The sequence below is a fragment of the Sphingopyxis macrogoltabida genome (assembly GCF_001314325.1).
Lineage (GTDB): Bacteria > Pseudomonadota > Alphaproteobacteria > Sphingomonadales > Sphingomonadaceae > Sphingopyxis > Sphingopyxis macrogoltabida.
The window spans coordinates 505,787-561,942 of the sequence record NZ_CP009429.1; the positions used below are offsets into that span (position 1 = coordinate 505,787).

The 56,156-nt window shown below is 65.4% G+C and carries 52 protein-coding genes (2 of these 52 running past the window's edge); 28 read left to right on the forward strand and 24 right to left on the reverse strand.

The features are described from left to right. Positions 1-91: the 5' end (the start) of a TlpA family protein disulfide reductase gene (locus tag LH19_RS02555; protein WP_234716064.1), read on the reverse strand. Its footprint begins 416 nt before the window's first position; the window shows 91 of its 507 coding nt (coding positions 1-91); it begins with the start codon at positions 89-91; its stop codon lies off the left edge, out of view. Positions 92-215: 124 nt separating this feature from the next. Here LH19_RS02555 and argH point away from each other — a divergent pair, with 124 nt between their 5' ends. From argH to LH19_RS02580, 5 genes are read left to right on the forward strand one after another with little or no spacing between them, the layout of a single operon-like run. Next, positions 216-1,586 carry an argininosuccinate lyase gene (gene argH / locus LH19_RS02560; RefSeq protein ID WP_054724652.1) on the forward strand — a complete coding sequence of 457 codons (1,371 nt, stop codon included), beginning with the start codon at positions 216-218 and terminating at the stop codon, positions 1,584-1,586. A gap of 1 nt (position 1,587) precedes the next feature. Then, entirely contained in the window at positions 1,588-1,848 is a 261-nt protein-coding gene (locus tag LH19_RS02565; RefSeq protein ID WP_054588891.1) for a hypothetical protein, read from the forward strand. A gap of 11 nt (positions 1,849-1,859) precedes the next feature. Further along, complete coding sequence (gene lysA, locus LH19_RS02570) at positions 1,860-3,119, forward strand: diaminopimelate decarboxylase (protein WP_054724654.1); 1,260 nt, start codon at positions 1,860-1,862, stop codon at positions 3,117-3,119. Positions 3,120-3,121: 2 nt separating this feature from the next. Continuing rightward, entirely contained in the window at positions 3,122-3,892 is a 771-nt protein-coding gene (locus tag LH19_RS02575; protein ID WP_054724656.1) for a precorrin-2 dehydrogenase/sirohydrochlorin ferrochelatase family protein, read from the forward strand. Further along, complete coding sequence (locus LH19_RS02580) at positions 3,889-5,064, forward strand: aminotransferase (RefSeq protein WP_054724659.1); 1,176 nt, start codon at positions 3,889-3,891, stop codon at positions 5,062-5,064. The genes LH19_RS02575 and LH19_RS02580 overlap by 4 nt, the downstream gene beginning before the upstream one ends. Here LH19_RS02580 and LH19_RS02585 read toward each other — a convergent pair. Further along, complete coding sequence (locus LH19_RS02585; protein ID WP_054724661.1) at positions 5,061-5,705, reverse strand: nickel uptake transporter family protein; 645 nt, start codon at positions 5,703-5,705, stop codon at positions 5,061-5,063. The two genes, LH19_RS02580 and LH19_RS02585, sit on opposite strands and share 4 nt — an antisense overlap. A gap of 180 nt (positions 5,706-5,885) precedes the next feature. On the opposite strand from LH19_RS02585, the gene LH19_RS02590 reads away from it, so the two are divergent. The 4 genes from LH19_RS02590 to LH19_RS02605 all read left to right on the forward strand — a co-directional run bounded on the left by LH19_RS02590 (position 5,886) and on the right by LH19_RS02605 (position 12,494). Beyond that, positions 5,886-8,006, forward strand: a complete 2,121-nt coding sequence (locus tag LH19_RS02590) for a TonB-dependent siderophore receptor (protein WP_054724662.1) — start codon at positions 5,886-5,888, stop codon at positions 8,004-8,006. Between the two features lie 129 nt (positions 8,007-8,135). Then, positions 8,136-10,277, forward strand: coding sequence for a TonB-dependent siderophore receptor (locus LH19_RS02595; RefSeq protein WP_054724664.1), 2,142 nt, complete (start codon positions 8,136-8,138; stop codon positions 10,275-10,277). 170 nt (positions 10,278-10,447) lie between these two features. Continuing rightward, complete coding sequence (locus LH19_RS02600) at positions 10,448-11,455, forward strand: DUF3011 domain-containing protein (protein ID WP_054724666.1); 1,008 nt, start codon at positions 10,448-10,450, stop codon at positions 11,453-11,455. A 118-nt stretch (positions 11,456-11,573) separates the two neighbouring features. After that, complete coding sequence (locus LH19_RS02605; protein WP_082395386.1) at positions 11,574-12,494, forward strand: DMT family transporter; 921 nt, start codon at positions 11,574-11,576, stop codon at positions 12,492-12,494. On the opposite strand, the gene LH19_RS02610 is transcribed toward LH19_RS02605, so the two are convergent. Beyond that, a complete protein-coding gene (locus LH19_RS02610) occupies positions 12,491-13,105 on the reverse strand; it encodes a 2-hydroxychromene-2-carboxylate isomerase (protein ID WP_054724668.1) in 615 nt (204 codons plus the stop codon). The two genes, LH19_RS02605 and LH19_RS02610, sit on opposite strands and share 4 nt — an antisense overlap. Beyond that, the gene (locus LH19_RS02615; RefSeq protein ID WP_054724670.1) at positions 13,099-13,830 is read right to left on the reverse strand and encodes an SDR family oxidoreductase; all 732 of its coding nucleotides are present in this window, start codon (positions 13,828-13,830) and stop codon (positions 13,099-13,101) included. The genes LH19_RS02610 and LH19_RS02615 overlap by 7 nt, the downstream gene beginning before the upstream one ends. Before the next feature lie 79 nt (positions 13,831-13,909). Here LH19_RS02615 and LH19_RS02620 point away from each other — a divergent pair, with 79 nt between their 5' ends. Continuing rightward, the gene (locus tag LH19_RS02620) at positions 13,910-14,401 is read left to right on the forward strand and encodes a winged helix-turn-helix transcriptional regulator (RefSeq protein ID WP_054724672.1); all 492 of its coding nucleotides are present in this window, start codon (positions 13,910-13,912) and stop codon (positions 14,399-14,401) included. Here the strand turns inward: LH19_RS02620 and clpS are convergent, their stop codons facing one another. From clpS to LH19_RS02635, 3 genes are all read right to left on the reverse strand, one after another. Then, positions 14,402-14,728, reverse strand: coding sequence for an ATP-dependent Clp protease adapter ClpS (clpS, locus tag LH19_RS02625; RefSeq protein WP_231732735.1), 327 nt, complete (start codon positions 14,726-14,728; stop codon positions 14,402-14,404). 227 nt (positions 14,729-14,955) lie between these two features. Then, entirely contained in the window at positions 14,956-15,696 is a 741-nt protein-coding gene (locus LH19_RS02630) for a phasin family protein (RefSeq protein ID WP_054724676.1), read from the reverse strand. A 123-nt stretch (positions 15,697-15,819) separates the two neighbouring features. Next, on the reverse strand, positions 15,820-17,589 hold the full coding sequence (locus tag LH19_RS02635; RefSeq protein WP_054724677.1) for a PHA/PHB synthase family protein: 1,770 nt from the start codon (positions 17,587-17,589) through the stop codon (positions 15,820-15,822). A gap of 113 nt (positions 17,590-17,702) precedes the next feature. Here LH19_RS02635 and LH19_RS02640 point away from each other — a divergent pair, with 113 nt between their 5' ends. Then, the gene (locus LH19_RS02640; RefSeq protein WP_054724680.1) at positions 17,703-18,923 is read left to right on the forward strand and encodes an LL-diaminopimelate aminotransferase; all 1,221 of its coding nucleotides are present in this window, start codon (positions 17,703-17,705) and stop codon (positions 18,921-18,923) included. Continuing rightward, a complete protein-coding gene (locus LH19_RS02645; RefSeq protein ID WP_054724682.1) occupies positions 18,923-19,405 on the forward strand; it encodes a DUF2721 domain-containing protein in 483 nt (160 codons plus the stop codon). Before LH19_RS02640 ends, LH19_RS02645 begins: the two co-directional genes overlap by 1 nt. 1 nt (position 19,406) lies before the next feature. Here the strand turns inward: LH19_RS02645 and LH19_RS02650 are convergent, their stop codons facing one another. Beyond that, complete coding sequence (locus LH19_RS02650) at positions 19,407-20,993, reverse strand: amidase (protein WP_054732917.1); 1,587 nt, start codon at positions 20,991-20,993, stop codon at positions 19,407-19,409. Between the two features lie 111 nt (positions 20,994-21,104). Here LH19_RS02650 and LH19_RS02655 point away from each other — a divergent pair, with 111 nt between their 5' ends. Further along, on the forward strand, positions 21,105-22,421 hold the full coding sequence (locus tag LH19_RS02655; RefSeq protein WP_054724684.1) for a spinster family MFS transporter: 1,317 nt from the start codon (positions 21,105-21,107) through the stop codon (positions 22,419-22,421). 262 nt (positions 22,422-22,683) lie between these two features. Here LH19_RS02655 and LH19_RS02660 read toward each other — a convergent pair whose 3' ends face one another. Genes LH19_RS02660 through LH19_RS02675 form a run of 4 tightly spaced genes read right to left on the reverse strand, consistent with a single transcriptional unit; the run spans position 22,684 to position 25,758 of the window. Then, entirely contained in the window at positions 22,684-23,274 is a 591-nt protein-coding gene (locus LH19_RS02660; protein ID WP_054724687.1) for an NADPH-dependent FMN reductase, read from the reverse strand. A 38-nt stretch (positions 23,275-23,312) separates the two neighbouring features. Beyond that, positions 23,313-23,825 carry a L,D-transpeptidase family protein gene (locus tag LH19_RS02665; RefSeq protein ID WP_054724690.1) on the reverse strand — a complete coding sequence of 171 codons (513 nt, stop codon included), beginning with the start codon at positions 23,823-23,825 and terminating at the stop codon, positions 23,313-23,315. Then, a complete protein-coding gene (locus LH19_RS02670; protein ID WP_054724692.1) occupies positions 23,822-24,421 on the reverse strand; it encodes a ferric reductase-like transmembrane domain-containing protein in 600 nt (199 codons plus the stop codon). Before LH19_RS02670 ends, LH19_RS02665 begins: the two co-directional genes overlap by 4 nt. Before the next feature lie 47 nt (positions 24,422-24,468). Further along, the gene (locus LH19_RS02675; RefSeq protein ID WP_054732920.1) at positions 24,469-25,758 is read right to left on the reverse strand and encodes an adenylosuccinate synthase; all 1,290 of its coding nucleotides are present in this window, start codon (positions 25,756-25,758) and stop codon (positions 24,469-24,471) included. Positions 25,759-25,932: 174 nt separating this feature from the next. Here LH19_RS02675 and LH19_RS02680 point away from each other — a divergent pair, with 174 nt between their 5' ends. Continuing rightward, positions 25,933-26,310 (forward strand): DOPA 4,5-dioxygenase family protein, encoded by a 378-nt coding sequence (locus LH19_RS02680; RefSeq protein WP_054724694.1) that lies wholly within the window; start codon positions 25,933-25,935, stop codon positions 26,308-26,310. A 121-nt stretch (positions 26,311-26,431) separates the two neighbouring features. Here the strand turns inward: LH19_RS02680 and LH19_RS02685 are convergent, their stop codons facing one another. From LH19_RS02685 to LH19_RS02695, 3 genes are all read right to left on the reverse strand, one after another. Next, a complete protein-coding gene (locus tag LH19_RS02685; RefSeq protein ID WP_054724696.1) occupies positions 26,432-27,547 on the reverse strand; it encodes an ATP phosphoribosyltransferase regulatory subunit in 1,116 nt (371 codons plus the stop codon). 142 nt (positions 27,548-27,689) lie between these two features. Continuing rightward, positions 27,690-29,276, reverse strand: coding sequence for a phosphoglycerate dehydrogenase (gene serA, locus LH19_RS02690; RefSeq protein WP_054724698.1), 1,587 nt, complete (start codon positions 29,274-29,276; stop codon positions 27,690-27,692). Between the two features lie 82 nt (positions 29,277-29,358). Beyond that, positions 29,359-30,489 carry a phosphoserine transaminase gene (locus LH19_RS02695; RefSeq protein WP_407696696.1) on the reverse strand — a complete coding sequence of 377 codons (1,131 nt, stop codon included), beginning with the start codon at positions 30,487-30,489 and terminating at the stop codon, positions 29,359-29,361. A gap of 168 nt (positions 30,490-30,657) precedes the next feature. On the opposite strand from LH19_RS02695, the gene LH19_RS02700 reads away from it, so the two are divergent. Both LH19_RS02700 and LH19_RS02705 read left to right on the forward strand, forming a co-directional pair. After that, positions 30,658-31,371 (forward strand): extensin-like domain-containing protein, encoded by a 714-nt coding sequence (locus tag LH19_RS02700; protein WP_054724702.1) that lies wholly within the window; start codon positions 30,658-30,660, stop codon positions 31,369-31,371. A 49-nt stretch (positions 31,372-31,420) separates the two neighbouring features. Next, a complete protein-coding gene (locus LH19_RS02705; protein WP_054724704.1) occupies positions 31,421-32,296 on the forward strand; it encodes an LOG family protein in 876 nt (291 codons plus the stop codon). Between the two features lie 49 nt (positions 32,297-32,345). On the opposite strand, the gene LH19_RS02710 is transcribed toward LH19_RS02705, so the two are convergent. Both LH19_RS02710 and LH19_RS02715 read right to left on the reverse strand, forming a co-directional pair. Further along, positions 32,346-32,780 carry a c-type cytochrome gene (locus LH19_RS02710; RefSeq protein WP_054724706.1) on the reverse strand — a complete coding sequence of 145 codons (435 nt, stop codon included), beginning with the start codon at positions 32,778-32,780 and terminating at the stop codon, positions 32,346-32,348. Beyond that, positions 32,780-33,442 carry a c-type cytochrome gene (locus tag LH19_RS02715; RefSeq protein ID WP_054724708.1) on the reverse strand — a complete coding sequence of 221 codons (663 nt, stop codon included), beginning with the start codon at positions 33,440-33,442 and terminating at the stop codon, positions 32,780-32,782. The genes LH19_RS02710 and LH19_RS02715 overlap by 1 nt, the downstream gene beginning before the upstream one ends. Before the next feature lie 179 nt (positions 33,443-33,621). Here LH19_RS02715 and LH19_RS02720 point away from each other — a divergent pair, with 179 nt between their 5' ends. After that, on the forward strand, positions 33,622-34,512 hold the full coding sequence (locus LH19_RS02720; protein WP_054724710.1) for a prephenate dehydratase: 891 nt from the start codon (positions 33,622-33,624) through the stop codon (positions 34,510-34,512). Between the two features lie 18 nt (positions 34,513-34,530). On the opposite strand, the gene LH19_RS02725 is transcribed toward LH19_RS02720, so the two are convergent. From LH19_RS02725 to polA, 3 genes are all read right to left on the reverse strand, one after another. Further along, positions 34,531-35,214, reverse strand: coding sequence for a CDP-alcohol phosphatidyltransferase family protein (locus LH19_RS02725; protein WP_054724712.1), 684 nt, complete (start codon positions 35,212-35,214; stop codon positions 34,531-34,533). Positions 35,215-35,361: 147 nt separating this feature from the next. Further along, complete coding sequence (locus tag LH19_RS02730; protein ID WP_054724714.1) at positions 35,362-35,874, reverse strand: hypothetical protein; 513 nt, start codon at positions 35,872-35,874, stop codon at positions 35,362-35,364. Beyond that, entirely contained in the window at positions 35,871-38,681 is a 2,811-nt protein-coding gene (gene polA / locus LH19_RS02735; protein WP_054724716.1) for a DNA polymerase I, read from the reverse strand. The genes LH19_RS02730 and polA overlap by 4 nt, the downstream gene beginning before the upstream one ends. A gap of 159 nt (positions 38,682-38,840) precedes the next feature. Here polA and LH19_RS02740 point away from each other — a divergent pair, with 159 nt between their 5' ends. Then, a complete protein-coding gene (locus tag LH19_RS02740; RefSeq protein WP_145923327.1) occupies positions 38,841-39,467 on the forward strand; it encodes a hypothetical protein in 627 nt (208 codons plus the stop codon). 69 nt (positions 39,468-39,536) lie between these two features. Here LH19_RS02740 and purT read toward each other — a convergent pair whose 3' ends face one another. Continuing rightward, on the reverse strand, positions 39,537-40,718 hold the full coding sequence (gene purT, locus LH19_RS02745; protein ID WP_054732923.1) for a formate-dependent phosphoribosylglycinamide formyltransferase: 1,182 nt from the start codon (positions 40,716-40,718) through the stop codon (positions 39,537-39,539). A gap of 110 nt (positions 40,719-40,828) precedes the next feature. Between purT and LH19_RS02750 the strand changes: the two genes are divergently transcribed. Beyond that, on the forward strand, positions 40,829-41,305 hold the full coding sequence (locus LH19_RS02750; protein WP_054724719.1) for a methylated-DNA--[protein]-cysteine S-methyltransferase: 477 nt from the start codon (positions 40,829-40,831) through the stop codon (positions 41,303-41,305). 15 nt (positions 41,306-41,320) lie between these two features. On the opposite strand, the gene LH19_RS02755 is transcribed toward LH19_RS02750, so the two are convergent. Beyond that, positions 41,321-41,758, reverse strand: coding sequence for an Lrp/AsnC family transcriptional regulator (locus LH19_RS02755; protein WP_054724721.1), 438 nt, complete (start codon positions 41,756-41,758; stop codon positions 41,321-41,323). Positions 41,759-41,900: 142 nt separating this feature from the next. Between LH19_RS02755 and LH19_RS02760 the strand changes: the two genes are divergently transcribed. Together LH19_RS02760 and rocF are read left to right on the forward strand one after the other, a co-directional pair. Next, a complete protein-coding gene (locus LH19_RS02760; protein WP_054724723.1) occupies positions 41,901-42,947 on the forward strand; it encodes an ornithine cyclodeaminase in 1,047 nt (348 codons plus the stop codon). Positions 42,948-42,984: 37 nt separating this feature from the next. Next, entirely contained in the window at positions 42,985-43,923 is a 939-nt protein-coding gene (gene rocF / locus LH19_RS02765) for an arginase (protein WP_054724725.1), read from the forward strand. 12 nt (positions 43,924-43,935) lie between these two features. On the opposite strand, the gene LH19_RS02770 is transcribed toward rocF, so the two are convergent. Beyond that, on the reverse strand, positions 43,936-44,808 hold the full coding sequence (locus LH19_RS02770; protein ID WP_158514381.1) for a helix-turn-helix domain-containing protein: 873 nt from the start codon (positions 44,806-44,808) through the stop codon (positions 43,936-43,938). Positions 44,809-45,000: 192 nt separating this feature from the next. Here LH19_RS02770 and cysD point away from each other — a divergent pair, with 192 nt between their 5' ends. From cysD to LH19_RS02800, 6 genes are all read left to right on the forward strand, one after another. After that, positions 45,001-45,915, forward strand: coding sequence for a sulfate adenylyltransferase subunit CysD (cysD, locus tag LH19_RS02775; protein ID WP_054724729.1), 915 nt, complete (start codon positions 45,001-45,003; stop codon positions 45,913-45,915). Between the two features lie 118 nt (positions 45,916-46,033). Next, the gene (cysN, locus tag LH19_RS02780; protein WP_054724731.1) at positions 46,034-47,947 is read left to right on the forward strand and encodes a sulfate adenylyltransferase subunit CysN; all 1,914 of its coding nucleotides are present in this window, start codon (positions 46,034-46,036) and stop codon (positions 47,945-47,947) included. Beyond that, on the forward strand, positions 47,944-48,711 hold the full coding sequence (locus LH19_RS02785; protein ID WP_054724733.1) for a 3'(2'),5'-bisphosphate nucleotidase CysQ: 768 nt from the start codon (positions 47,944-47,946) through the stop codon (positions 48,709-48,711). Before cysN ends, LH19_RS02785 begins: the two co-directional genes overlap by 4 nt. Further along, positions 48,708-49,886, forward strand: a complete 1,179-nt coding sequence (locus LH19_RS02790) for a sulfotransferase family protein (protein WP_054724735.1) — start codon at positions 48,708-48,710, stop codon at positions 49,884-49,886. The genes LH19_RS02785 and LH19_RS02790 overlap by 4 nt, the downstream gene beginning before the upstream one ends. Then, positions 49,879-51,063: a hypothetical protein gene (locus tag LH19_RS02795; RefSeq protein ID WP_054724737.1), complete on the forward strand. Its 1,185-nt coding sequence runs from the start codon at positions 49,879-49,881 to the stop codon at positions 51,061-51,063. The genes LH19_RS02790 and LH19_RS02795 overlap by 8 nt, the downstream gene beginning before the upstream one ends. A 70-nt stretch (positions 51,064-51,133) precedes the next feature. Continuing rightward, positions 51,134-53,524, forward strand: a complete 2,391-nt coding sequence (locus LH19_RS02800) for a TonB-dependent receptor (protein ID WP_054724739.1) — start codon at positions 51,134-51,136, stop codon at positions 53,522-53,524. A gap of 70 nt (positions 53,525-53,594) precedes the next feature. Here the strand turns inward: LH19_RS02800 and LH19_RS02805 are convergent, their stop codons facing one another. Next, positions 53,595-55,202, reverse strand: a complete 1,608-nt coding sequence (locus LH19_RS02805; RefSeq protein WP_054724741.1) for a GMC family oxidoreductase — start codon at positions 55,200-55,202, stop codon at positions 53,595-53,597. A 119-nt stretch (positions 55,203-55,321) separates the two neighbouring features. Here LH19_RS02805 and LH19_RS02810 point away from each other — a divergent pair, with 119 nt between their 5' ends. Then, positions 55,322-56,156, forward strand: the 5' portion of a protein-coding gene (locus LH19_RS02810; RefSeq protein ID WP_054724744.1) for an aromatic ring-hydroxylating oxygenase subunit alpha. It continues 344 nt past the right edge of the window; 835 of the gene's 1,179 nt are visible here — the first part of the coding sequence; its start codon is at positions 55,322-55,324; its stop codon lies off the right edge, out of view.

The window sequence follows — 56,156 nt, forward strand, 5'->3', positions numbered from 1 at the left end:
CGGCGTTACCACGTTCAACGACATGTTCGAATTGCCCTACGGCAGGGGCGCCTTTCGCTTCACCGCGCGAAATATTTCCTTCGCCCGGCACCGCTTGCTCCGCCGCCTGCTTTTCCCTATCGCAGCCCGCGATCGATCCGGCGAGGCAGAGCGCGAGGATCAGGGCGATTTTTCTCGGGACGCGTTGAATGGCGGAATCTCCGGACAGCAACAGCATGTGGGGTGGCCGCTTCGGTGGCGGACCCGCGGCGATCATGCAAGAGATAAACGCGTCGATCCCCGTCGATAAGCGCCTGTGGGAAGAGGATATCGCCGCGAGCCGCGCGCACGCCGCGATGCTGGGCGCGACGGGCATCATCGCGGCCGAGGATGCTGTGGTCATCGACCGCGGCCTCGCCGAGATCGCCGAAGAATTCGCGCGCGACGGCGTGCCGGTCGATCTTGCGCTCGAAGACATTCACATGACCGTCGAATCGCGGCTCAAGGAGCTGGTCGGCGAGGCGGCCGGGCGGCTGCACACCGCGCGGTCGCGCAACGATCAGGTCGCGACCGATTTCCGCCTGTGGACGCGCACCGCCTGCGAGCGGATCGACGCCGGGCTGGCGGCGCTGCAGACGGCGCTGCTGACGCGGGCCGAGGAGCATGCAGACAGCATCATGCCCGGCTTCACGCACCTGCAGGTCGCGCAGCCGGTGACGCTCGGCCACCATCTGCTCGCTTATGTCGAGATGTTCGGCCGCGACCGCGGCCGCTTCGCCGACGGGCGGGCGCGGCTCAACGAATCGCCGCTCGGCGCTGCGGCGCTCGCGGGCACCGGCTTCCCGGTCGACCGCCACGCGACGGCGACGGCGCTCGGCTTTGCCCGGCCGATGGCGAACAGCATCGATGCGGTGTCGGACCGCGACTTCGCGCTCGAATTCTGCGCCTCGGCGTCGATCGCCGCGCTGCATCTCTCGCGTCTCGCCGAAGAGGTCGTGATCTGGGCGAGCCAGCCCTTTGGTTTCGTCAGCCTGCCCGACGCCTGGTCGACGGGCAGCTCGATCATGCCGCAAAAGCGCAACCCCGACGCCGCCGAGCTGGTGCGCGGGCGCGCGGGACTGCTGCTCGGGGCGTTCCAGCGGCTCAGCGTCATCGTGAAGGGCCTGCCGCTTACCTATTCGAAGGATCTGCAGGACGACAAGGAGACGCTGTTCGGCGCCTTCGACGCGCTGGCGCTGTCGCTCGCCGCAATGACCGGGATGGTCGAGACGCTGACCTTCCGCACCGACCGCATGCGTGCGCTCGCCGCGTCGGGCTATTCGACCGCGACCGACCTTGCTGACTGGCTGGTGCGCGAGGCGGGGCTGCCGTTCCGCGAGGCGCATCATGTCGTCGGCGCCTGCGTCAAGCGCGCCGAGGGACTTGGCGTCGAACTGTCGGCGCTGCCTGCTGCCGACGCGGCCGCAATCCACACTGCAGTCACGCCCGAGGTGCTCGCGGCGTTGACCGTCGAAGCGTCGGTCGCCAGCCGTACCAGCTATGGCGGTACCGCTCCCGAACGGGTAAGGCAGGCCATTGCCGCGGCGCGTGCCGCCACGAAGGAATAGGATGATGGCCCAGCGTTCCCTCGCCGCCGCCCTGACCGGCGCCGCCCTTTTGGCCACGCTTGCCGCGTGCGGCAGCAAGGAAGATCTGAAGCCCGTCGCCGGCCAGCCGGCACCGGAAATCCCGCTCGGCGCAACGCGCGCCCCGACCACGGAGGAGCTCACGACGCCTGACGCGCAGGCCAGACCCGCGCGCAGCGACGAACTTCTCAAACGCTCGGAACGCCGCGAACCCGACGATTTCGATTTACCGCCTCCGGGCTGAGGACTTTTCCAATGGATCATTTTGACTATCGTGACGGCGTCCTCCACGCCGAAAACATTCCCTTGCCGCGCATCGCCGAGGAAATCGGCACCCCCGTCTATGTCTATTCGCGCGCGACGCTCGAACGCCATGCGCAGGTGTTCCGCGACGCGCTGAGCGATATTCCGAAGAAGCACATCGCCTTCGCGATCAAGTGCAACCCCAACCTCGGCGTGCTGCGCGTCCTCGCGCGGCAGGGCTATGGCGCCGACGTCGTCTCGGGCGGCGAGCTCGAACGCGCGCTGGCGGCGGGCATGGCGCCCGAAGACATCGTCTTTTCGGGCGTCGGCAAGACGCGCGCCGAACTGGCGCTCGGACTCGATCGCGGCATCGGCCAGTTCAACATCGAACATGAACCCGAAGGCGTCGCGCTTGCCGAGATTGCGCTTGGCAAGGAGATGACTGCGCGCGCCGTGCTACGCGTCAACCCCGACGTCGATGCGGGCACGCATGCGAAAATTTCGACCGGCAAGGCCGAAAACAAGTTCGGCGTCGGCATCGACAGCGCGCCCGAAATATTCGGGCGTCTGGCAGCGCTGCCGGGGCTGCAAATGCGCGGTATCGCACTGCATATCGGCAGCCAGCTCACCAGCCTCGACCCGCTCGAGGCGGCGTTCGAACGCGTCGGTCGTCTCGTCGCCGACCTCCGCGCCGCGGGGCACAGCATCACCCATGTCGACCTTGGCGGCGGGCTTGGCGTGCCGTATCGGCCCGAGGACAATCCGCCGTCGCCCGCCGAATATGGCGCGATGGTCGCGCGGGTAACAAAGGATTGGGACGTCACGCTGATGTTCGAACCCGGCCGGGTGATCGCGGGTAACACTGGCGTGCTGCTTACCGAGGTGCTGTGGGTCAAGCCGGGCGCGACCAATCCGTTTGTGATCGTCGACGCAGCGATGAACGACCTTGCGCGTCCGGCGCTTTACGACGCCTATCATGATTTCGTTGCCGTGCAGCCGGGCGGCGAGAAGATGACCGCGTCGATCGTCGGCCCGGTGTGCGAAACGGGCGATACCTTCGCGCGCGACCGCGTGACCGACAAGGTCGAGGCGGGCGACCTTGCCGTCTTCCGCACCGCGGGCGCCTATGGCGCGACGATGGCGTCGACCTATAACAGCCGCAGCCTCGTTCCCGAGGTGCTCGTCGATGGCGACCGCTATGTCGTCGTCGCCGACCGCATCGCCGCGGGGACGATCATGGCCGCCGAGCGCGTGCCCGACTGGATCGACTGACGATGGAGCAATTCCCCCTCTTCCTCAATCTGCGCGGCCGCCCGGTCGTGCTGGTCGGGGAAGGGGAGGCGGCGGACGCCAAGGCGCGGCTGATCGTTCGCGCCGGCGGGCGGATCGTCACCGATTGGGAGGAGGGCGCAGCCGTTGCGTTCGTCGCCCTTGCCGACGAGGGCGAGGCGCGCGCGGCTGCGCAGGCGCTGCGGGCGCGCGGGCTGCTCGTCAATGTCGTCGACCGGCCCGACCTTTGCGATTTCACCACCCCGGCGATCGTCGACCGGACGCCGGTCACCATTGCGATCGGCACCGGCGGGGCGTCGGCGGGGCTGGCAAAGGCGGTGCGGCAACGCATCGAGGCCCTGCTTCCCGCGCGGCTCGGGGCGCTCGCCTCGGCGCTGCATGCGGCGCGGGATGCGATGAAAAGCCGTTGGCCTGCCGCCGCCGACCGGCGCCGCGCAATCGACGCGGCGCTGGCGAGCGGCGGCGCGCTCGATCCGCTCGACGGCGATGCGGCGGACAAGGTCGATGCCTGGCTGGCGGGTGCGGTAGCAGCGCAGCCGTCGCGGCTCGAAACCATCGCCCTCGCCAGCGCCGACCCCGACGATCTGACGCTCCGCGTTGCGCGGCTGCTCGGCGAGGCCGACCATATCTTCCATCCGGCGGCGATTCCCACCGCGATCCTCGACCGTGCCCGCGCCGATGCCGCTCGCCATATCGCCGATGCGCCGCCCGCCGCCCCGCCGCCGGGCCTGTCGCTCTGGATTTCGCAACCATGACCGCCGTCCATCCGCTCTACGCCGCGATGGCCCCGACGATCTTCGAGCATATGTCGGCGCTCGCCCGCGAACATGGCGCAATCAATCTGGGGCAGGGTTTTCCCGACGAGCCTCCGCATCCCGACATGGTCGCTGCCGCAGCGCGCGCGCTCACCGAAAAATCGAACCAATATCCGCCCGCCTTCGGCCTGCCCGAGCTATGCAACGCAATCTGCGGTTTCTACGCGCGGCGACAGGGTCTCGCGCTCGCGCCGGAGCAGGTGATCGTCACCTCGGGCGCGACCGAGGCGCTGGCCGCGGCGCTGCTCGCGCTGGTCGCGTCGGGGGACGAGGTGATCCTGTTCCAGCCGGCCTATGACAGCTATGCGCCGGTGATCCGCCGCATTGGCGGTGTTCCGGTTTCGGTCGCGCTCCGCCCGCCCCATTGGCGCTACGATGCCGCCGACCTTGCCGCCGCCATCACCCCGCGCACGCGCGTGCTGATGCTCAACGACCCGCTCAACCCCGCGGGCACAGTGGCGAGCGAGGCCGAACTCGCGATGATCGCGGAGACATGCGTGCGCTACGACCTCACCGCGATCTGCGACGAGGTGTGGGAGGATGTCCGCTTCGACGGCATCGCCCACCGCTCGCTGCTGTCCTTTCCGGGCATGGCGGAGCGCGCGGTCAAGATCGGCTCGGCGGGCAAGATCTTCGGCCTCACCGGCTGGAAAACGGGCTGGATGTGCGCCGCACCGGCACTGGCGACCGCGCTCGGCCGCGCGCACCAGTTCCTGACCTTCACGACGCCGCCCGCGCTGCAATGGGCGGTCGCCGAGGGGCTGGAGCGGCCCGACGACTGGTTTGCGGCGCAGCGCGACGGCTGGGCGGTATCGCGCCGGCGACTGGGCGACGCGCTGGACCGTGCAGGCTTTAATGTGCTGCCGAATGCCGCGACCTGGTTCCTGTGCATCGACCTCGCGGCGTCGGGCGTCGCGCTTTCCGACCGTGAATTCAGCGAACGCGCGGTGCGCGAGGCGGGGGTGGCGTCGATCCCGGTGTCGGCGCTGTTCGAAGGCGACGGCCCGCGTCACATCCTGCGCCTCTGCTTCGCCAAGGACGGTGCGGTCCTCGACGAAGCGGTGGAGCGGCTCGCGCGGTTTCGCGACCGGTTGGCGAGCGAACGCCCTTAGGGCTGGACGAAGGTCAGCGTCGAAACGTGGATCGTCTTGGCGAGCGTCTTGCCGCCGAGCGCGCGTTCGCCCTCCACGTCGTGCGAAACCGCGAGCAGATAGCGGCCGGCGCCCGACACGGGCACATCGACACGGCCCGCACCGTCCGCGGTGAAACTCTTTTGCCAGCGATCGGCGTTGATCACATTGACCTTCGCGGCGGGCAGGGGCTTGCCCTGCCAGTGGACGATGAAGCTGTCCGATCCCGCCGCGACAGGCACGATCTCGAGGTCGAGCGCATGGCTGGGGTCGTTGCGGCCGGCGCGCGCATAATAGATGACGCCTTCCCATTTGCCGTCGTTTTCCCAAGGCGCGAAGACATTGTCGTCGGTCAGGCGCACGTCGCCTTCTCCGGCGACGGCCGCTTCGATATGGTTGGCGCGGCGTACGAGCGCGGCCGGCGTCTTGCTGCCGGCGAGGAAGACGCCCGGCGTCTTGAGGTTCGAAAATTCGGGGTCGCCGGCCTCGGGAACCGGATCGGCGGGCTCGCCGAGATAGACGCGCGCCGGGCCGGCGCCGTCGCGTTCGATCCACACTTCATGCGCGGCGGCGGGCGACGCGAGCAAGCTTAAGGCGATCAGCGCGGCGAAGCTTTTTTTCATCGGGAGTTCCTCTGTTTTGAATGGGCCTCAACGGCGTTTTGGCTGCTGGAAGCGCCCGCCGGCGCACATCTGTGAGATCAAGGAACTCTTATTGCAAATGATAATTACTCGCTTGCTATTGCGAATGAGTCGCTATAGCCGCCATGCCGAATCGAGATTGGGTCTCAAAAGAGGGTGAATATGATGACTGTCCGAATGATCATGCTCTGCGGGGCATCCATGCTTGCGTGTTCGGTCAATCCGGCCTGGGCTGGCGAGGGCGCGGACGATGCCGCGTCGGCGGCTGCCGACACCGCCGCTGAAGCCGATGCTTATGCGGGCGGCGAGGAGACGATCGTCGTCACGGGCTATACCGGTACCAAGACCGACACCGCGCTGACCGAATTGCCGCAGCCGATCAAGGTCGTCACCGCCGAACAATATCAGGCGCAGGGCGCGATCAGCATCAGCGACACGGTGAAATATGCCGCCGGCGTCCTCGCCAATCCCTATGGCCGCGATACCCGCGTCGACGGCTTCAACGTCCGCGGCCTCGATGCGCTGCAGTTCCGCGACGGCATGCGCGACATCTTCTCCTATTATGCCTCGATTACTTCGGACCCCTATAATTTCTCGCGCGTCGAAATCGTGCGCGGCCCGGCTTCTGTGCTGTTCGGGCAGGGGTCGATCGGCGGTCTCGTCAATCTCGTCAGCAAGACGCCGGATTTCACCACGCGCGGCGAAATCAGCCTCGTCTATGGCAGCTTTGACCGCAAGGAAGTGCTCGCCGACGTCAATCTCGCCGCCTCCGACACGCTCGCCGTCCGCCTCGTCGGCCGTGCGCGCGACGCCGACACCTATGTCGATCATGTCCCCGACGACCGGGTGATGTTCGCGCCCTCGATCCGCTGGCAGCCGACGCCCGACACCGACGTCGTGCTGACCGGTCTCTATCAGGAGGACGACAGCGGTTCGACATCGCAGTTCCTGCCGATCGTCGGGACCTTCCTGCCCAACACCGCCAATCCTTCAGGTCGCCTCGACCAATATACCTTTGTCGGCAAGCCCGGAGAGGACCGCTATGCCGGTCGTTCGCTCCAGGGCGGGGGATCGATTACCCACCGCTTCTCGGACAATATCCGCCTCAGCCTGAAGGCACGCTATATCGACAGCGACCTCGAATATAACACCCGCTACACCGACAGCTATACCAACCCGACCGACCCTTTTCTGCCCTATGCTACCCAAGGAACCTATGGCCGCACGATCGGCCTGTATGTCGGTGCCAACGACGCGCGGATGAACGTGTTTTCAACCGACAACAACGTCCAGTTCAACTTCAACACCGGCGCGAATATCGAACATAAGCTGCTGGTCGGCCTCGACTATAGCTGGAACAAGGTCGCCAAGCGCAGCGCCGACGGGTTCGAACTGATCGACCTCTACGACATCGATTACGACGCGATGGGCACATATGATCCCACCGGCCGGTTCTTCGTCGAAAGCCAGAAGCAGCTTGGTATCTACGTGCAGGACCAAATCCGTTTCTACGACCGGGTTTCCGTCGTGCTGGGCGCCCGCCGCGACCGCGTCACCGGCTCCTCCGGCCAGAAGGACAATGCCACCACCTTCCGCGCCGGGATTATCGGAGAGATCGGCGCCGGCTTCTCGCCCTTCTTCAGCTATACCGAGAGCTTCCTGCCGGTCGCGGGCTCGATTCAGGACATCAACGGCGATCCCATCTCGCCCTACCGGCCGCAGACCGGCACGCAATATGAGGCGGGCGTGAAGTGGCAGCCGAACATCAACACGCTGGTCACGGCGACCGTCTTCAAGATCAAGGAGCGCAACCGCGTCCTCTATGGCGCCGGCAACTCGACCAGCCAGTCGGGCGTTCTCAACACCAAGGGTTTCGAGATCGAGGCCAGCCACACGCTGCCCGGCAATTTCGAACTGCTCGCCAATTACGGCTATTCGAAGCTCAAGTCCGAAACGAATACCAGCCTGGACTATATGCCGCGGCACACCGCGTCGCTCTGGTCGACCAAGACCTTCGGACTTGTCGACGAAGCGCAGCTCCAGCTGGGCGCCGGTGTCGTCTATAATGGCAAGAGCGTTTCGACGAGCCCCGTCTGGTCGATCGTCACGCCGTCGCGCACGACGGTCGACGCGCTGGCCGAGATCAATTGGAACAACTGGCGCTTTGCGGTCAACGCCACGAACCTGCTCAACAACAAATATTTCGCCTCCTGCCTTGCGCGCGGCGACTGTTTCGTGGGCGCGCCGCGCAACGTGATGGGCACCGTCGGCTATCGCTTCTGATCGGTGCCGGCGGCGGGGCCTGTCTGGCGCCGCCGGCCTTCGTCGTCGCGAGGCCCGATCTCGGCCGGGTCTATGCCGTGGGGGCGCATGGTCGCCGGATGATCTTCCGTGACAACAGGGGAAAAAGCCATGACCAAGACCGTCATTGGCCGGCTGATTGCCGGCACCGCCCTTTCGCTGATCTTCACGCTGCCCGCAGCGGCGGCGGAAGCGGACGACCAGTCACAGCCGGGCCGCGACATCGTCGTGACCGGCGAACGGCTGGAACGCGTTCCCGACGCCGGCAAGTCCGACATTCCGCTGATCGAGACGCCGCAGGCGATTTCGGTGATCACGACCGAGGACCTGCAAAAGCGCGGCGTCACCCGGCTGGCGGAGGCGCTGCGCGGGGTCGCAGGGGTGTCGCGGAGCAGCACCTATGGCTATTACGACGCCTATCAGATCCGCGGCTTCGACGCCGCCTATGGCAGCGTCTATCTTGACGGCCTTGCGAGCCTGAACGTCGCGGGCAGCAACAACGAACTCGCCGGGCTGGAGCAGGTCGAGGTCGTCAAGGGCCCGGCGTCGATGCTTTACGGCTCGGCACCGCTCGGCGGGATCGTCAACCTTGTCAGCAAACGTCCGAAGCCCGAGGCCTTTGCCGATGCGACGATCGCGACCGGGTCCTACGGACTCGTCGAAGCAAGTCTCGATGCCAATGCGCCGCTGACCGGCGATGGCGCGCTCCTTGGCCGGATCAATCTCCTCTTTCGCGACAGCGGCGATTTCGTCGATTTCTCGTCGAAGAACCGCATCTATATCGCGCCGTCGCTGACCTGGAATATCGGCCCCGCGACGCGCCTGACCTTCCTCGGCCGCTACGAACGCAATCACGACCGCCCCTGGTCGCCGGTTTCGGCGTGGGGGACGGTGCTGCCATGGGCGCATGGCGAGCAGCCGATCGATTTCACGATCAACAATGACACGGTCGATCCCGCGATCCACAACCAGCGCTATGTCCACGCCGGCTATGTCTTCGCCCATGAATTTTCGGATGCGCTGTCGTTCGATCAGACGCTGCGTTACACCGACCGCAAGATATTCTGGAACAACTGGAATTTCTGGTCGGGTTTCGTCGACAACGAAATCGTCGACGGCGTCCAGCAGGGCCATATCGCGGGCCGCTACATCTATGGTCCCTTCTACGAACGCGACAAGGATATCGCGGTCGACAGCCGCTTTACGCTGAAGGTCGCGACAGGGATCGTGAAGCACAATATCGTCGTCGGGCTCGATTACCGGCAAAGCAAAAGCCGCTTCCACGAAGATGGCGGCAATTACGATCCCGCAGCCAACCCGCTCGACCTGCTCGATCCCGATTTCGAGGCGCCGCTGATCCACGATCCGGCGGCCGCCTATGCCGGCGGCGGCAAGTCGCGCCAGACGGGTATCTACATTCAGGACCATCTGAACTTCGCCGACGTCGCGACGCTGACGCTCGGCGGTCGCTACGACTGGGCGAGCGCCGACGGGCAGAAGGATGAAAAGCTCAGTCCGCGCATCGGCGCCACCGTCAATGTGGCGCCGGGGGCGGCGCTCTACGCCAGCTGGTCGCGGTCGTTCACGCCGCAGGCGGGGTTCTTCACCGTCGACGGCGATTCTCTGCCCCCCGAAACGGGCCGTAATATCGAGGCCGGGATCAAGTTCCAGCACGGCACGCTCAGCGGCATGGTTTCGGTCTTCGAACTGACGCGCCAGAATGTTGCGACCGAAGATCCCGCCAACCCCTTCTTCTACGTCACGACGGGCGAGCAGCGCAGCCGCGGCATCGAGGTCGAAGGGACATGGCATCCCGCGCCGGGCGCGACGATCGCGATCGCCTATGCCTATCTCGATGCGAAGATCACCAAGGACAATAATCTTCCCGTCGGCGCGCGGCTCCAGAATGTGCCGAAGCACGGGTTCAACCTGTTCGGCGAATATGTCGTTCCGTCGGGTCCGCTCGCCAATCTCGGCGTCAACGCCGCCTTCCAGTATAACAGCCGCAAGGTCGGGGCGAATTTCCCCGAGGATCTCGATTTCGACGGCAGCTTCGACGCGCTGTCGCTGTTCACGCTACCGAGCTATGCGCTGTTCGATGCCGGTCTGTCCTATGGCTATCGCGACTGGACGATCCGCCTCAACGTCAACAACCTGTTCGACAAGCGCTATTTCCCCGACAGCTGCTGCGTCGACCGCGTCACCCCCGGCGAACCGCGGAGCTGGCGCCTCAGCCTGTCGAGGCATTTCTAAGGTACCGCGCACCCTCTGATCTTGGCGATCTCGCGCTATCCGGTGGCATTTTTGCGATGGCTTTGCCCCGCGAAACGTGGAAACATCGGTGTCGATATTCGGGAGCAAGAAGGCAGCACGGAAAAAGACAGGGCAAAACGGATCGATCTTTCAACAGCAGGGGCAAAGACATGCGGAATCCGGTTCTCACGGTCGTCACGACCGCTTCGCTGATCGCCACACAGCTCGCCACGCCGGCGCTGGCCCAAGTTACTACCCTTCCTTATCCGCCCCCGGGCGGCCCGCAGATCCAGCCGCCGCGGCCCGGTGACAATTATGCCGGCACGCTCCGCTGCGAATCGCGGAACAACAAGATCCAGCGTTGCAACGTGCGCACCGGTAACCGCGTCGACCTGATCCGCGTCATTGGCGGGCGTTGCTCGAAGGGGCGCGACTGGGGCTTCACCGCGTCGCAAATCTGGGTTTCGGGCGGCTGCCGTGCCGAATTCGGCTATGGCTATAATTATGGCGGCGGCGGAGGCTATCCGGTGCCGTTGCCGCAACCGGTCGGCGACTATGCCGGCACCATCCGCTGCGAATCGCGCAGCAACCGCTACGAGCAATGCAATGTCGCGACGAACGACCGCGTCGAACTGACGCGGCGGCTTGGCGGGCGCTGCAATGCGGGCCGGCAGTGGGGCTATACCGCCTCCTACGTCTGGGTGAACAACGGCTGCCGTGCCGAATTCGGCTATGGCTACCGCAATGCGCGGCCGCCCGAGAAAGACAAGGACAAGGGACCGAGCACCGGACTGATCATCGGCGGCGCCGTGGTCGCGGGCGGCCTGCTCGCGCTGCTGCTCAGCAAGAAAAAGAAGACACCGACGGGCGAGGAGACGACGACGACCGAGCCCGTGACCTATCCCGCCGGCCCGCCGGCGACGCTCAGCGCCAACCTCTCGAGCCTGCCGAGCGCGGCGCGCCCATCGGTGCAGAATTGCATGAACGATGCGGCGCGGCAGATCGGCGCGACGGGCGGCTCGCGGTTGACGTACGACCGGCTCGTCAACCTCGAGCAGGGCAATGGCGGCTGGCGCATTCGCGCGGCGATGACCGCGACCTATCCCGACGGCGCGCGTTCGATCGAGATGTATTGCCGCGCGACGCCGAGCCAGATCATCCAGCTCGATTTCAGCTAGGCGAGGTAACGGAAGGGACCGGCACGGACGCGGGTCCCTTCCCACGCCGGTTGCATATTTCCGCCGGGCCGTGAAAGAGCGGGCTGACGCCCTGCGGCGCGAACGGGAAACGATGCGAATGACGAACGATGGCGGGCCGCTGACGGCGCTCTGGTCGCGGGCCTATGTGCTGCTGACCTTCACCGCGCTGTTCTGGGCGGGCAATTCGATCGTCGGGCGCGCGGCGCGCGAACTCGTCCCGCCCGCGGCGCTGTCCTTCTGGCGCTGGACCTTCGCGCTGATGCTGTTGCTGCCACTGGCGTGGCCGTATCTGAAGCGCGACTGGCCGGTGCTGCGGGTGAACTGGCCGATCGTCGCGGTCCTCGGCGCGCTGGCGATCGGGTCGTTCAACATCCTCCTCTACACCGGGCTGCAGAGCACGACGGCGCTCAATTCGATGCTGATCCAGTCGGCGCAGCCGGCGCTGATCCTGATCGTCGGGGCGCTGGTGATGCGCGACCGGACGAGTGTGCGTCAGGTCGCGGGTGTGCTGGTGTCGCTGGCCGGGGTGCTGGCGATCGTCGGGCGCGGCGACCCGGCGTTGCTGATCGCGCTGCAGCTCAATCTCGGCGATGCGATCATCGGCGGCGCGGTGCTGCTCTGGGCGCTCTATTCGGTGCTGCTCCGCCGCCGGCCGGCGGTCCATCCGCTGAGCTTTCTCGCCGCCTCGATCATCGTCGGGATCGTCGTGATCGCGCCGGTTTATGCGATCGAGCTGTGGTCGGGGAAGCGGATCGTCGCGGCCCCGGGAAGCGCGTTGGCGATCGCCTATGTTTCGGTCTTCCCGTCGTTCCTCGCCTATCTTTTCTTCAATCGCGGGGTCGAACTGATCGGGTCGGCGGCGACCGGCCAATATATGAACGTCATGCCGCTGATGGGGGCGGGGCTGGCGATGCTGTTCCTCGGCGAGACGCTGCATCTGTTCCACGTCGCCGGGCTGGCGCTCATCGTCGCGGGAATCTGGGTGGCGGGGCGGGCACCGTCGGCCGGGCAGGGCTAGCCGAGCGCTTCTTCGACCTGCGCCAGCCGGTCCTTGCCGAAGAACATCTCGTCACCGACGAAGAAGGTCGGGATGCCGAAGACGCCGCGCGCCACCGCGGCTTCGGTGTTGGCGACGAGCTTCGCCTTGATCTCCGGTTCCTGCGTTCGCGCCAGCAGCGCCGGGCCGTCGAAGCCGTTCGCCGAGAGAAAGGTTGCGACGACCTCGGGTTCGTCCATTTTCAGCCCTTCTTCCCACATCGCGCGGTTCACCGCGTCGACATAGTCGTCGAGCATGCCTTCGTCCGCCGCGACGATCGCGCCGCGCATGATCAGCAGCGTGTTCACCGGGAAATGCGGGTTGAGGCGAAATTTGGTCAGGCCGTGTTTTTCGATGAAGCGCCGCATTTCGAGATGCTCATAGGCGAGCTTGGCCGGCGCTTCGGCATATTGGATCATCGGCGCCTTGTTGCCCGTGGCCTTGAAGATCCCGCCGAGCAGGCACGGGGTGATCACCAGATCTGCGCCGGTGCGGTCGAGCAGTTCGGGCAGCACCCGCAGCGTCAGATAGGCGTTCGGGCTGCCGAAATCGAAGATGAGTTCGAGTGTCTTTTTCGGGCTTTCGGTCACCATTTTTCTCCCCAGGGGCGGAGGTCGAGTTCGTGCGTCCACGCGCTTTTCGGCTGCTTGTGGAGCATCACATAGTTGGCGGCGATGGCGTCGGGATTGAGGATCAGATCCAGCGCCTTGGCCTTGTCGAAGTCGGGATGGCGGCCCTTGATGAATTCGGTGTCGATCGCGCCGTCGATGATTATGTGCGCCACGTGCACGCCCTGCGGGCCCAGTTCGCGCGCCATCGACTGGGCGAGCATGCGCAAGGCGCCCTTGGCGCCCGAGAAGGCGGCAAAGCCGGCGCCGCCGCGCAAGGACGCCGTCGCGCCGGTGAAAAGGATCGTGCCGCGGCCGCGCGGTGCCATGCGCTTCGCGGCTTCGCGGCCCATCAGGAAACCGCCGAGGCACGCCATTTCCCAGACCTTGGTGTAGACGCGGACGGTGGTCTCGCCGATCGGGAAGTTCACATTGGCGCCGATGTTGAACACCGCGACCTCGACCGGGCCGACCTCGGCCTCGACCTGGTCGAACAGCGCGATCATCGCCTCTTCGTCGCGGGCATCGGCGGGGAAGGCGCGTGCCTTGTGCCCGTCGTCGCGGATCGACTGAGCCAGCGTTTCGAGCGCGTCGGCGTTCCGTTCGCGACGATTGACGCACGCGGTGAGGCCTTCCGCGGCGAAGGCGCGCGCGATGGCGCCGCCGGTTGCGTCGCCGGCTCCGATGATCACGGCTGCGGGGTTGGACATAAGCGACTCTCCTCTTGCCGCCGATAGTAACTATGATAAACATAGTGACAAGAGAAAATTTCCATCGTTGAGTGAGGCCATGCCCAAACGCGCGGATCTGTCGGACACATTCTGCCCCGTCGGTCGGTCGGCCGAACTGCTCGGCGACCGCGCGGTGCTGCTGATCCTGCGCGATCTGTTTTTCGGCAAGCGGCGGTTCGAGGCGATCGCGGCGAACACCGGTCTCGGCCCGCAACTCGTCTCGGCGCGGCTCAAGCGGCTGGTGGCGGAAGGGGTGGCAGAGCGTCACGCCTATCAGGATCGCCCGCCGCGTTACGAATATCGGCTGACCGCCAAGGGCAAGGATATGTTCGATATCCTCTATGCGATGCGCAATTGGGCCGAACGCTGGGCCTATGAGGAGGGAGAGACCGGATCAGGCCCGGCCATGCGCTATTTCCATCGCGCTTGCGGCGCCGATGTCGGCACATCGACCGTCTGCCCCGGCTGCGGCGAGCCTTTGCGTTATGGCGATCTGAAAGGCGAGCCATCGGCGGCGCTCAGCGCCGAACAGGCGGCGAAAGCGGGCTGATCAGGCCTTTTCGAGCGTGCACTGGAGCGGGTGCTGGTTCTGCCGCGCGGCGTCCATCACCTGATTGACCTTGGTCTCCGCAACTTCGTAGCTGAACACGCCGCACACCCCGACGCCCTGCTGGTGGACGTGGAGCATCACCTGCGTCGCCTGTTCGATGTCCATGTTGAAGAAGCGCTGAAGCACCATCACGACGAATTCCATCGGCGTGTAATCGTCGTTGAGCAGCAGCACCTTGTACATCGAAGGCTTTTTCGCCTTCGCGCGGGTACGCGTCGCGATGCCGACACCCGGGGTGCCGGGCGAGCCATCGTCCTTGTCGGCCATCGCACGGGCCGGATGGGAGATCGGAGCGGGAAACATCATGGGCCAGAATATCGCACGCCGAAGCGGATTCGCAAGAGGGCGGGGTGGTTAATCGCCGTTTCGCGGCGAAACCGGCCCGAAAAAGCAGGAACCGCCCGCATCCGTAAAGGCTGCGAGCGGTCCTGGTTTGCCTGCGCGGGCGGGGAGGAGGGGAGAGTGCCCGCGCCGGCGGTGGAAAATGAAGGCCCTTAGGCTGCCTTCATCTTCGAGCTGATGACCGAAACGCGGTTCGAGATCGGCGCAAAGCTGTCGTTCGTCAGCTTGACGACGAGTTCGCTGGTCTTCGAGGTCTGCGCAACGGCGGCGTCGAACGCCTTCTTGCTGTTTTCGGCATAGAGCTTGAAGAATTCGGTCGGCGACTTGACGGCGGTGTAGCCCTTCAGCGCGGCCGACGTGTCTTCGAAGCTCTTGCGGGCGAAGGTCACGCCTTCCTGGCCGAGCGTTTCGATGCCCTTGGCAGCGATCTTGCCCGATTCAACCAGCGCTTCGATGTTCGCCTTGTTGAATTCGACGGCTTCTTCGGCGAGCTTGCTCGACTTGGCGAAAGCTTCCTTCGCCTTTTCGTTGAAGTCGGCGGTCAGCGCTTCGGCGCGGGTCTTCGCATCTTCGGCGAACTTCTTGACGGTGTCGTTCATGGTCTTCAGTCCTTTGGTGGCGGCGGCGACCGGCTTCGGCGCGGCCTTTGTCGTGGGGGCGATGGTCTTTGTGGCCGCCTTCTTGGGAGCGGCCTTCTTTGCTGCCGGCTTTGCGGCTTTCTTTTGGACCGGCTTGGCCTTCGCCACGACGGTCTTGGTCTTTACGGGCGCTTCGATCTTTTCGGCTGCCGGGGCAGCAACGACCGGAACGGCAGGAGCAGCCACGGGAGCGGCAGCGGTATCCAGCGTCGCGGCTTCGAAAGCCTTTTCGGCACTATCCAACTTGGTAGCCATCGGGACAACTCCTTTATGTTGCAGTGCACAATATAGGAGTGGATCGGAGATTTCAAGAGTTTTTTGTGCAGTGCACAAAAATGATTACGGTCCCGATCGCCCGAACCTTATATTTCGCCGATATTACCGCTGTTTGACATAGCGGCCCGGGGCGTCTTCGATTGCCTTTTTGCCGCCTTTTCCAGGGATACGGGCGCCCTTTGCGGCGATTTTTTTGCTGTCCTGCCCGGCGATCCAGCCGATCCAGTGCGGCCACCAGCTGCCCTTGGTCTCGGTCGCGCCGGCCTCGAACGCCTCGAGCGACGATGCAGCATTGTCGCCGGTCCAATATTGATATTTGCCGGCGGCGGGCGGGTTGACGACGCCCGCAATATGTCCCGACCCCGCGAGCAGGAAGGTTTTCGGACCCGACAGATTGTCCATCAGCCGCCACACGCTCGCCAGCGGCGCAATATGGTCGTCGCGTCCGGCCTGGATATAGGCGGGAACCTCGATCTTGCGGAGGTCGATCGGCGTGCCGCACACCGACAGGCTGTTCGGAACGACCAGCCGGTTGTCGCGATAAAGATCGACCAGATACTGGCGATGCCAGGTCGCGGGCAGGTTGGTCGTGTCGCCGTTCCAGTAGAGGAGATCGAAGGGCGGATAGTCGTTGCCGAGCAGATAATTGCTGACGACATAATTCCAGATGAGGTCGCGTCCGCGTAAGGAGTTGAAGGTCGCGGCCATGTAACGCCCGTCGAGATAGCCCGGCGCCGAGAGCTGTTGCAGCAACGACAGATAGCTGTCGTCGACGAACATCTTGAGCTCGCCGGCGCGCTCGAAATCGACCTGCGCGGTAAAGAAGGTCACCGACTTGACCTTGTCCGCCTCGCCCTTCGCCGAGAGCATCGCGAGCGTCGCGGCGAGCGTCGTGCCCGCGACGCAATAGCCGATCGTGTGGACCGCGGGGACATCAAGCAGCGCGCGGACGGTGTCGATCGCATCGACCTGCGCCGCGACATAATCGTCCCAGGTGACGTCCTTCATCGACGCGTCGGCCGACTTCCACGACACCATGAACACCGAAAGCCCCTGTTCGACCGCCCAGGCGACGAAGCTTTTCGCGGGGTTGAGGTCGAGGATATAGAAGCGGTTGATCCACGGCGGGAAGATGACGAGCGGGACCGCGAAGACCTCCTTCGTCGTCGGGGCGTAATGGATGAGCTGGTAGAGCGGGGTTTCGTGGATCACCTTGCCCGGGGTCGTCGCGATATTGACCCCGACCTCGAACGCATCGGGGTCGACATGGCTGAGCTGCCCGCGCGACAGGTCGCTCAGCATATGCTTGAGCCCCTTGAGCAGGCTTTCGCCGCGCGTTTCGACCGCGCGCCGGATCACCTCGGGATTGGTGAGCGCAAGGTTGGTCGGCGACAGCGCCTCGGCCATATTCTTCGCCGCGAACTCCAGCTTCGCGCGCGCCGCCTCGTCGAGCCCCTGCATCTGGCGCGTCGTCGTGAGCAATTGCTCGGACAGCATGCCATAGGTCTGGCGGATCATCGCGAAGACCGGATTGCCGGTCCAGTCGGGGTCGGCGAACCTTTTGTCCTTCGACGCTTCGGCGGCGGGGGTGAAGGGCTGCAACGTGGCGAGCGAGGTCCAGAAGCGCGCGCCCTGTTCCCACATCTGCGCCGATTGTTCGGCCCACGCCTGCGTCGTCGGGTTCTGCAACCAGCTCGCGGGATCGAACAGGCTGGCGGCGGCGCTGTTGCCCTGGTTCGCCTGACCGAGTGCATATTCGAGCATCATCTGCTGCGCGCGGCCCATCACGCTGGCCCAATGCTGTATGTCTTCGGGCGAGGGCAGGAAGGGATTGGAAGCTTCGGTCGTATCGCCCTTGTCTGCTTCGTTCATGCTCGTTCCCGCTGGCCAGTACCGATAGAATCTCTATAACAAGGCTTGGCGCGACTGGCGAGAAGCCGTTCGCGCTTCTGTTCATAAACGCAAAGGAGTTGTTCTAGTTTCCCATGTCCGAAGATGAATTCTATCGCATCAAGCGCCTGCCGCCCTATGTCATCGCCGAAGTCAATGCGATGCGTGCGGCCGCCCGCGCCGCGGGAGAGGACATCATCGACCTGGGGATGGGCAACCCCGACCTGCCGCCGCCCGCGCATGTGATCGAGAAGCTCTGCGAAGTCGCGATGAAGCCCGACGCGCACGGTTATTCGCAGTCGAAGGGCATTCCGGGCCTCCGCCGCGCGCAGGCCAATTATTATGCGCGCCGTTTCAACGTCGACCTCGATCCCGAGAGCGAGGTTGTGGTGACGATGGGGTCGAAGGAAGGGCTTGCCAGCCTCGCAACCGCGATCACCGGTCCGGGCGACGTCGTGCTGGCGCCGAACCCCAGCTATCCCATCCACACCTTCGGCTTCATCATCGCCGGCGCGACGATCCGCAGCGTGCCGACGACGCCCGACGAGAATTACTGGCGCGCGCTCGACCGCGCGATGGCGTTCACCGTGCCGCGCCCGTCGATCCTCGTCGTCAACTATCCGTCGAACCCGACGGCGGAATCGGTCGATCTCGCCTTTTACGAACGGCTTGTCGCCTGGGCGAAAGAGAACAAGGTCTGGGTGCTTTCGGACCTTGCCTATTCGGAGCTTTATTACGACGGCAACCCGACCCCCTCGATCCTGCAGGTGCCGGGCGCGAAGGATGTCGCGGTCGAGTTCACCTCGATGTCGAAGACCTATTCGATGGCGGGCTGGCGCATGGGCTTTGCGGTCGGCAACAAAAGGCTGATCGCGGCAATGACGCGCGTCAAATCCTACCTCGATTACGGCGCCTTCACCCCGATTCAGGCGGCCGCCTGCGCGGCGCTCAACGGCCCGCAGGATATCGTCGCGAAGAACCGCGAGCTTTACCAGAAGCGCCGCGACGTGATGGTCGAAAGCTTCGGCCGCGCGGGCTGGGACATTCCGAGCCCGAAGGCGTCGATGTTCGCTTGGGCGCCACTGCCGCCCGCGCTCAAGGAGATGGGCAGCCTCGAATTTTCGAAGCAGCTGCTGACCCACGCCAAGGTCGCGGTCGCCCCTGGCGTCGGCTACGGCGAGGACGGCGAAGGCTATGTCCGCATCGCGATGGTCGAGAATGAGCAGCGCATTCGCCAGGCGGCACGCAATGTGCGCAAGTTCCTCGCGATGCACGGCGTCAACACGCCATCGGTCGCGGCGGGCAGCGGGGGCTGATGAGTTCTGCCACGAGCGCGATCGCGCAGACGATCCAGTTGTCGGTCACGCCGGTGTTCCTGCTGGTGGCGACCGGCAGCCTGCTCAACGTCATCGCCGGACGGCTGGCGCGCGTCGTCGACCGTTCGCGGACGTTGATCGAGCGCTGGTCGGAGACCGAAGGCGCCGAGCATGAGCGCATCGTGGCGGAATTGCGCACCGCCGACCGGCGCATGGCGATCATCAACAATTCGATCCTCGCGGCGGTCGCCTGCGGGATCGTCGTCTGCCTGCTCGTCGCGCTGCTGTTTGCGCAGGAGGTTGCCGGCTTCAACCTCGGCCGCGCCGCGGCGTGGGCGTTTACGGTGGCGATGCTGCTTCTGCTGACCTCGCTGATCCTGTTCCTCGTCGAGGTACGGCTCGCGATCCGCACCATCCATGTGCCGATGGAATTGCTCGAGCTCGAGGAACTGGGCTGGCAGCGGCGGCGGGGCGGGAAATAGCCTAGGGCGTCGTGCTGGCGCGATAGGTCGGTGCCGTGCGTTTCCGGCTCGCCTGTTCATAGGCATAGCCCGCCGCCAATATGTCGGCGTCGCTCCATTTGGCCCCGATGAAGGACAATCCGATCGGGAGCCCGTCGACCAGTCCCATCGGCACCGTCAGGTGCGGATAGCCGGCGACGGCGGGCATCTGGCTGACGCTCGGGCCGTCATAGGCATCGCCCTTCGCGAGATCGCTGACCCACGCAGGACCGTTGGTGACGCCGAGCAGCAGATCGACATCATGCGCCTTGAGCAGCCGGTCGATGCCCTCGGCGCCCGCCAGCCGTAGTGCGGTTGCCTTCGCTTCGAGATAGGCGGGATCGTCGAGACCGCCTTTGGTTTCAGCCAGCTCGAACAGCGCCTGATCGAACCATTGCAATTCTTCGGGATGCGCCTTGTTGAAGGCGATGACGTCGGCGAGGCTTTTGGGGGTGTTCGCGTTCGGCAGCGCCGACAGATAGGCGTTCAGATCCGCCTTGAGTTCGGTCATCAGGACGTCGAGTTCGGCCTTGCCCAGCTTCTCCTGCCCGCTGCGGCTGTCCCCGATCTCGACGACCGTTGCGCCGAGCGCCGTCATCTGCGCCAGCGCCGCGTCGAACAGCGCGGCGATATCGGCCCGGTCGCCGATCCGGTCGCGGAGCACACCGACGCGCTTGCCCTTCAACGCGCCGGGCGACAGCGCCGCGACATAATCGGCCTTGCGCGCGTCGGCTTCGGCTGTCGCCGGATCGGCGGGATCGCTGCCGGCGATCGCGGTCATCACCGCTGCGGCATCGCGCACGGTCAGGGTGATTGGCCCGGCAGTATCCTGACTGTGACTGATCGGCACGATGAAGCTGCGGCTGACCAGTCCGACGCTTGGTTTGAAGCCGACGACGCCGTTGATCGCGGCGGGGCAGGTGATCGAGCCGTCGGTCTCGGTGCCGATCGCGAGCGGGGCGAGGCTTGCGGCGACGGCCGCGGCACTGCCCGACGACGAGCCGCACGCGTTGCGATCGAGCGCGTGCGGGTTTTTGGTGAGCCCGCCGACCGCACTCCAGCCGCTCGTCGATTTGTCCGAACGGATGTTCGCCCATTCGCTGAGGTTCGTCTTGCCGAGGATGACCGCTCCCGCATTGCGCAGCCGGGTGACGATGAACGCATCGCGGCCCGTGACATTGTCCTTGAGCGCGAGCGAACCGGCGGTGGTCGGAAGACCCGCGACCTCGATATTGTCCTTGATCAGGACCGGGATGCCGTGGAGCGGCCCGCGCAGCTTGCCCGCCTTGCGTTCCTCGTACAGCCGTTTCGTTTCGACCCCGACGTCGGCGAAGGAAAAGGTCGTGATGACGGCGTCGAGCTTCGGCCCATAATCGTCGAGCCGCCCGAGCCGGTCGAGATAGACGTCGCCGACCAGCCCGTCATACAGCCAGCCAGTCGCCATTTCCGCCTGCAGCATCGCGGCATCCTTGCCCTCGACGTCGGGAAGCGGCGGCGGCATCGCCGCGCTCGGGGCTGCGGGAGCGATCGCGAGCAGGGCGGCAGCGGCGAGCAGCGAAATTTTTTGCATGGCGGCGAGGCTGGCAGCCGTAGCGGCAATTGCAAGCGGTGATTTTCCGGGCGCCGGCGCAGCGTTGACACCCGGGATCATCGCCTGCACCCATGGTGCCGGGAGAGACGGATGAACGAAAAGCCTGCCTTGGCTCAGGGTATCGGCGCGCCGCCGACCGATGGCGTCGCCGCGCACACGCGGACGATGCTGTGGCTCCTGCTCATCGTATATATCTTCAATTTTCTCGACCGGCAGATCGTCAATATCCTTGCCGAGCCGATCAAGCGCGACCTCGGGCTTTCGGATACCGAGCTCGGCCTGCTCGCGGGCCCGGCCTTTGCGGTCTTCTATGCGCTGCTCGGTATTCCGATCGCCCGTTATGCCGACAAGGACGGGACCAACCGCGTGCGGCTGATCGCGCTGTCGTTGGCGATCTGGTCGGCGATGACGGCGGTGTGCGGGCTGGCGCAGAATTTCGTCCAGTTGCTGCTCGCCCGCATCGGCGTCGGCATCGGCGAGGCGGGGTGCACGCCAGCCGCCCATTCGCTGATCGCCGACAGCGTCGCTCCCGAAAAGCGGTCGTCGGCAATCGCCTTTTACGGATTGGGAGTCCCGGTCGGTTCGCTGCTCGGGCTGATCATCGGCGGCGTCGTCAACGATCTCTACGGCTGGCGCGCGGCGCTGATGCTCGTCGGGGCGCCGGGGCTGTTGCTGGCGCTCGTCGTGCTGTTCGTGATGCGCGAGCCGCGGCACCTCCGCCCGGCGGAAACCGCTGCGACGGCCCATACGGCGGCGGCGCTGTCGACGCGCGAGGCGCTGCGCGAAATCTTCGCCTCGCGCGCCTTCGTCTATATCCTGATCGCCGCCTCGGTCACCGCCTTCCTCGGTTACGGCAAGGGGCTGTGGACGATCAGCTTCTTCATCCGCAGCCACGGGCTGTCGACGACCGAGGCGGGGCTGTCGATGGCGGTCGTGCTGGGGCTGGCGGCGGCGCTCGGCACCTGGCTCGGCGGCAAGCTCGCCGACAAATATGGCGCGCGCGACAAGCGGCATATCCTGACTTTCCCCGCCTTCGGCATGGCGATCGTCGCGCCGGTTCTGTTCCTCGGCTATTATATGGAGCATTGGCTGGTCGCGATGGCGCTGCTCGTCGTGCCGAGCATCGTCAACAATGCCTATTACGGCCCGGCCTATGGCTGTGTGCAGGGGCTGGTGCAGCCGCGCGCGCGCGCGGTCGCCGCGTCGATCATGCTGTTCGGGCAGAATCTGATCGGGCTCGGGCTCGGGCCGTTTCTGTTCGGGGTGATGTCCGACGCCTTGCAGCCGGTGGCCGGGCAGGAAAGCGTGCGCTGGGTGCTCTATGGCGCCGCGTGGCTCGGGCTGATCCCGGCCTTCTTCTTCTGGCGCGCGAGCTTGCGGCTCAATGCCGAACTGAAATCGGGCTAGGGTCCGTACTCAATTACAGCGCCGTCGAGGTTTGAAGCAAAATGGCTCAGTGCGAGGAGAGAAGGCGAAGGAATATGTCGATATTTCAAGACTTCTCGACGAAGCAATGGGCCATTTTGATCAAATCCCTGCGGGACGTCCAAATGGCTTCCATCTCGGCCCGAAAGCCGCTTGGAAAGGCAACCAGCCTTCCCGGCGCGTCTTTCGGCCCGATATGTTCGCCATTTGGGCGCCTCGACGGCGCTGTAATTGAGTACGGACCCTAAAAGGGCGGCGGGGCCTTGTCGCGCTGCGCCTTCGCGGCGTCGATCCACCAGCCAAGATCGTCGGCAAAGCGCGGGAAGGCCTTGGCCAGCCGGCCGCCGTCTTCGCCCGCTGGCTCGCCATCGGCATCGAAGGCGCCGCCGATGCGGGCCAGCGACAGCCCGGTCGCCGTGACCACCATTCCCATTACCGCGAGGGTGCCGCGCCAGGCGGTCGCCGCCTTGATCCCTGCAAAGGGGCCCGCCGAATAGGAAGCGATCGCCGCCGGACGCCAGCCATATTCGGGCAGGAAATGGTCGGCGAGATTCTTGAGTCCCGGTTGCAGCCCGCCATTATATTCGCCCGCGACGAAGACGAAGCCGTCGGCGGCGGCGATGCGCTCGGCAAGCTTGGCCATCGCCGGTGGCGCTTCGCCGTCGGCATAGTCGCTGAAGCGACGGTCGAGCATCGGCAGGTCGACGGCCTTCGCATCGATCAGTTCGGCGCTGTCGCCGCGCGCGTTCAGGGATTTTACGATCCAGCGGGCGAGCTTGATGCCCTGCCGGTCGCGGCGATAGCTTCCGTAGAAGACGAGGATGTTGCGGCTCATACCCGCTTGCTGCCACGGTGCGCACGAAAACGGAAGCGTCAGGGACGGATGGCAATCGGGGTGCCGTCGGGAACGATATCCCACAGCTGTTCGATTTCGGCGTTCGACAGCGCGATGCAGCCGTCGGTCCAGTCGCGCGCGAGCGGCGGGCCGGGCCAGCCACCCGGCTGACCGTGGATGAAGATGTCGCCGCCCGGCGAGCGCCCGCGCGCCTTGGCATAGGCGCGGTCGGCGGCGTTTGGATAGGAGATGCGGAGCGAGAGATGGTAGCGGCTGGCACCGTTGCGGCCGTCGATCGTGTAGCGGCCTTCGGGCGTGCGCTCGTCGCCCTCGAACTGCTTGTGCCCGGTGGGCGCGTCGCCGAACCGGATGCCGGTATAACGCACGATTTCGCGGTCGCCGCGATAGGCGATGAGGATGCGGTCGCTTTTGTCGACGAGCAGGCGGTCGGCCTTGGTACCCGTGGCCAGCGGCGGCGGTTGCGAACTCGCCGATCCACAGGCGGCCAGCGTCAGCAGCGACAGGCCGGCCAATATGTTGCGCCGGATCATGTTGCCGCCTTCCTCCGCCTTGCGGCGATACGCAGGCCAGCCGCCGCGATCAGCAACAGCGCAGGCGGCCAATAGTAGGGATCGACCGCGGCGCGGCCGCCGTAGCTGACCATGAAGATCAGCCAGATATACCAGACGCCCGCGGTGTGCAGCCGTTTCCAGTTCCGCGCGCCGAGCTTCCGGACCGCGCCATCGAACGAGGTCGCGGCGAGCAGTGCGATGAAGACATAGGCGATGCCGCCGCCGACGAGCGTCGTGACGGGCGGTGGCGGCTGGCCGTCATGCGCGCCGAATAGCCACAGAATCGCGATCAGGTGGACAAGGTGCGAAAAGGCGAAGCCGAGCCCGATCCAGCGCCGGTTGCGGATCGTCCAGCGCGTCATGGGCATGGGCCACAGCCGGACCAGCGCACTGGCGGTGAAAGCGGCGACGAACAGCAGCAGCGAGCTGCGCGCGGTTGCGCGGATCAGCATGCGGATGCCGTCGACGCCGGTACCCGCGAGGCCGAGCACGAGGGCGCTCATCACGAGCAGCGCCGCCATCAGCACGATCAGCAGCGTCGCGCCTTCGTTCCAGCCGGTCTTGCGTGTCGCCATTGCACCCTCCCGCGGGAGGGCGAGTATAGCGCGCCCGCGCGCGGCGCCTAGTCGCTGAACGGGTCGCGGATCAGGATCGTGTCCTCGCGTTCGGGGCTGGTCGACACGAGTGCGATCGGGGTTTCGATCAGTTCCTGCACGCGCTGGATATATTTGACCGCCTGCGCGGGCAGGTCGGCATAGCTGCGCGCGCCCGCGGTCGTTTCCTGCCAGCCGTCCATTTCCTCGTAGATCGGCTCGACCTCGGCCTGATCGGCGGCGTGCGCGGGGAAATAGTCGAGAATCTTGCCGCGCAGCCGATAGCCGGTGCAGATGCGGATCGTGTCGAAGCCGTCGAGCACGTCGAGCTTGGTCAGCGCGATGCCGGTGACGCCCGATACCGCACAGCTCTGCCGCACGAGCACCGCATCGAACCAGCCGCAACGGCGCTTGCGTCCGGTGACGGTGCCGAATTCATGCCCGCGCTCGCCGAGCTTCTGACCGATCTCGTCCTCGAGCTCGGTCGGGAAGGGGCCGCTGCCGACGCGGGTCGTATAGGCCTTGGCGATGCCGAGCACGAAGCCGACCGCCGACGGGCCAAGCCCCGAACCCGACGCCGCGGTGCCGCTGACGGTGTTCGAGCTGGTGACGAAGGGATAGGTGCCGTGATCGACGTCGAGCAGCACGCCCTGTGCGCCCTCGAACAATATGCGCGCGCCCGCCTTGCGCACCTTTTTCAGGCGCTTCCACACCGGCTGCGCATATTCGAGCACATAGTCGGCGATCTCGGCGAGATCGGCTTTCAGCCGCTCGCGGTCGATCGGCGGTTCGCCGAAACCGGCGCGCAGCGCGTCATGGTGCGCGGTCAGGCGGTCGATCTGCGGATCGAGCTTGTCGAGGTGGGCAAGGTCGCAGACGCGGATCGCGCGGCGGCCGACCTTGTCTTCATAAGCGGGGCCGATACCGCGGCCGGTGGTACCGATCTTGCCGGCGCCTGCGGCGGTCTCGCGTAGCGCGTCGAGGTCGCGGTGGAAGGGCAGGATCAGCGGGCAATTGTCGGCAATCGCGAAATTCTCGGGGTTGATGGCAACGCCCTGTCCGCGCAGCTTGGCGATCTCGTCGCGCAGCGCCCACGGGTCGAGCACGACGCCGTTGCCGATGATCGACAGCGTGCCGGTGACGATGCCCGACGGGAGCAGCGACAGCTTGTAGGTCTGGTTGCCGACGACGAGCGTATGGCCGGCATTGTGACCGCCCTGGAACCGGACCACGGCGTCGGCGCGGCTGGCGAGCCAGTCGACGATCTTGCCCTTGCCCTCGTCGCCCCATTGCGACCCGATGACGGTAACATTTGCCATGATGCTGTCCTGCTGAACCGGGCCTTGAAACACGCGGTGCTGGCCCGGCGCGGCCTTAGCGGATTTCGCCGCAGAGGCAAGCGTGACGGTACGGTTTTGTCATATTCCGGCGATATTGTACCCGCGCATGCGGGGGTCTGGCGGTGGCGCCAAAAATGCGCGAAAGCATGAGGCATGACCAATGCCTCCGCCCCCTATCACGCCCATATCTATTATGACGCCGACGAACGCCGCGCCGCCGAGGATTTGCGCGAGCGTTTCGGGCGCGACCCCGCGATATTGTTCGTCGGGCAGATGACCGACGCCGGCGTCGGACCGCATCCGATCGCGCAATATGAGGTGCATTTCCGCGCCGAATCGGTCGCGTCGGTGACGGCGACGATCGAGGAAACAGGATTACGTGCGCTGGTCCATCCGCTGACCGACGACGACCTCGCCGATCATACAACGCTGGCGCACTGGATCGGCGAGCCGGTCGAACTCGATGTGACGGTGCTCGATCCGCCGGGCGTCAATCAGGGGATCCCGCGTTTCGGCGTTTCGGACTTTTAGCCGACCTTCTTGATCCGTTCGCATCGAGCGAAGTCGAGATGCCCATCGGCCTTGCACTGGCCCGCGGGGTGTCTCGACTTCGCTCGACACGAACGGAAATAGAATGGCTTCTTGAAAGCGGTCAGGCTTCGACCGGCCCGTCGGGGCCGAGCGTGAAGCCGCAACCGAGCGCGCGGGCATCGTCGGCGTCGGACAGCGCCGCCACCGTCTGCCACCCGTCGGCGCGTAGCCCCGCCGCAATCGCCGCGTCATGGCCGAGGGGCAGGAAGATGCGGCGTTCGGCATCGTCCTCGCCGCCCAGTCCTTCGTCGATCAGCGGGTCGGGGTAGAGCGAGAAGCCGACGGCAGCCTCTTCGCGGTCTTCGCCGACCGGGATGGCATAGCTGCCGCCGCGGCCGATGATGTCGCCCTGTCCGGGAACGAAGATCGAGAAGCCGAACCAGCTTTGATAGGCGAAGCCGTGGCGCTCGGTCGGGTCGAGGGTCAGCGTGGCGCGGCCGCGGATCGGCGCCGCGATTGCTTCGAGCGCTTCGATGCGCGCGTCGAGGACGCCTGTGGTATCGAACGCGCGCAACTCGGCGATCGCCTGATCGAATGGCCCCGTCGCGCGCAGCAGCGGCAGATAGGCCTCAGCACCGAGCCGGGCGAGCGCGCCGGCGTCCTTGGCGTCGAGCTCGCCCTGCAACTCCTCGACGGGAACGGCGACGGGCAGCGGCCCGTTCGCCAGCAGTTCGACGACGTCGGGCAGGGTGAAATCGATCGTCACCGGGCCGATCCCGGCGGCATCGAGCGCGTCGATCGCCACGGTCACGATCTCGCGCGCCGCGGCGACGCTGTCGCTGCCGATCAGTTCGGCGCCGACCTGCAGCATCTCGCGCGCCGGGCGGAGCTGGCTGGCGCGCAGTTTCACGACCTGCCCTGCATAGCAGAGCCGCAGCGGGCGCGGGGCGCCGGCGAGCAGCGAGGTCGCGATGCGGCCCACTTGGCGGGTGATGTCGGGACGCAGCGCGAGGGTGCGCTGCGATACCGGATCGGTGAAGCGGAGGAGGTCGCGCGTCAGCCGGTCGTCGTCGCCGCCGAGAGTTTCGCGAAACTCGGCGAGCGGCGGCGAGACGCGGCCATAGCCATGCGCGCGCATCGCATCGACGAGCGCGCGCGTGACGCGCGAAGTGGCCTCGGCCTGCGCGGGCAGGCGGTCGCGGAGGCCTTCGGGAAGCAGGGCAGGGGCCTTGGTCATCGCATGCGGCCTTAGGCGGGTGAAAGCGACTCAACAATCCTGAATCCCGTTCGCATCGAGCGAAGTCGAGATGCCGTGAAGGCATGGGACACCGTAGGGTGTCTCGACTTCGCTCGACACGAGCGGGATTGAGAGGCGGGCCTTAAAACTTCAGCCCCTTCACCGTCTTTACGCCGGGAAGCTGGCAAAGCTGCCAGAGCAGCGGTTCGGGCATCGGCGAATCGAGGCTGAGCAGCAGCACCGCTTCGCCGCCCGCGGCGCGGCGGCCGAGGTGGAAGGTGCCGATGTTGAGCCCGGCTTCGCCGAGCGCGGTGCCGATGCGGCCGATGAAGCCCGGGGCGTCCTCATTGACGATATAGAGCATATGGCCGTCGAGATCGGCCTCGACCTTGATTCCGAACATCTCGACGAGGCGCGGTTCGTTGTTGCCGAACAGCGTGCCGGCGACCGAGCGGTCGCCCGCTTCGGTGGCGACGGTGACGCGGACGAGCGTGTGGTAATCGCCCTCGCGGTCGTGGCGCACTTCGCGCACGTCGAGGCCGCGTTCACGCGCGAGATGCGGCGCGTTGACCATGTTCACGCTGTCCGAATAGCGGCGCATCAGCCCGGTGAGCACTGCGGCGGTGATCGGCTTCAGGTTGAGTTCGGCGGCGGCGCCCTCGGCTTCGATCGAGATCGTCGTGAGGTTGTCGTGCGCGAGCTGGCCGATCAGGCTGCCAAGCTTTTCGGCGAGCTCCATATAGGGACGCAGCTTCGGTGCTTCCTCGGCCGACAGGCTCGGAACGTTGAGCGCGTTGGTGATCCCGCCGGTGAGCAGATAGTCCGAAATCTGCTCAGCCACCTGAATGGCGACATTCACCTGCGCCTCGTCGGTCGACGCGCCGAGATGCGGCGTGCAGATGAAGTTCGGCGTGCCGAACAGCGGATGATCGGCCGCGGGCGGCTCGGACGCGAAGACGTCGAGCGCGGCGCCCGCGACATGCCCCGAATCGAGCGCTTCCTTGAGTGCCGCCTCGTCAACCAGCCCGCCGCGTGCGCAGTTGATGATCCGCACGCCCGGTTTGGTCTTGGCGAGATTCTCCTTCGACAGGATGTTGCGCGTCTGGTCGGTCAGCGGCGTATGCAGCGTGATGAAGTCGGCGCGCGTCAGCAGGCCGTCGAGCTCGACCTTCTCGACGCCGAGTTCGATCGCACGCTCGGGGGTCAGGAAGGGGTCGAAGGCGATGACCTTCATGCGCAGCCCGATGGCGCGTTCGGCGACGATGCTGCCGATATTGCCGCAACCGATCAGGCCGAGCGTCTTCGACGTCAGTTCGACCCCCATGAAATCGTTCTTCGGCCATTTGCCGGCCTGCGTCAGCGTGTTGGCCTCGGGAACCTGGCGCGCGAGCGCGAACATCATCGCGATCGCATGTTCGGCGGTCGTGATGCTGTTGCCGAAGGGGGTGTTCATCACGATGACGCCCTGCTTCGACGCGGAGGGGATGTCGACATTGTCGACGCCGATGCCGGCGCGGCCGACGACCTTGAGGTTCGTCGCGGCGGCGAGGACGTCGGCGGTGACTTTCGTCGCCGAACGGATCGCGAGGCCGTCATAGTCGCCGATCATCGCGATCAGCTCGTCCTTGGTCTTGCCAGTGATGACGTCGACGTCGATGCCGCGTTCCTTGAAAATTGCGGCGGCTTTGGGGTCCATCTTGTCGCTGATGAGGACTTTGGGTTGGGTCATTTATATCTCCGTGTCCCGGCGAAAGCCGGGATCTGTGGCGGAATGGGAAATGGGCCCCGGCTTTCGCCGGGGAGCACAATGGTCAGGCCGAAAGGCTGGCGTAGGCCCAGTCGAGCCACGGGCCGAGCGCTTCGATATCGGCGGTGTCGACGGTCGCGCCGCACCAGATGCGCAGACCCGGAGGCGCGTCGCGATAGCCCGCGATGTCGTAAGCCGCGCCTTCCTTCTCGAGCAAGCCGGCGAATTTCTTGATGAAGCCTTCGTCGGCGCCCGCGACCGACAGGCAGACCGAGGTCTTCGAGCGGCTGGCGGGATCGGCGGCGAGGTGGGAGAGCCAGTCGCGTTCGGCGATGATCTCGTCGAGCGCGGCGGCGTTCGCATCGCTGCGCGCCTTGAGCCCGTCGAGACCGCCGAGCGACTTCGCCCATTCGAGCGCGAAGATCGCGTCTTCGACCGCAAGCATCGACGGGGTGTTGATCGTCTCGCCCTTGAACACGCCCTCGGCGAGGGCGCCCTTCGAAACGAGGCGGAACACCTTCGGCAGCGGCCAGGCGGGGGTGTAATTCTCGAGGCGTTCGACCGCGCGCGGGCCAAGGATCAGCACGCCATGGCCGCCTTCGCCGCCGAGCACTTTCTGCCAGCTGAAGGTCGCGACATCGATCTTGTCCCACGGCAGGTCGTAAGCGAACACAGCCGAGGTCGCGTCGGCGAAGCTCAGCCCCTCGCGGTCGGCGGCGATCCAGTCGCCGTTCGGGACGCGGACGCCGCTGGTGGTGCCGTTCCACGTGAAGAGGACGTCGTTCGACCAGTCGACCTTGGTCAGGTCGGGAAGCTGGCCGTAGTCGGCGCGGATGACGGTGGGGTCGAGCTTGAGCTGCTTGGCGGCATCGGTGACCCAGCCTTCGCCGAAGCTTTCCCACGCCAGCGTCGTGACCGGACGGGCACCAAGCATCGTCCACATCGCCATTTCGAAGGCGCCGGTGTCGCTACCCGGAACAATGCCGATGCGGTGCGTGTCGGGAAGCTGCAGCATTTCGCGCATCAGGTCGATGCAATATTGCAGACGCGTCTTGCCGATCTTGGCGCGGTGTGACCGGCCCAGCGATTCGACAGCGATTTTGGAGGCGTCCCAGCCCGGCGGCTTCGCGCAGGGACCGGAAGAAAAATAGGGGCGCGTCGGGCGCACCTGTGGCGTCGTCACTTCACTCATCATAGTCTCTCCTTGCAGAGAGCTCGCGCGGCGTTGGGACCGCGTGGCCCGGCGCCGCCTTTAGGGTCGCGCGCCGGACTGTCAAATGAAATGCGCGGCCCGGGCGAAATTAGCGACGAGGCGAGAAGATAGTTTACAGCCTGTTAACCAAATTGTCGGTAAATTGACGCCATGGCGATCCCTTCCTTCCTCCAGCCCCGGATGCTCGTTGCAGCCACCATGGCGCTGGCGCTTTCGGCCTGTTTCGGAACGCCCGAGGCGATGAAGAACAACCGCGGGAAGCGGCCGGACGCGAGCGCGAGTGCGAACACGCCTAAGCGTCCGCAGGTTACGGGAACGCCTTCGTTCACTGGTGCCGAGGCGCAGCAATGCGCGTTCGACCTCAAGCAGGCGGGGGTGCGCTTCACGCCGCTGCCGAACCAGGATCATGGCGGCGGCTGCAGTTCGATCGATTCGGTCAAGCTGCTCGATATCGGTACGCCGGTCACGAATCTCGGCGCGATGACCTGTCCGCTCGCGCGCAATTTCGCGGCATGGGCGCAATATGCGGTCCGCCCCGCGGCGCGGAAATATTTCGGGCAAGAGGTCGTCAAGATCGAGACCTATGGCACCTATAGCTGCCGCAACATCTATGGCGGCCGCTCGGGCCGGCTGTCGCAGCATGCCTATTCGAACGCGGTCGACGTCTCGGGCTTTGTGCTCGCCGACGGACGGCGGATCATGCTCGACGGCGGCTGGCAGGGCGACAAGCCGTCGCAAGAGTTTCTCCGCGCGCTGCACAAATCGGCGTGCCGGCGTTTCGGCACCGTGCTGAGCCCCGATTACAATGCGGCGCATTATAACCACTTCCACCTCGACATGAGCGGCAACGGCTACTGCCGCTAAACGCCCGCGCGGCTTGGCAAAGCGGCGCCGAGCGGGTAGCCGTCCGCCCATGACGAAAGACAAGCAGCCCCATCGTTCGCGTTTCCATAAGGCCAAGGACGACGCGCGTTTCGCCGAACAGGCGACCACCACACCGCAGACCGCCAGCGCCGCTTACCGGCTCGCCTTTCAGGATACCGACTTCCTGCTGCGCGAGGATTTGCGCCCGGTGCGCTTCCAGCTCGAACTGCTCAAGCCCGAACTGCTGCTCGACGAAGCGGGGATCGAATCGACGCTCGTCATCTATGGCTCGGCGCGCATTCCCGAACCCGACGAGGCCGACGCACTGGAAACCGCGGCGACCGACGACGTCCAGCGCAACATCGCGCGGCGGCTGAAGGCGAAGGCGCATTATTACGACGAGGCGCGGGCGCTGGCGCGGCTCGCGAGCCAGGTGCCGTGCGACGACAGGGGCTGCCGCCATTTCGTCGTCTGCTCGGGCGGCGGACCGTCGATCATGGAAGCCGCGAACCGCGGCGCCGCCGACGAGGGCCGCGAGTCGATCGGGCTCAACATCGTGCTGCCGCACGAGCAGGCGCCAAACCGCTTCGTCACCCCCGACCTCAGCTTCCAGTTCCACTATTTCGCGCTCAGGAAGATGCATTTCCTGCTTCGCGCGCGCGCCGTGGCGGTGTTCCCCGGCGGCTTCGGCACCTTCGACGAGATGTTCGAACTGCTGACGCTGATCCAGACCGGCAAGATCAAGCCGATCCCGATCGTCCTGTTCGGCAAGGAGTTCTGGCACCGCGTTGTCAATTTCGACGCGCTGGTCGAGGAGGGGGTGATCAGCGCCCGCGACCTCGACCTCTTCACCTTTGTCGAGACCGCCACCGAGGCGTGGGCGATCATCGACGGTTTCTACGCGAATATCGAAGAGACGCATTGAGCGCCGAAATCCTCCCTGTCGCAAAAGCGGCGGGGAGGATGGTCGAAAGTTATTTCGACTGTTCTTTCAGATACAGGATCAGCGCCTTGCGGTCGGCGGAATCGATCACGCCGGCAAAGGCCATGCGCGTGCCGGGCAGCGCCTTCATCGGCGCTTCGAGATAGGTGTCGAGCGCCGCTTCGTCCCAGATGCCGCCTTTCGCCTTCATCGCGCCCGAATAGGAAAAACCTTCGTGCGAGGCGACCGCGCGGCCGACGACGCCGTGCAGGTTGGGGCCGATCCCGTTGCGGCCGCCGGCATCGATCGTGTGGCAGGCCGTGCAGCGCTTGAAGACCTGCTCGCCCATTGCCGCGGTCGGTTCGATCGCAGCGGCAGGCGCTTCGGCGGCAGCCTCGCCGGTCGTCGCCGAATCGGCCGCCGGTTCGCTCTTGCCGCAGCCGGCGAGGGCAAGCGCGCCCGCCAGCAGGACGGGCAGGATGCGCATTATTTCTTGGCTTCGGCCGGTGCGGGCGCGGCGCCGGGCGCGGCACCCTCGGCCGGGGCTGCGGCAGCCTTGTCCGCGCCTTCGGCCGGCGCCGCGGCGCCTTCTGCGGGAGCGGCGGCATCGGCGGCCGGGGCTGCCTCGGCGGCGGGCAGCGGCAGGTTCGAACCCTGCGCGTTCAGATAGACGAGCAGGTTGGCGCGATCCTCGGCGCTGCCAAGGCCGGCGAACGACATTTTCGTGCCGGGTGCGAACTTGCGCGGGCTGGTCAGCCACGCGTCCATCTTTTCGAAGTCCCAGCTACCGCCCATGCCCGAGAGCGCGGTCGAGAAAGCGAAGCCATGCTTGCCGTGGCCGATTTCCTCGCCCAGCGTGCCATAGAGGTTGGGGCCGATGCCGTTAGCGCCGCCCGAATTGATCGTGTGGCAGGCGGCGCATTTCGCGAACACCGCTTCGCCCTTGGCGACGTCGGCCGCGGCGAGCAGGTTGCCGAGCGGCACTGCCGATTCGCCGCCGCCGGCACCGCCTTCGGCGTCCTCGATGGGGAAGCCCGGCTTTTCGGGGGCGTGACCGGCGAACAGCATGCCCGATCCGATCGTCAGGCCCAGCGCGCAAATGCCGGCAAAAAGTACCCATCCGGCAATAGTGTTGTTGCGATTGTCCATGCTCTTGCAGCCCCGTTCGCTGGCGCCCGCTCCGGACGCACGATATGATTTGGTCGCTCCCTTACTGGCGCGGGCACGGTGGCGCAAGGGGATGAAATGGCCGATTGGCGAGTCGCGCGCGAGTTGCGAACGCTTCGTCGCCCGGCTATGCGCCGCCGCTCCGGTTGAGGAAGGTGGTCATGGGCAGTTATTCGGCATCCGCGCAGCATCTGGTCGACGCCATGACGGCGGCGGCACTCGCCGAACCGGCGCGCGGGCTGGCGTTTCAGGGCGCGCCCGGCGCGAACAGCGACCTTGCGGCGCGCGAATATGCCGCGGGTTCGTTGCCGCTTCCCTGCTACAGCTTCGAGGATGCGATCGACGCCGTTCGCGAAGGCCGCGTCGACCGCGCGATCATCCCGATCGAAAACAGCCTCCACGGGCGCGTCGCCGATATCCACTTCCTGCTCCCCGAATCCGGTCTGTCGATCGTCGGCGAACATTTTCTGCGCATCCGCCACGGCCTGATGAGCCGCAACCTCGGACCGATCACCCGCGCTATGAGCCACGAGCAGGCACTCGGCCAGTGCCGCCACTGGCTGCGCGCCAACCATATCGATCCGGTCGCGCACAGCGATACGGCGGGCGCCGCGGCGTGGGTTGCCGACAGCGACGAAGTGGGACTGGCCGCGGTCGCGCCGCCGCATGCCGCCGACCTGTACGGGCTGACGCTGCACGAAGCCGGGATCGAGGACGCCGACCACAATATGACGCGCTTCGTCGTGCTGGCGCGCGAACCGCTCGCCGAGGTACCGCAAGGCGTGCCGCTCATGACGACCTTCGTCTTCGAAGTGAAGAATATTCCTGCGGCGCTGTACAAGGCGCTTGGCGGCTTCGCGACCAACGGCGTCAATATGACCAAGCTCGAGAGCTATCAGGTGGGCGGCAGTTTCGCGGCGACGAAATTCTACGCCGACATCGTCGGCGCGCCGGGCGAGGACCATATCGACCGGGCGCTCGAGGAACTGGATTTCCAGACCAAGTCGCTGCGCTTGCTCGGGACCTATCGTCAGGCGCGGGTTCGGCCTTAGGACTGGCTTTGGCGCGCATCAGTTGCCGCGGGCGCGCAGCGTCCGTGCCAGCGCAAAGCTTTGTACGACGAACAGCGTCACGAGGATGCTGGCGACGAACAGGCCGAACAGGTCGAACGGCGAAAAATTGGTGCCGCGAATGTCGCCGCCGCCGACGACCGGCATCGCCATCGTCATCGCCATCAGCATCAGGCGGAGTTCGGTCGGACCGCCGGCCATGTAGGACAGGCGAAATTCGCCCACCACCTTCGCGGAAAGGAAGGTGTGGATCGACAGCAGGAAATAGCCGATGACCCCCATCAACGCGACGTCGAGCCGCAGATAGGGGCTCATGCCGATTGCGCTGATCATCAGCAGGGTGGCGGCGGCATCGACGCTGTGGTCGACGAAATAGCCATAAGCGGGGCGCTCGATGCGGCGCCAGCGGGCAAGGCTGCCGTCGAGCGAGTCGCCGAACCAGTTGACGATATAACCGACCAGCGACAGGCCGAGCCATTCGCTGTCCTGCCAGCTCAATATATAGCCGGCGGCGACGAGCACCGCGCCGAGGAAGCCCAATATGGTGAGCTGGTCGGGGGTCACCCAGCCGGGCAGGCGCGGACAGATCCAGTTCAGCAGCCGCCGCTCGCTTCGCGCCAGAATATTTTGCTGGATACGGACCGGCGGTGTCACGGTGGTCTGGATGCGGGGATTGCTGCTCATGCTCGTCTTTCGCGGAGGACTGTCACATCTGTGTCAGTCAGACGTCACCGCAGCGTCATAGTCCGCCTTGTCCGTGGAAGATAGTGCGGGCGTGGGCAAGGCGGACGGGAGGACGCCGAAACGCGTCCAACGTCGGGCGCCAGCCACCTATTCGCGCCAGGGCCCGATTTCGCCAATCTCGCCGATCGTCCGGAAGCGGACGCCATCGTCGACCCACGCGACCTCCCACATCGGTGCCGGACGTGCCCATTCGCCGATGACGAACAGCGGAATCCGGTTCGCCCCGACAAAGGCAAGGTCGTCGTCGGTCGGGCCGGGAACGATGGTTGTCGGCCGCTGGTGCAGGCGGATGATCGCGAGCGTGCCCTTCGGCGGCGGCGGCAACGACTGGCGCGCGGGCAGGCCGAAGCTTGCCACGATATCGGGATAACCCTTGTCGTCGCGTGCCAGCAGCAGCAGCTTGTCGGCGGTCGCGACCGGTCCGCCAACGGGGCGCCCGGCGACCTTGCGCCCTGCGATCGCGGCGAATTCACGGACGTCGGTCTCGGCGATCGATGGTGTAGCGGGCTTTGCGATGCTTTCGGCGGCAGGTTCGGTCGCCGGCGGCGTCGGCGGATCGGCCGCCCATGTCGCCGCCATCAGCAAAAATGCCGCGATCAATGCGCGTCGCCCCAGCTCTTGCCGATGCCGATTTCGACCTCGAGCGGCACCGAGAGGGTGAGCGCCGGTTCGGCGGCGGCCATCATGACGGTGCGAATGACGTCGCCCGCCGCCGCGGCCTTGTCCTCGGGCGCCTCGAAGACGAGTTCGTCGTGGACTTGCAGAAGCATTTTGACATCGTCCAGCCCGGCGGCTTCGAGCGCCTTCGGCATCCGCGCCATCGCGCGCTTGATCAGGTCGGCGCTGGTGCCCTGGATCGGCGCGTTGATCGCGGCACGTTCGCTGCCCGCGCGTTCGTTCTGGCTCGCCGCCTTGAGGCGCGGGAACCAGGTTTTCCGCCCGAACAAGGTCTCGGTATAGCCTTTGGCGCGCGCGCTATCGAGCGTGTCGGTGATATAGTCGCTGATGCCGGGGAAGCGCTCGAAATAGCGGGCGATCAGCGCCTGCGCCTCGTCGGGCGTGACTTCGAGCCGGCCTGCGAGGCCCCAGCGCGAGATGCCGTAGAGGATCGAGAAATTGACCGTCTTTGCCTTGCCGCGCGTATCGCGGTTGACCTCGCCGAACAGTTCGATTGCGGTCGCGGCATGGATGTCCTGCCCCTGCGCAAAGGCCTCTTTGAGCTCAGGGACGTCGGCCATATGCGCGGCGAGGCGCAGCTCGATCTGGCTATAGTCGGCGGCGATCAGCACATGCCCGGGTGCCGCGATAAAGGCGTCGCGGATCTGGCGTCCGGTCTCGGTGCGGATCGGGATATTCTGCAGGTTCGGATCGGTCGACGATAGGCGTCCGGTCTGGGCGCCGACGAGGCTGTAGCTGGTGTGGACGCGACCGGTTTTCGCGTTGATCTGTTGTTGCAAGGCGTCGGTGTAGGTCGATTTGAGCTTGGCGAGCTGGCGCCATTCGAGGATCCGCCTCGCGATCGGCACGCCGTCGCGTTCGAGGCGTTCGAGCTCGTTCTGGTCGGTCGACCAGTCGCCCGACTTGCCCTTGCGGCCGCCCTTCAGGCCAAGCTTGTCGAAAAGGATTTCGCCGAGCTGCTTGGGGCTGCCGATCGCGAAAGGCTGGCCGGCGAGTTCGTGGATTTCGCCTTCCATGCGCAGCATGTCGTTCGCGAACTCGCCCGACAGCCGCGCCAGATAGTCGCGGTTCACCATGATGCCGGCGCGCTCCATCGTCTCGACGACGGCGGCGAGCGGGCGATCGACCATCTCGTAGACGCGCGTGCCGCCTTCGAGCGGCAAGCGGAGTTTGAGCAGCTTCCACAGGCGCCAGGCGACCTCAGCGTCTTCCGCCGCATATTCGGTCGCGCGGTCGAGTTGCACTTCGGCGAAACTGATCTGCGACTTGCCGGTGCCGCAGACGTCCTTGAACGACAGGCAGACATGGTCGAGGTGGAGTTTCGACAATTCATCGAGCCCGTGCTGATGCTTGCCCGCGTCGAGCGCGAAGCTCATCACCAGCGTATCGTCATAGGGTGCGATGGCGATGCCGTGCTGGGCGAGCACGCCGATGTCATATTTGAGGTTGTGCCCGACCTTGAGCACCGCTTCGTCGGCAAACAGCGCGTGGAGACGGCCGAGGGCGTCCGCCATCGGTACCTGTTCGGGTTTTTCGGCGAACATGTCGGTGCCGCCATGGCCAAGCGGGATATAGCAGGCCTTGCCGGGGCCGGTGGACAGGCTGACCCCGACGAGGGTGCCGGTAACGCTGTCGAGCGTCGCGGTCTCGGTGTCGACCGCGACGACATGCGCGGCGCGGGCCGCTTCAATCCAGCGGTCGAGCGCTTCGATCGTCGTCACCGTCTCGTACAGCGAACGGTCGATCGGCGGCATCGGCGGCAGCGTCGGTGTCGAGGGCGCGTCCGGCGCGGCAGCGGGGGTGCTGGCCGCTCGCGGCAGCGTCGGCGGCCCGCCCGGCGTCGCGCCGAGGTCGAGCTTCGCCGAAAGCGAACGAAAACCATGCTCGTCGAGGAAGGTCTTGAGCGGCAGCGGCGGGATCGCGCCGAGTTTCAGGTCGTCGAGCGCGTCGGGCAGGTCGCAGTCGCGCTTCAGGTCGACGAGGATACGCGACAGTTCGGCCATGGCGCGATGCTCGATCAGATTGTCGCGCAGCTTGCTGGCTTTCATCGTCGCGGCACCGTCGAGCGCGGCGGTCAGATTGCCATATTCCTGGATCAGCTTGGTCGCCGTCTTCGGCCCGACCCCGCGCACGCCGGGGACATTGTCGACACTGTCGCCCATCAGCGCGAGGACGTCGCCGACGAGATCGGGGGTGACGCCGAACTTCTCGTTCACCGCTTCGAGCCCGAGGCGGACATTCTTCATCGTGTCGAGCATGTCGACGTGCGGTCCCTCGGCGGGCTCGCGGATGAGCTGCATCAGATCCTTGTCCGACGAGACGATCGTGACGTCCCAGCCTTCGCGCACCGCGGCTTCGGCATAAGAGGCGATCAGATCGTCCGCCTCGAAACCCTCCATCTCGATGCACGGCAGCGAAAAGGCGCGCGTCGCATCGCGGATCAGCGGGAATTGGGGGCGGAGATCCTCGGGCGGCTCGGGCCGGTTCGCCTTATATTGGTCGTAGATTTCGTTGCGGAACGACTGGCTGCTGTGGTCGAGGATGACCGCGAGGTGCGTCGGCCCGTCGGCGTCATGCAGGTCTTTCGCGAGCTTCCACAGCATGGTCGTATAGCCGTAAACCGCGCCGACCGGCACACCCATCGGGTTCGTCAGCGGCGGCAAGCGGTGATAGGCGCGGAAGATGTAGCTGGAGCCATCGACCAGATAGAGATGATTCTTTTCGGACATGGCGCGGGGTGTAGCAGGGGGATGCGGGACGGCCTAGCTATGTCCGCGCGGGGCGTTGCCGAGCGAAGACGGGGCGCCCGCCTGGAAGAGAAAGCAGCCATTAGCAAATTGCAGTCTATAGGTTGCGGTCGGTAGGACCAGACACAGGATGACTCATTCATGCAGCGCCGCTTTGGATCGAAGATTACCCTTATGGCGTGTTTAGGAGCATGTGCGATCACCTCGCCTGCGAGATCAAATAGCGACGCAATGTTGCGCGACGAAGATGTTTTGGTTCGTGATTTCCTTCTCGGCGACATGACGGCGTGGAAACTCAGTTCATTCTGCTTTAACACCACCTTGGAAGGCCTCGACGCCAACTCGCTCGAATGGCTGCAAAAGCTCCCCGGGCCGGGCCGAAAAAGCAAAGTCGAACGAAAATATCTCAGAGATCTAAAATCGGTTTCGGCAAAATTTGAACCGCGACCGACCAGGTTGGCGTCAACCGAAGAGCTGGACGGGGGCCCTTTCCAGGTGAAGGCAGGAAAGCTGGAAGAGTGCGAGACTTCCGCAACTTTCAGGCTTCAACGCGTCCTGGTGAAGAACGGGAAGGCCTTTCTGTCAGGCGTTATGGCTACCCCGTGCGCGGGAGTGCCGTTTGGCATTATCTTTCGGAAACGCGGCTCCCAATGGGAGAGGCAGCATGCCGCATATTATTACACCGCAATGGGACCGCCCGGGTGTGGTTATATATCGAAGGCGGCCGCAGGGCGGCCGACAGATTCCTTCCTCATTCTAGAGAAATAACGTCTGCCGATCGCAGGCAGATATAAATGTCCGCAAGCGGTCGTTAGCGGGCGGTCGGAGCGCGCGCGTTTATCCTCGATAATCGATCGTCAGCTTCGCCGCCGCCGCGACCGCTGCGGCGCGGGCGTCGTCGGTGGCGCCGCCCGCGACCTTCGCCAGCGTCACGCCCATCCGCCGATACGGCCGCGTCACCGGCTTGCCGAAGATGCGGGCATCGACCGAGGTTTCGGCGTTCGGCGCGGCCAGCGCATCGGCGAGACCGGTGATCGCGAAATCCTGCGCTTCGCGATCGGCGAGCAGGACGGCGCTGGCGCTCGCGTCGGGTACCGCGATAGCAGGGACCGGCAGGCCGAGGATCGCGCGTGCATGGAGGTCGAATTCCGACAGTTCCTGCGAGATCAGGGTCACCATGCCCGTATCGTGCGGGCGGGGTGACAGCTCGGAGAAGATCACCGCGTCACCCTTCACGAAGAATTCGACGCCGAAGATGCCGTGTCCGCCGAGCGCATCGACGACCTTCGTCGCCATATCCTGCGCCGATTTCAGCGCCGCCGCGGACATCGCCGCCGGCTGCCAGCTTTCGCGATAGTCGCCGCGTTCCTGCCGGTGGCCGATTGGCGGGCAGAAGCTGACGCCGTCCTTGTGACGCACCGTGAGCAGGGTGATCTCATAATCGAAATCGATGAACGCCTCGGCGATCACGCGCAGGCGGTCGCCGCGCATGCCCGCGGCGGCATAGTCCCATGCGGCGTCGATGCCGGCGGCGTCCTTGACCGTGCTTTGTCCCTTGCCCGACGACGACATCACCGGCTTGACGACGAGCGGGAAGCCAACCCGCGTCGCCGCCGCAGCGAGTTCGTCGCGGCTCGTCGCATATTCGAAGGTAGAGGTGGTGAGGCCAAGCTCGCTCGCCGCGAGGTCGCGGATCGCATCGCGGTTCATCGTCAGCTCTGCGGCGCGCGCCGACGGGACGATGTGAAAGCCTTCGGCCTCCAGTTCGGCGAGCACTTCGGTGCGGATCGCCTCGACCTCGGGCACGACATGATCGGGGCGGTGCTTTTCGATCGTGGCGCGCAGCGCATCGCCGTCGAGCATCGAGAAGACCTCGAACCCGTCGGCGACCTGCATCGCCGGCGCGCCGGCATAGCTGTCGCAGGCGACGACATGGCAACCGAGCCGCTTGGCCGAGATCACGAATTCGCGCCCGAGTTCGCCCGAGCCGAGCAGCAGGATTTTGGCGGTGGGAGTCATGGCAATCTTTCCGTCGATGTTGGGCGCAAGATTCGGGACGCGCCGCTGTCTCGCCCTTGCCATATGAAGTTCATCGACAAAGTGCGACAGCGAATGACAGGATCGAACCCGTGACTCATTATTTCAAAACCATCTGGTCCCCGGTCGGCGAATTGACGCTGGTCGCCAATGCCGAAGGCCTTGCCGCGATCCTGTGGGAGAACGACCGGCCGGGGCGCGTCCGGCTGGGCCCGTTGACCGAGGATGACAAGCATCCGGTGCTGGTCGAAACCGAGCGGCAGCTCGGCGAATATTTTGCGGGCGAGCGCCGCGAATTCGACGTGCCGCTGTCCTTTGCGGGAAGCGATTTCCAGAAGCGCGTCTGGCGGGCGCTGCTCGCCATCCCGTTCGGCGAGACGCGCAGCTATGGCGAGATCGCGGATCAGCTCGGCAATGCCGGTGCTTCGCGCGCCGTGGGCGCCGCCAACGGCCGCAATCCCATTTCGATCATCGCGCCGTGCCACCGGGTCGTCGGATCGACCGGCAAGCTGACCGGCTTTGCTGGCGGGCTCGAGGCGAAGGCGTTCCTGCTTGAGCTCGAGCGATAGGACGCCTTCGCGCGACTATATCGTGCTGAGAAACAGGCTGGTTTCGCTGTTCTCGACGCCATCGATCATGCGCACCTCGCGCAGCACGCGGTCGAAGTCCGAAAGGCTTCGCGCGTTGATATCGGCGATGAGATCCCAATTGCCGTTCGTCGTGTGCAGCGTCCGGATTTCGGAAATGCCGCGCAGTTTCTGGATGACTTGGGTGGTCGACCGTCCGCTGACCTCGATCAGCATGACCGCGCGAATGTCGAGATCGTCGTAATCCTCGCGCACGCGCACCGTGAAGCCCAGCAACGCCCCGGTGTCGAGCAAGCGGTCCAACCGGTTCTGCACGGTCGCCCGGGCCACCCCGAGCGCCCCGGCCAGTTTCGATAGCGAAGCGCGGCCGTCGACGCGCAGATGCGCGATGATGCGGCGGTCGAGATCGTCGGGGATGAATTTTGCGATGGCCATCAGGATTTCCGGATTTTGGCAAATTGCATAGTGGAGCTATTCAAATTTACCAGATCCGATAAATTTTCAAGTCGAGATGACGATTTCGACAGGCAGGATGTCGCTTTAGGCTGGGCAAGTTCTCGATTTCAAAGGATGTGCCATGCCGACCGCGCCCTCGCCGCTTGCTTATATTCCGTTCGTCAGCGTCGAAAACATGATGCGCTTCGTCCATCATTTCGGCATCGAAAAAATCCTCGTCGAACTCACCGACGCGATCGAAGCCGACTATCGGCGGTGGGACCTTTTCGAGAAAATTCCCCGCCTCGCCTCGCATTCGCGCGACGGCGTGATCGAACTGATGCCGACTTCCGACGGCGAGGCTTTCAGCTTCAAATATGTGAACGGTCATCCGAGCAACACCGCCAAGGGGTTTCAGACCGTCGCCGCCTTCGGGCTGCTCGCGCGCGTCGACACCGGCTATCCGCTCATGCTGACCGAAATGACTCTGCTGACGGCGCTGCGCACCGCCGCGACCTCGGCGATGGTGGCGCGTCACCTCGCGCCGGGCAACGCAAAGGTCATGGCGATGATCGGCAATGGCGCACAGGCCGAGTTTCAGGCACTGGCGATGAAGGCGGTGGTCGGGATCGAGGAGGTCCGGCTGTACGACATCGATGCGAGCGCCACCGCCAAGGCCGCCCGCAACCTGGGCGATAGCGGCCTGCGGGTCGTATCCTGCACCAGCGCGCAGGATGCGATCGAAGGCGCCCAGATCATCACCACCTGCACCGCGGACAAGGCCTATGCGACGATCCTGACCGACAATATGGTTGGATCGGGTGTCCACATCAATGCGATCGGCGGGGATTGCCCGGGCAAGACCGAATTGCACAAGGACATATTGTCGCGCGCCGTCACCTTCGTCGAATTCGAACCGCAAACGCGGATCGAGGGCGAGATCCAGCAGATGGATGCGAGCTATCCGGTGACCGAATTCTGGCGGGTGCTGAGCGGCGATGCCGAGGGCCGGGGCGACGCCCGGCAAATTACGCTTTTCGACAGCGTGGGCTTCGCTACCGAGGATTTCTCGGCGCTCCGCTACATTTATTCGAAATTGCAGGGCACCGACTTTTTCCAGCAGATCGACATCCTCGCCGACCCCGACGATCCGCGCGACCTGTTCGGCATGCTCCAGCGCGCCGCCTAGCGCGCTCGACAATTTATCAGGGACGGGGACGGGAAAAATGGAACGGCGAAGGATCAGCCTGATCGGGGCTCCGGTCGAATTGGGCGCGGGACTTCCCGGCTGCGCGATGGGGCCGGGCGCGATGCGGATTTCGGGACTGGCGGCCGCGCTCGCGGCGCTCGGGCACGAGGTGGTCGACGGCGGCGACGCCATGGCGGCGGCGGTGTCCGGGATCGGTTTTGGCGGCAACGCGCGCCACGCGCCCAATATCGCCGGATGGACGCGCTCGCTCGAGGAGGTCGCGTACCGGACCTTGCAGGAGGGGCGCCTGCCGATCTTCATGGGCGGCGACCATGCGCTCGCCATGGGTACCGTTTCGGGCGCGGCGCGCCACGCGCGCGACATCGGGCGCCCGCTGTGCGTCATCTGGCTCGACGCCCACGCCGACTTCAACACGCCGATGACGTCGGAGTCGGGCAATATGCACGGGATGCCCGTCGCCTATTATTGCGGCGAACCGGGCTTCGACGGCATTCTCGGTGACGATCGCGCCACCGTCGATCCCGCCAATGTCTTCATGCTCGGTATCCGGTCGGTCGACGACCGCGAGCGCCAGTTGATCGCGGAGCGCGGCGTGCAGGTCTTCGACATGCGCGCGATCGACGAATTCGGCATTGCGGCGATCGTCCGCCGTATCCTGGCGCATGTCGGGAAAATCGGCGCCATGCTGCACGTCAGCCTCGACGTCGACTTCCTCGATCCGGCCATCGCGCCCGGCGTCGGTACGACGGTGAGCGGCGGCGCCAATCTTCGCGAGGCCCATCTGGTCATGGAGATGCTCTGTGAATCCGGGCTGACCACCTCGATGGATCTCGCCGAACTCAATCCCTATCTCGACGAGCGTGGCAAGAGCGCCCGCCTGCTCACCGACCTCACCGCCAGCCTGTTCGGGCGCAAGGTTCTCGACAAGGTTGCGACCCTGATGACGATTCCCTGAGCTGGCCGGCGGCTAATTGCTGCGCTGGCGGAGGCTCGCCGGAGAAAAGCCGAAGCGGCTTTTGAAGGCGTTCGAAAGATGCGCCTGATCGGCAAAGCCGCACCGGTGGGCGATGTCGACCAGCGGCGTGCCGCGGCGCGCGAGGTCCATCGCCGTCGACAGGCGGATGTCCTGCAGAAAGCCGTGCGGCGTGAGGCCGACCTCGCGCTTGAACTCGCGCGCGAAATGGGCGCAGGAATAGCCGAGCCGGTCGGCCATGTCCTGGACGCCGATCTTGTGCTCCAGATTGCGCTCGATCCAGGCGCGCAGGTCGGCGACCATATAGGGCGCGATGCCGCCGCGCGCCGAGGCAGTGGACGAGGCGGGCGCGCGCTGGTGCAGCGCGAGGATGAAGCTGTCGATCAGCGACTGGGCGAGCGCCCGGTCGCCGCTGGTGTCGCGCCGCTCGTAGCAGAGTTGCTCGATCAGCGCCTGGAACAACAAGGTCAGCATCTGGTCGTGGTCCGACCAGCCCATGGTGTCGTCGGGGCTCCGCCTTGTCCCCAGCGCCGGATGGTCGATGATCGCAAACGCCCAGCGGGTCCACAGATCGTGCCGGATATTGAGCGGCGTGCCTGCCGGGTGGATGAACAGTTGATGCGAGGGCAGGGCGGTCGGAACCCACCGGCCATTTTCATGGATTTCGACCGCAATCGGCTGGCCGGTGATCTGCATGCCGATCAGATGGCCCTGCAGCATCAGCGAGCGGACGTCGCAGCCGCGATTGTGGCCGACCTCGAGATGCAGCCCGCGCCAGCCCTTCTGCGCCGAACAGCGTTCGACGACCAGATCCGACTGGTGCCGCGCATAAATGGCGCGATCGCTCTTAAAGAAGCTTCCCAGCATCCTCACCTCCCGCGAGGCCGCGCTTTGCCGCGCGGTCCCCGATCCAGCCATCGCGCCATTTCTTCCGCGCGAAGATATCTAGTCAGTCGATTAATTAGCAGGATTCTACAAAATAGCAGGATTCGTCAAGAGCCGAACGCGGAGCCTGCCTAAGAACCGGCTATGAGACCGGCAAACTTCCATTCCCCGCGCATGCCCGCAGCCCCGAAAACGCTGACCCATTTGGACCGTCTTGAGGCGGAGAGCATCCATATCATGCGCGAAGTGCTGGCGGATGCTGTGAAGCCCGTGATGCTGTACAGTGTTGGCAAGGACAGTGCGGTGATGCTGCATCTGGCGCGCAAGGCCTTTTATCCTTCGCCGCCGCCGTTTCCGCTGCTGCACGTCGACACGACGTGGAAGTTTCAGGCGATGTATGACCTCCGCGACCGGATGGCGGCCGAAAGCGGCATGGAGCTGATCGTCTACCAGAACCCCGAGGCGAAGGCGCGGGGGATCAACCCGTTCGACCATGGTCCGCTGCACACCGACATGTGGAAGACCGAGGGTCTGAAACAGGCGCTCGACCTCCACGGCTTCGACGTCGCTTTCGGCGGCGCACGGCGCGACGAGGAAAAGAGCCGCGCGAAGGAGCGCATCTTCTCTTTCCGCACCGCAAGTCACGGCTGGGACCCGAAGAAGCAACGGCCCGAACTGTGGAACCTCTACAATGCAAGGAAAGCGAAGGGCGAAAGCATCCGCGTCTTTCCGATCTCCAACTGGACCGAGCTCGACATCTGGCAATATATCGCGCGCGAGAATATCCCGATCGTGCCGCTCTACTTCGCCGCGCCGCGCCCGACGGTGGAGCGCGACGGCCTGCTGCTGATGGTCGACGACGATCGCTTTCCGCTCAACGAAGGCGAGGTGCCGGTTCAGCGCTCGGTGCGTTTCCGCACGCTCGGTTGCTATCCGCTCACCGGCGCGGTCGAGAGCGAAGCGACGACGCTCAGCGAAGTCATCCAGGAAATGCTCCTTACGACCACCAGCGAGCGGCAGGGCCGCATCATCGACAAGGACGGTGGCGACGCCAGCATGGAGAAGAAGAAGCAGGAGGGGTATTTTTGACCCGCCACGTCAATCTTCAGATTGATGAAGGGTCAACCCCCGCGAAGGCGGGGGCCGCCAGCGGCAGAGTACCCATGCCAACGGCCCCCGCCTTCGCGGGGGCGACGAGTAAGGCCATATGACCAAAACATCTACCGATCCCGTCTATGTCACCGACGCGCTGATTGCCGAGGATATCGACGCCTATCTCGAACAGCATCAGCAAAAGTCGCTGCTGCGCTTCATCACCTGCGGCTCGGTCGACGACGGCAAATCGACGCTGATCGGACGGCTGCTCTACGACAGCAAGATGATCTTCGAGGACCAGCTGGCGGCCTTGGAGGCCGACAGCAAGCGCGTCGGCACGCAGGGGCAGGAGATCGACTTCGCGCTGCTCGTCGACGGCCTCGCCGCCGAGCGCGAGCAGGGGATCACGATCGACGTCGCCTACCGCTTCTTCACCACCGAAAAGCGCAAGTTCATCGTCGCCGACACCCCGGGGCACGAACAATATACGCGCAACATGGTGACCGGCGCTTCGACCGCCGACCTCGCGGTCATCCTGATCGACGCGCGCAAGGGCGTGCTGACCCAGACGCGGCGCCACAGCTTCCTCGCCCATCTGATCGGCATCCGGCATATCGTACTCGCGGTGAACAAGATGGACCTTGTCGATTACGACAAGACGGTGTTCGAGCGCATCCTGCTCTCCTACCGCGCCTTCGCGAGCGAGATCGGCATCACGAACTTCACCGCGATCCCGATCTCGGGGTTCAAGGGCGACAATATCACCGCGCTGTCGGACAATACGCCCTGGTACAAGGGGCCGGCGCTGATCGAGCATCTGGAAAGCGTCGAGGTCGGCAGCGCCGCCGACGAAGCGAAGCCCTTCCGCATGGCGGTGCAGTGGGTCAACCGCCCCAACCTCGACTTCCGCGGCTTCTCGGGCCAGCTCGCGAGCGGCAAGGTCAGGCCGGGCGACGCGGTGCGTATCCTGCCCAGCGGCAAGACGACGGCCGTTGCCCGCATCGTCACGCTGGATGGCGATCTGGATGAGGCAGTCGCGGGCCAGTCGGTCACGCTGACGCTTGCCGACGAGGTCGACTGCTCGCGCGGCGACGTCATCGCCGCGACCGACAATCCGCCCGAGGCGGCCGACCAGTTCGAGGCGACTTTGGTGTGGATGGCCGACGAGGCGATGATCCCGGGGCGCGCCTATTGGCTGAAGCTCGCGACGCAGAGCGTCTCGGCGACGGTGCAGGCACCGAAGTACGAGATCAACGTCAACACGCTCGATCATCTCGCGGCGAAGACGCTCGACCTCAACGGCATCGGCGTCGTCGAACTGTCGACCGACAAGCCGATCACCTTCGAGGCCTATGGCGACAACCGCACTTTGGGCGGGTTCGTGCTTGTAGACAAGCTGACCAACGCGACCGTCGCGGCGGGCATGCTGCACTTCAGCCTGCGCCGGGCGCAGAATGTCCACTGGCAGGCGACCGACATCGACCGCGACATGCGCGCGGGCCTCAAGAACCAGCGTCCCGCGCTGCTCTGGTTCACCGGCCTCTCGGGCTCGGGCAAGTCGACGATCGCCAACCTCGTCGAGAAGAAGCTGCACCGGATGAACCGCCACAGCTTCCTCCTCGACGGCGACAATGTCCGCCACGGGCTGAACCGCGATCTCGGCTTCACCGAGGCCGACCGGATCGAGAATATCCGCCGCGTCGGCGAGGTGGCGAAGCTGATGACCGACGCCGGGCTGATCGTCATCACCGCGTTCATCAGCCCGTTCAAGGCCGAGCGCGAGATGGTGCGCAGCATGCTGCCCGAGGGCGAGTTTATCGAGATCTTCGTCGACACCCCGCTCGAAGAAGCCGAGAAGCGCGACGTCAAGGGCCTCTACAAGAAAGCCCGCGCCGGACAGCTCAAAAACTTCACCGGCATCGACAGCCCATACGAGGCGCCCGAAAACCCCGAAATCCGCATCGATACCACCAACATGACACCCGATGAAGCCGCTAACCTCATCGTCGACAGGCTGCTGGGATGAGCGCCGCCATGGACGATGCTGCGCTCGCCGCGCATCTCGCCGAAACCGCGGGGCGCATCCTGCTCACGGTGCGCGACTCCGGGCTCTTTGCCGGCAAGGCGCTCGGCAAGGCCGGCGACCAGGTCGCGAACCAGTTCCTGATCGATGCGCTGCGCGAACAGCGGCCCGATGACGGCATCCTGTCGGAGGAGAGCAAGGACACGCCCGAACGGCTTGCCAAAAGCCGCGTCTGGATCGTCGACCCACTCGACGGCACCCGTGAATATGGCGAGGGCCGCGTCGACTGGGCGGTGCATGTCGCGCTCGCGATCGACGGTGTTGCGCGCGTGGGCGCCGTGGCCTTGCCCGGCCTCGACGGCGGCGTCGTTCTCGCGACCGACCGCGCTGGTCCGCTCCCCGCCGCTGCCTCGCGCCCGCGCCTCGCGGTCAGCCGTACGCGCCCGGCGCAGGAGGCGCTGGCCGTTGCCGAAAGCCTCGGCGCCGAGCTCGTCCCCATGGGTTCGGCGGGGGCGAAGGCGATGGCGGTCGTGCGCGGCGAGGTCGACATCTACCTGCACAGCGGCGGTCAATATGAGTGGGACAGTGCCGCGCCCGCCGCGGTCGCGCTCGCGCACGGCCTGCATGCCTCGCGCATCGACGGCGCGCCACTCGTCTACAACCAGCGCGACGTCGCGATGCCCGACCTGCTGATCTGCCGCAAGGAGATGGCGGAAAGCCTCGTCGCGGCGTGCCGCAATCCAGATACCAAGGGGAGAGACGAATGACCGGTTTCGATACGGCGGACGGCGCGCGCGCGTTGGCGGAAGCGCGTGCAACAAGCGGTATCGACCGCCGCGAGCCAGAGGACTTCGTCGCCGCGCTCGATGCCTTCTATCATTTCGCGCGCCGCGGCACCCCGGACGAAGCCGGTTTCGCGCAGCTCGACGCGATGGCACAGCGCCTCCTCGTCAACCGGCTGCGCTTCGCCGACGACCTCGCGCGCCACCCCGAGATCCTCGACGAGAATGTCGCCGACCCGATCGTCGTCATCGGTTTCCCGCGCAGCGGCACGACCGTGCTGCAGCGCATGATGTCGGCCGACCCTGCGATGCAGTCGCTCAAATTCTGGCGCCTGCTCAACCCCGCACCCTTCCCGGGCGAGGCGCCGCACGAACCCGGCGGGCGGCTGGTTTTCGCCGAAGCCGTCGCCGATGCGATCCGCACCGGCAATCCCGCGCTCCATGCCGCGCACCCTGCCGTCGCCGACGATGCCGACGAGGATTGGAACCTCCATCATCTGAGCTTTCAGCATGTCGGCCATATCTACACCGGCGTCCCCGACGCCGATTATCTCGAATATCTGCGCACGCTGCCGCGCCGTCCGAGCTATGCCTATGTCGCCGACCTGCTGCGCTATCTGCAATGGCAGGACGGCGGACGCCGCGGCCGCAAATGGATTCTGAAAAGTCCGGTCCATGTCGGCCATCTCGAGGAGATGCTGGCCTTTCACCCGGCCGCGACCTTCGTCTATCCGCGCCGCGATTTTCGCACTGTCGTCGCATCCTTCTGCAACGCGCTCGAGGCCGCGCAGCAGCCGCATCTGACGCGCTCGCCCGCTGCGATCGGACGCATCGCGCTTGCATATTGGGTGCCCGAAATGCACCGCTTCCAGCAGGCGCGCGCCCGGTTGGGCAATCGGCTCAAGATGATCGAGGTCGATTATCGCGACATGCTCGCCGACCCGATCCGGCATATCCGCAGCTTCTACGAACAGGCCGGCATCGCCTTGTCCGATACGGGGGAGACCGCGATCCGGACGTGGATCGCCGACAATCCCGCCGGCAAGCACGGCATCAACCAATATTCGCTCGAACGGTACGAACTGACCGAGGCGATGGTCGACGACGCCTTCGGCTTCCTCGACGCCACCCCGAGCACGGAGACCCAGCTACATGTCTGATATTGCAAGCGGCTATGCCCAGTTCCTCGACGCGGCCCGCGAGGTCGAAGCGATCATTCGCGCCCATCCCGGCACCACCGACGCCGATCTGGCGGAGGGGTATCAGTATCTCGCCGGCATGTGGATTTTCCACGTCGAGCGGGCGTTCAAAAGCTATGATCTGGACCGTCCTGCTTTCGTGCGCGACATGGACAATGTCCGCACCTGGGGGCTGCCGACCCCCGATCATCATTATTACAGCGCCCAGATCGACGGCGGCGGCGTCTATCGCGTGCTGGGGCATCGCGGCAACACCGTCGACTATTGCTTCGAGCTGGTGTCGGGCCTCGCGGGCGACGACGCCGTGGTCGGCGACCGCATCGGCGCGCTCGAATCGAGCCGGCTCGAGATCGAGGCCGACGGTCGCTTCGAACTTTGGATCGGCGGTCCCGAACGGCCCGGCAACTGGATGAAGAGCGACGATCGCGCGCGCTGCTTGTTCGTGCGCCAGACGGTGAACGACTGGCTGACCGAACAGCCGACCCCGATGCTGATCGAACGCATGGACCAGCCGGTTCCGGTACCCCGCCGCCCGGCGCTCGCCGACATCCAGCAGCTCTATGCCGTCGCCGCGCGCAACATGGTCGACCAGGTCAAATTCCTTGACGATTTCGCGCGCAACTGGACCAAGGTGCTGCCGCTCAACGATTATCCCGCGCCCACCGTCGGCCCCGCCGACGCCGGCTATTTCCCGGGGCAGTTCAACACCAAGGGCCGCTGGGAAGTCCCTGCGGGACAAGCGCTGGTGATCACGATCGAGCCCTGCGACGCCAAATATCAGAGCCTCGCGCTCGCGCATCCGCGCTGGTTCAACAGCTTCATCCCGCGTTCGGTCCAGTCGAGCATCACCGGCGCCCAGTCGCGCGTGTCGAGCGACGGGCGCTTTCGCTATGTGCTCGCGGGCGAGGATCCGGGGGTGAGGAACTGGCTCGACACGACGGGCGTGGAATCGGGCTTCATCTTCATGCGCTTCCAGCAACTCGCCTCGGGCGTGCCGCCGAAGAAGCCGCTGACCAAGCTCGTGCCGCTCGCCGCGGTGAAGGACGAATTTCCCGCCGACGAACCGCGTGTCACGCCCGAGGAGCGTCTTGCGACCGCGCGCCTCCGCCGCCTCGCCGCCGACCGCCGCTATTTTTGAAGGACCGCCGGGCACAGCGCCCGGACCGTAGAATGTCGATTTATAACAGACAGATATGGGGAGAGAGAAGATGATTGTTTCGCACAAAATCTTATATGGTTCGACCGCGATGCTGATCGCGATGGCCGCGCTGCCCGCCGCGGCGCAGAGCGATGCGGCCGCGCCCGCCGCCGAGGAGAATGACGGCGGCGAAGGCGTCATCGTGGTGACGGCGCAGCGGCGCGAGGAAGCGCTGCAGGACGTGCCGATCGCGGTGTCGGCCTTCCAGGGCGAACAGCTCCAGTCGACGGGCATCGACGGCCTCAGGCAATTGTCGCAGATGGCGCCGTCGCTGGTGGTTCCGGAAGGTGGCAGCCAGTCGGTGCCCTATATCCGCGGCGTCGGCAGCCGCAACATCACCCCGGGCAACGAGTCCAGCGCGGCGGTCTATATCGACGGTGTCTATCAGACCGACAAGACGGGCATTTTGCTCCAGACCTTTCCCGAGGTCGAATCGATTCAGGTGCTGCGCGGGCCGCAGGGGACGCTCTTCGGGCGCAACGCGACCTCGGGCGCGATCCTGATCTCGACGAAAAAGCCGAGCCAGGATTTCGGCGGCATGGTCGAAGGAACCTTCGGTACCGATGATCGCGGCGCGCGCGCCTATATCACCACCGGGCTCGGCGAAAATCTGGCGTTCAGCGTCAGCGGCTTCTATCGCTACGAGACGCCCTATATCACCAACCGCAACCCGTCGAACGGCATCGGCAAGCGTACCGGCGAGGAGGAAACTTATGGTTTCCGGGCCAATCTGCTCTTCGAAAGCGGCGATTTCTCGGCACAGCTACAGGGCAATTATATCAAGGGCTATACCACCCCGATCATGGCGATGCAGCCCGCGCCGGGATCGTCCCTCTCGGTCGGCGAGGCGGTGTCGGGGGTCGATATCCGCAATCCGAAGCGTGCCTATTATGGCGAGGTGCCGCCCGAGGTGCGTTACGATAGCTGGGGGACGTCGCTCCACCTCGACTATGATCTCGGCGACGTCGCGATCAGCTCGACCAGCGCCTATACGCGCAGCGGCTCGGGGGTTCAGCTCGACCTCGACCTGTCGCCAGCCCCGGTCTTCTGGTTCGACACCGACCTCAAGGGCCGCACCTGGCAACAGGAATTGCTTGTGTCGTCGAAAGGCAGCTCGCCCTTCCAGTGGCTGCTCGGCGGTTTCTACATCAACTATCGCGACGGCTATACGCAACTCGACCAATATGTCGGCCTGCCGGTCCCGGCCAAACTCCAACCCCATGCCATCCCGCAGCGGCTGCTCGAACTCTCGGCGCTCGGCCTCGGGCCGACGTCGGGACTCGCCTATATCGACCTCAGCACTTTCGTGAAAATCGAATCGGTCGGCCTGTTCGGCGAGGCGTCCTATGAGTTCGGGCAGGGGACGAAGATCACCGCCGGGCTGCGCTACACCGACGAGACCGCGACGCTCGACGAGGATAATGGCAAGATCACCTATGTCCCCGACGGCACCGGCGGGGTCATCGCGATCCCGCAGACGATCGGCGACGTCTGTACTGCCGATCCGCTGTGCGACGGGCTGAGCACCGGCTTCTCGGAACTGACCTATCGCCTCGTGCTCGACCATAAATTCTCGGACGATTTCCTCGTTTATGCGAGCTACAACCGCGGCTTCAAGAGCGGGGTCTACAACATCTCCTCGCTGTCGGCGCGCGCGACCGAGCCCGAGACGATCGATGCTTTCGAGGTCGGACTGAAGTCGCAATTGTTCGACCGCAAGCTGACCCTCAACCTTGCGGGCTATTATTATAAATATGACAATCTGCAGGTGCCGGTCGTCGACCCGGCAACCAACACGCAAATTTCGATCAACGCGGCGAAGGCGACGATTTCGGGGCTGGAAGCCGAAATGTCGTTCCGGCCCGACGACCGGCTGACGCTGTCGGGCAGCTTCTCGACCTATTTCAAATCGGAATATGACAGCTTTCCGAACTGCGAAATCTATCGTCCCGCCGGGGTCGGCCTGGCGCTGGCGACCAACGCCGATTGTTCGGGCGAAGATCTGCCCGTCACGCCGAATATCATGGCCAGCGTGTCGGCGAACTACAAGCTGCCGCTGGGCGCCGCGGGCGAGCTCGAACTGGCGGGACTGCTCAGCTACACCGACAAGTTCGACCATGCGACGCACGGCTTTTATCCCGCGGGGGTCGATGCCGGCGGCAATCCCTATCCGGCGGGCGAGGGCAGGGCGCCGGTCCAGAAAGCGCTGACGACGCTCAACCTCTCGGCGACCTTCCGGCCGCTGAAGGATAATTTCTACGTCACCGTCTGGGGCCGCGACCTGCTCAACCAGGGCGACCGCGTGTTCCGCAACATGCAGACGACGACATTCGGCTATTCGACGGCGCTCGGCCGCGGGATCACCGGGGGCGTCACGATCGGCTTCAAATTCGGTTCGTGACGGCGTGACGAGGCGGCGGGGCGGCGATGAGGCGGTAAGGGCATCGCCGGCCGTCCCGCCGCCTTAGTTGCTAGGCCGCAGGCGCATCGCGCAGGATGATGTCGGCGCCGCGCCATGCCATCGCCATCGTCGGGCCGTTGGTGTTGCCCGACGGGATCACCGGCATGATCGAGGTGTCGATAATGCGCAGGCCAGCAACGCCGCGGACGCGGAGGGCGGGGTCCACGACCGAGGCCTCGTCCTTGCCCATCCGGCAACTGCCCACCGCATGGTAGCCGCAGGTGCCGAACCGGTCATAGGCATCGAGAATTTCGGCGTCGCTGGCGAACGCTGGGCCGGGCAGCGTCTCCTCGGCGATCATGCCGGCCAGCGGTTCCTGCCTTGCATATTCGCGCATCACGCGCACCGCGCCGGTCATCGCGGCGCGGTCCTCCTCGGTGTCGCGGTAATTGGGTCTGAAGCTGGCCGCGGCGTCTGGATCGCGCGTCGCGATGTGGATGCTCCCGCGCGAGGTCGGGCGCAGCGGATAGATCACCGCGTTGATCCCGGGATGCTTTTCGAGCGCGGTGCGCTGCTTTTCCATGTCGAAGCTGAACGGCGCGATCAGCATCTGGACGTCGGGGCGGTTGAGCCCCGGGCGCGATTTGAACCAGCCGCCGATTTCATAGGCGGCGGCCGACATCGGCCCGTCGTCGGTCAGATAATATTTGAGCGTCGCGAGCAGCAGGCGCCAGCCGCCGAAGACGCGGTTCTGCGACAGCGCCGCTTTCGTCAGCTTCCATTGCATGATGATCCCGCGATGCTCGATCAGCCCTTCGCCGACCTCGGGGTTATGGTGGACGAGCGGGATATCGAGCGCGGCGAGGCGCGCAGAGTCGCCCACGCCCGAGCGCTCGAGGATCGCCGGGCTCGCCATCGCGCCACCGCACAGGATGACCTCGTGCTTCGCATCGATCCGCTCGCGCTGACCATCGTGAACCACCTCGACGCCCACCGCGCGCGTGCCGTCGAAGAGCACGCGTTCGACGGTGCGCTCGGTCAGGATGGTGAGGTTGGGGCGCTTCTCGGCGGGGCGCAGGAAGGCCTGCGCGGCGCTCTGCCGCTTGCCCTTGAAGATGGTGCGCGGGGCATAGCCGATCGCGACCTGATCGTCGGGTGCGTTGACGTCGCGCTTGTTCGTCCAGCCCATCGCTTCGCCCGCCGCGACCTGTGCGTCGCTGATCGGCAGGCGCTGGGTCGGCATCGAGATTTTCATCGGCCCGGCATCGCCGCGCGTCTCGGCGGCGCCGAGCTCGTGATTCTCGAAGGCGCGATAGGCGGCGCCGATATGCGTCCAGCTCCAGTCGTCGCTCGACTGCTGCGCGATCGCGTCGAAATCGGCGGGCTGGCCGCGGACGTACATCATGCCGTTGACCGACGACGACCCGCCGAGCACGCGGCCGCGCACCCACGCCTCGGACTGGCCCGCGGTCGACGCCTCGGGCTCGCTCATATGCACCCATAGATGCCTCGGATCCTGCATCACCTTGGCGAGCCCCTTGGGCATCGAAATAAAGGGATGACGGTCGCGCGGCCCCGCTTCGATCAGCGCGATCTTCAGATGCGGATTCTCGGACAGGCGGTAGGCGAGGACGCAGCCGGCGGCGCCGGCGCCGCAGATAATATAGTCGAAGCTCATGCCGCATTCCCCTCGATTTCGGCCGCTTTTACGGCACTCTCATCCTCGTCATAAAAAACTATTGTTATTAGGTAAAGGGTCGAATAGGCTGAAGCCAACGAAAAGGAGAGGATTGCGATATGAGTGACGTTGCAGAGGTTGCACGCCCCGCCCGCAAGCTGACCACGCTCGCCGACCTGACGCCGAGCCAGATCGAGGCGATCCGCAAAATCCCCGCCGAAAAGGATGCGGTGGTCGTCCCCTTCGGTTCGACGCGCCCCAACGCCATCTTCACCGGTCAGGCGCGTTACGACCGCGAACAGGAACGGATTTTCCGCCGCTATCCGGTGCCCGTCACCGTCTCGGCGCTGCTCGAACCCGGCAGCATCGTCGCCAACGACAGCTATGGCTTCCCGATGCTCGTCTCGCGCACTCGCGACGGCACGATCAAGGCGTTCGTCAACGCGTGCCAGCACAAGGGGTCGAAGATTATCGAGGATTGCGCGGTCCACAAGCAGGGCCGCATGACCTGTCCCTATCACGCCTGGACCTATGGCATCGACGGCAAGCTTATCGGCGTGTCGCGCAGCGAGGCCTTTCAGGGACTCGACAAGAGTCAGCGCGGGCTGATCGAGCTTGAGGCGCGCGAGTGGGGCGGTATCGTCTATGTCCAATTGAACCGCGACATCCCCGCGGATTGGTCGAACCTGTCGCAGCAGGTCGCCGACGATTTCGACGCGCTCGGGATCGGATCGGCGCATGTCTATGGCCGCAAGACGTTCGACCTCAATGCCAACTGGAAGGTCGTGCTCGAACCCTTTCTCGAAGGCTATCATGTCCAGCGGCTGCACGCCGCGTCGATCGGCGACCGCTTTCAGGATGCGCCGAACATCGTCGACATGTTCGGGCCGAACATCCGGCAGGTGTCGGGGCGCATCGGCTATGTCCCCGAAATGCTCGACGAGGACCCGGCGG

What these genes read in the sequence shown, in the direction of transcription:
- argH (WP_054724652.1), top strand. Translation starts at nt 216, where the DNA reads ATGTGGGGTGGCCGCTTCGGTGGCGGACCCGCGGCGATCATGCAAGAG.
- LH19_RS02565 (WP_054588891.1), top strand. Translation starts at nt 1,588, where the DNA reads ATGATGGCCCAGCGTTCCCTCGCCGCCGCCCTGACCGGCGCCGCCCTT.
- lysA (WP_054724654.1), top strand. Translation starts at nt 1,860, where the DNA reads ATGGATCATTTTGACTATCGTGACGGCGTCCTCCACGCCGAAAACATT.
- LH19_RS02575 (WP_054724656.1), top strand. Translation starts at nt 3,122, where the DNA reads ATGGAGCAATTCCCCCTCTTCCTCAATCTGCGCGGCCGCCCGGTCGTG.
- LH19_RS02580 (WP_054724659.1), top strand. Translation starts at nt 3,889, where the DNA reads ATGACCGCCGTCCATCCGCTCTACGCCGCGATGGCCCCGACGATCTTC.
- LH19_RS02585 (WP_054724661.1), bottom strand. Translation starts at nt 5,705, where the DNA reads ATGAAAAAAAGCTTCGCCGCGCTGATCGCCTTAAGCTTGCTCGCGTCG.
- LH19_RS02590 (WP_054724662.1), top strand. Translation starts at nt 5,886, where the DNA reads ATGATGACTGTCCGAATGATCATGCTCTGCGGGGCATCCATGCTTGCG.
- LH19_RS02595 (WP_054724664.1), top strand. Translation starts at nt 8,136, where the DNA reads ATGACCAAGACCGTCATTGGCCGGCTGATTGCCGGCACCGCCCTTTCG.
- LH19_RS02600 (WP_054724666.1), top strand. Translation starts at nt 10,448, where the DNA reads ATGCGGAATCCGGTTCTCACGGTCGTCACGACCGCTTCGCTGATCGCC.
- LH19_RS02605 (WP_082395386.1), top strand. Translation starts at nt 11,574, where the DNA reads ATGACGAACGATGGCGGGCCGCTGACGGCGCTCTGGTCGCGGGCCTAT.
- LH19_RS02610 (WP_054724668.1), bottom strand. Translation starts at nt 13,105, where the DNA reads ATGGTGACCGAAAGCCCGAAAAAGACACTCGAACTCATCTTCGATTTC.
- LH19_RS02615 (WP_054724670.1), bottom strand. Translation starts at nt 13,830, where the DNA reads ATGTCCAACCCCGCAGCCGTGATCATCGGAGCCGGCGACGCAACCGGC.
- LH19_RS02620 (WP_054724672.1), top strand. Translation starts at nt 13,910, where the DNA reads ATGCCCAAACGCGCGGATCTGTCGGACACATTCTGCCCCGTCGGTCGG.
- clpS (WP_231732735.1), bottom strand. Translation starts at nt 14,728, where the DNA reads ATGGCCGACAAGGACGATGGCTCGCCCGGCACCCCGGGTGTCGGCATC.
- LH19_RS02630 (WP_054724676.1), bottom strand. Translation starts at nt 15,696, where the DNA reads ATGGCTACCAAGTTGGATAGTGCCGAAAAGGCTTTCGAAGCCGCGACG.
- LH19_RS02635 (WP_054724677.1), bottom strand. Translation starts at nt 17,589, where the DNA reads ATGAACGAAGCAGACAAGGGCGATACGACCGAAGCTTCCAATCCCTTC.
- LH19_RS02640 (WP_054724680.1), top strand. Translation starts at nt 17,703, where the DNA reads ATGTCCGAAGATGAATTCTATCGCATCAAGCGCCTGCCGCCCTATGTC.
- LH19_RS02645 (WP_054724682.1), top strand. Translation starts at nt 18,923, where the DNA reads ATGAGTTCTGCCACGAGCGCGATCGCGCAGACGATCCAGTTGTCGGTC.
- LH19_RS02650 (WP_054732917.1), bottom strand. Translation starts at nt 20,993, where the DNA reads ATGCAAAAAATTTCGCTGCTCGCCGCTGCCGCCCTGCTCGCGATCGCT.
- LH19_RS02655 (WP_054724684.1), top strand. Translation starts at nt 21,105, where the DNA reads ATGAACGAAAAGCCTGCCTTGGCTCAGGGTATCGGCGCGCCGCCGACC.
- LH19_RS02660 (WP_054724687.1), bottom strand. Translation starts at nt 23,274, where the DNA reads ATGAGCCGCAACATCCTCGTCTTCTACGGAAGCTATCGCCGCGACCGG.
- LH19_RS02665 (WP_054724690.1), bottom strand. Translation starts at nt 23,825, where the DNA reads ATGATCCGGCGCAACATATTGGCCGGCCTGTCGCTGCTGACGCTGGCC.
- LH19_RS02670 (WP_054724692.1), bottom strand. Translation starts at nt 24,421, where the DNA reads ATGGCGACACGCAAGACCGGCTGGAACGAAGGCGCGACGCTGCTGATC.
- LH19_RS02675 (WP_054732920.1), bottom strand. Translation starts at nt 25,758, where the DNA reads ATGGCAAATGTTACCGTCATCGGGTCGCAATGGGGCGACGAGGGCAAG.
- LH19_RS02680 (WP_054724694.1), top strand. Translation starts at nt 25,933, where the DNA reads ATGACCAATGCCTCCGCCCCCTATCACGCCCATATCTATTATGACGCC.
- LH19_RS02685 (WP_054724696.1), bottom strand. Translation starts at nt 27,547, where the DNA reads ATGACCAAGGCCCCTGCCCTGCTTCCCGAAGGCCTCCGCGACCGCCTG.
- serA (WP_054724698.1), bottom strand. Translation starts at nt 29,276, where the DNA reads ATGACCCAACCCAAAGTCCTCATCAGCGACAAGATGGACCCCAAAGCC.
- LH19_RS02695 (WP_407696696.1), bottom strand. Translation starts at nt 30,489, where the DNA reads ATGATGAGTGAAGTGACGACGCCACAGGTGCGCCCGACGCGCCCCTAT.
- LH19_RS02700 (WP_054724702.1), top strand. Translation starts at nt 30,658, where the DNA reads ATGGCGATCCCTTCCTTCCTCCAGCCCCGGATGCTCGTTGCAGCCACC.
- LH19_RS02705 (WP_054724704.1), top strand. Translation starts at nt 31,421, where the DNA reads ATGACGAAAGACAAGCAGCCCCATCGTTCGCGTTTCCATAAGGCCAAG.
- LH19_RS02710 (WP_054724706.1), bottom strand. Translation starts at nt 32,780, where the DNA reads ATGCGCATCCTGCCCGTCCTGCTGGCGGGCGCGCTTGCCCTCGCCGGC.
- LH19_RS02715 (WP_054724708.1), bottom strand. Translation starts at nt 33,442, where the DNA reads ATGGACAATCGCAACAACACTATTGCCGGATGGGTACTTTTTGCCGGC.
- LH19_RS02720 (WP_054724710.1), top strand. Translation starts at nt 33,622, where the DNA reads ATGGGCAGTTATTCGGCATCCGCGCAGCATCTGGTCGACGCCATGACG.
- LH19_RS02725 (WP_054724712.1), bottom strand. Translation starts at nt 35,214, where the DNA reads ATGAGCAGCAATCCCCGCATCCAGACCACCGTGACACCGCCGGTCCGT.
- polA (WP_054724716.1), bottom strand. Translation starts at nt 38,681, where the DNA reads ATGTCCGAAAAGAATCATCTCTATCTGGTCGATGGCTCCAGCTACATC.
- LH19_RS02740 (WP_145923327.1), top strand. Translation starts at nt 38,841, where the DNA reads ATGCAGCGCCGCTTTGGATCGAAGATTACCCTTATGGCGTGTTTAGGA.
- purT (WP_054732923.1), bottom strand. Translation starts at nt 40,718, where the DNA reads ATGACTCCCACCGCCAAAATCCTGCTGCTCGGCTCGGGCGAACTCGGG.
- LH19_RS02755 (WP_054724721.1), bottom strand. Translation starts at nt 41,758, where the DNA reads ATGGCCATCGCAAAATTCATCCCCGACGATCTCGACCGCCGCATCATC.
- LH19_RS02760 (WP_054724723.1), top strand. Translation starts at nt 41,901, where the DNA reads ATGCCGACCGCGCCCTCGCCGCTTGCTTATATTCCGTTCGTCAGCGTC.
- rocF (WP_054724725.1), top strand. Translation starts at nt 42,985, where the DNA reads ATGGAACGGCGAAGGATCAGCCTGATCGGGGCTCCGGTCGAATTGGGC.
- LH19_RS02770 (WP_158514381.1), bottom strand. Translation starts at nt 44,808, where the DNA reads ATGCTGGGAAGCTTCTTTAAGAGCGATCGCGCCATTTATGCGCGGCAC.
- cysD (WP_054724729.1), top strand. Translation starts at nt 45,001, where the DNA reads ATGCCCGCAGCCCCGAAAACGCTGACCCATTTGGACCGTCTTGAGGCG.
- cysN (WP_054724731.1), top strand. Translation starts at nt 46,034, where the DNA reads ATGACCAAAACATCTACCGATCCCGTCTATGTCACCGACGCGCTGATT.
- LH19_RS02785 (WP_054724733.1), top strand. Translation starts at nt 47,944, where the DNA reads ATGAGCGCCGCCATGGACGATGCTGCGCTCGCCGCGCATCTCGCCGAA.
- LH19_RS02790 (WP_054724735.1), top strand. Translation starts at nt 48,708, where the DNA reads ATGACCGGTTTCGATACGGCGGACGGCGCGCGCGCGTTGGCGGAAGCG.
- LH19_RS02795 (WP_054724737.1), top strand. Translation starts at nt 49,879, where the DNA reads ATGTCTGATATTGCAAGCGGCTATGCCCAGTTCCTCGACGCGGCCCGC.
- LH19_RS02800 (WP_054724739.1), top strand. Translation starts at nt 51,134, where the DNA reads ATGATTGTTTCGCACAAAATCTTATATGGTTCGACCGCGATGCTGATC.
- LH19_RS02805 (WP_054724741.1), bottom strand. Translation starts at nt 55,202, where the DNA reads ATGAGCTTCGACTATATTATCTGCGGCGCCGGCGCCGCCGGCTGCGTC.